At 71.6% G+C, this 53,347-nt stretch carries 59 protein-coding genes and 1 pseudogene (1 of these 60 only partly in view); 23 read left to right on the forward strand and 37 right to left on the reverse strand.

The window, feature by feature from the left end; translation table 11 throughout:
* A protein-coding gene (locus ACFRU2_RS16470; protein WP_382972418.1) for an AMP-dependent synthetase/ligase crosses the window boundary here: on the reverse strand, positions 1 to 1,592 show its 5' portion. 292 nt of this gene lie to the left of the window's left edge; only the first 1,592 of its 1,884 coding nucleotides appear in the window; it begins with the start codon at positions 1,590 to 1,592; the stop codon falls past the left edge of the window.
* A 209-nt stretch (positions 1,593 to 1,801) separates the two neighbouring features.
* Between ACFRU2_RS16470 and ACFRU2_RS16475 the strand changes: the two genes are divergently transcribed.
* A complete protein-coding gene (locus ACFRU2_RS16475) occupies positions 1,802 to 2,389 on the forward strand; it encodes a DinB family protein (RefSeq protein ID WP_382972420.1) in 588 nt (195 codons plus the stop codon).
* 49 nt (positions 2,390 to 2,438) lie between these two features.
* On the opposite strand, the gene ACFRU2_RS16480 is transcribed toward ACFRU2_RS16475, so the two are convergent.
* The 4 genes from ACFRU2_RS16480 to ACFRU2_RS16495 form a co-directional block, all read right to left on the reverse strand.
* Entirely contained in the window at positions 2,439 to 3,161 is a 723-nt protein-coding gene (locus tag ACFRU2_RS16480) for a hypothetical protein (protein ID WP_382972422.1), read from the reverse strand.
* Positions 3,161 to 3,337, reverse strand: coding sequence for a hypothetical protein (locus ACFRU2_RS16485; protein WP_382972424.1), 177 nt, complete (start codon positions 3,335 to 3,337; stop codon positions 3,161 to 3,163). The genes ACFRU2_RS16480 and ACFRU2_RS16485 overlap by 1 nt, the downstream gene beginning before the upstream one ends.
* A 114-nt stretch (positions 3,338 to 3,451) precedes the next feature.
* Positions 3,452 to 4,318 carry a helix-turn-helix domain-containing protein gene (locus ACFRU2_RS16490; protein WP_382972426.1) on the reverse strand — a complete coding sequence of 289 codons (867 nt, stop codon included), beginning with the start codon at positions 4,316 to 4,318 and terminating at the stop codon, positions 3,452 to 3,454.
* Positions 4,319 to 4,902: 584 nt separating this feature from the next.
* A complete protein-coding gene (locus ACFRU2_RS16495; protein WP_382972428.1) occupies positions 4,903 to 5,628 on the reverse strand; it encodes a GNAT family N-acetyltransferase in 726 nt (241 codons plus the stop codon).
* A gap of 71 nt (positions 5,629 to 5,699) precedes the next feature.
* On the opposite strand from ACFRU2_RS16495, the gene ACFRU2_RS16500 reads away from it, so the two are divergent.
* On the forward strand, positions 5,700 to 6,278 hold the full coding sequence (locus tag ACFRU2_RS16500) for an O-methyltransferase (protein ID WP_382972429.1): 579 nt from the start codon (positions 5,700 to 5,702) through the stop codon (positions 6,276 to 6,278).
* A 14-nt stretch (positions 6,279 to 6,292) separates the two neighbouring features.
* On the opposite strand, the gene ACFRU2_RS16505 is transcribed toward ACFRU2_RS16500, so the two are convergent.
* Positions 6,293 to 6,955, reverse strand: coding sequence for a DUF6461 domain-containing protein (locus ACFRU2_RS16505; protein WP_382972431.1), 663 nt, complete (start codon positions 6,953 to 6,955; stop codon positions 6,293 to 6,295).
* Positions 6,956 to 7,053: 98 nt separating this feature from the next.
* Here ACFRU2_RS16505 and ACFRU2_RS16510 point away from each other — a divergent pair, with 98 nt between their 5' ends.
* Complete coding sequence (locus ACFRU2_RS16510; protein WP_382972433.1) at positions 7,054 to 7,521, forward strand: hypothetical protein; 468 nt, start codon at positions 7,054 to 7,056, stop codon at positions 7,519 to 7,521.
* A 69-nt stretch (positions 7,522 to 7,590) separates the two neighbouring features.
* Here the strand turns inward: ACFRU2_RS16510 and ACFRU2_RS16515 are convergent, their stop codons facing one another.
* The 7 genes from ACFRU2_RS16515 to ACFRU2_RS16545 all read right to left on the reverse strand — a co-directional run bounded on the left by ACFRU2_RS16515 (position 7,591) and on the right by ACFRU2_RS16545 (position 13,738).
* Positions 7,591 to 8,976, reverse strand: coding sequence for a dicarboxylate/amino acid:cation symporter (locus ACFRU2_RS16515; RefSeq protein WP_382972435.1), 1,386 nt, complete (start codon positions 8,974 to 8,976; stop codon positions 7,591 to 7,593).
* Between the two features lie 141 nt (positions 8,977 to 9,117).
* Positions 9,118 to 9,225 (reverse strand): putative leader peptide, encoded by a 108-nt coding sequence (locus tag ACFRU2_RS16520; protein WP_323182336.1) that lies wholly within the window; start codon positions 9,223 to 9,225, stop codon positions 9,118 to 9,120.
* Positions 9,226 to 9,408: 183 nt separating this feature from the next.
* A complete protein-coding gene (locus tag ACFRU2_RS16525) occupies positions 9,409 to 9,681 on the reverse strand; it encodes a DUF4229 domain-containing protein (protein WP_382972437.1) in 273 nt (90 codons plus the stop codon).
* Complete coding sequence (locus ACFRU2_RS16530) at positions 9,599 to 11,359, reverse strand: hypothetical protein (protein WP_382972438.1); 1,761 nt, start codon at positions 11,357 to 11,359, stop codon at positions 9,599 to 9,601. The genes ACFRU2_RS16525 and ACFRU2_RS16530 overlap by 83 nt, the downstream gene beginning before the upstream one ends.
* A 40-nt stretch (positions 11,360 to 11,399) precedes the next feature.
* The gene (locus ACFRU2_RS16535) at positions 11,400 to 11,936 is read right to left on the reverse strand and encodes a GNAT family N-acetyltransferase (RefSeq protein WP_382972440.1); all 537 of its coding nucleotides are present in this window, start codon (positions 11,934 to 11,936) and stop codon (positions 11,400 to 11,402) included.
* A gap of 104 nt (positions 11,937 to 12,040) precedes the next feature.
* Complete coding sequence (gene mqnE / locus ACFRU2_RS16540) at positions 12,041 to 13,204, reverse strand: aminofutalosine synthase MqnE (RefSeq protein ID WP_382972442.1); 1,164 nt, start codon at positions 13,202 to 13,204, stop codon at positions 12,041 to 12,043.
* 78 nt (positions 13,205 to 13,282) lie between these two features.
* On the reverse strand, positions 13,283 to 13,738 hold the full coding sequence (locus ACFRU2_RS16545; RefSeq protein WP_243340137.1) for an Lrp/AsnC family transcriptional regulator: 456 nt from the start codon (positions 13,736 to 13,738) through the stop codon (positions 13,283 to 13,285).
* A gap of 130 nt (positions 13,739 to 13,868) precedes the next feature.
* Here ACFRU2_RS16545 and ACFRU2_RS16550 point away from each other — a divergent pair, with 130 nt between their 5' ends.
* Positions 13,869 to 14,003: a hypothetical protein gene (locus ACFRU2_RS16550; protein WP_266905748.1), complete on the forward strand. Its 135-nt coding sequence runs from the start codon at positions 13,869 to 13,871 to the stop codon at positions 14,001 to 14,003.
* Here ACFRU2_RS16550 and ACFRU2_RS16555 read toward each other — a convergent pair.
* Entirely contained in the window at positions 14,000 to 14,704 is a 705-nt protein-coding gene (locus ACFRU2_RS16555; protein ID WP_382972444.1) for a UbiX family flavin prenyltransferase, read from the reverse strand. The genes ACFRU2_RS16550 and ACFRU2_RS16555 overlap by 4 nt on opposite strands.
* 94 nt (positions 14,705 to 14,798) lie before the next feature.
* Here ACFRU2_RS16555 and ACFRU2_RS16560 point away from each other — a divergent pair, with 94 nt between their 5' ends.
* Positions 14,799 to 15,419 carry a rhomboid family intramembrane serine protease gene (locus ACFRU2_RS16560; protein ID WP_382972446.1) on the forward strand — a complete coding sequence of 207 codons (621 nt, stop codon included), beginning with the start codon at positions 14,799 to 14,801 and terminating at the stop codon, positions 15,417 to 15,419.
* Here ACFRU2_RS16560 and ACFRU2_RS16565 read toward each other — a convergent pair.
* The 4 genes from ACFRU2_RS16565 to ACFRU2_RS16580 all read right to left on the reverse strand — a co-directional run bounded on the left by ACFRU2_RS16565 (position 15,416) and on the right by ACFRU2_RS16580 (position 18,911).
* Positions 15,416 to 15,994, reverse strand: coding sequence for a Uma2 family endonuclease (locus ACFRU2_RS16565; protein ID WP_382972448.1), 579 nt, complete (start codon positions 15,992 to 15,994; stop codon positions 15,416 to 15,418). The genes ACFRU2_RS16560 and ACFRU2_RS16565 overlap by 4 nt on opposite strands.
* Before the next feature lie 78 nt (positions 15,995 to 16,072).
* Complete coding sequence (mqnP, locus tag ACFRU2_RS16570) at positions 16,073 to 16,996, reverse strand: menaquinone biosynthesis prenyltransferase MqnP (protein ID WP_382972450.1); 924 nt, start codon at positions 16,994 to 16,996, stop codon at positions 16,073 to 16,075.
* Positions 16,993 to 17,457, reverse strand: coding sequence for a hypothetical protein (locus tag ACFRU2_RS16575; RefSeq protein ID WP_382972452.1), 465 nt, complete (start codon positions 17,455 to 17,457; stop codon positions 16,993 to 16,995). The genes mqnP and ACFRU2_RS16575 overlap by 4 nt, the downstream gene beginning before the upstream one ends.
* The gene (locus ACFRU2_RS16580; protein WP_250740992.1) at positions 17,454 to 18,911 is read right to left on the reverse strand and encodes a menaquinone biosynthesis decarboxylase; all 1,458 of its coding nucleotides are present in this window, start codon (positions 18,909 to 18,911) and stop codon (positions 17,454 to 17,456) included. Before ACFRU2_RS16580 ends, ACFRU2_RS16575 begins: the two co-directional genes overlap by 4 nt.
* A 117-nt stretch (positions 18,912 to 19,028) precedes the next feature.
* On the opposite strand from ACFRU2_RS16580, the gene ACFRU2_RS16585 reads away from it, so the two are divergent.
* A complete protein-coding gene (locus ACFRU2_RS16585; RefSeq protein WP_382972454.1) occupies positions 19,029 to 19,331 on the forward strand; it encodes a PLD nuclease N-terminal domain-containing protein in 303 nt (100 codons plus the stop codon).
* Between the two features lie 36 nt (positions 19,332 to 19,367).
* On the opposite strand, the gene ACFRU2_RS16590 is transcribed toward ACFRU2_RS16585, so the two are convergent.
* A complete protein-coding gene (locus tag ACFRU2_RS16590) occupies positions 19,368 to 20,279 on the reverse strand; it encodes a LysR family transcriptional regulator (RefSeq protein WP_382972456.1) in 912 nt (303 codons plus the stop codon).
* Positions 20,280 to 20,411: 132 nt separating this feature from the next.
* Between ACFRU2_RS16590 and ACFRU2_RS16595 the strand changes: the two genes are divergently transcribed.
* Positions 20,412 to 21,923 (forward strand): MFS transporter, encoded by a 1,512-nt coding sequence (locus ACFRU2_RS16595; protein ID WP_382972458.1) that lies wholly within the window; start codon positions 20,412 to 20,414, stop codon positions 21,921 to 21,923.
* Positions 21,924 to 21,932: 9 nt separating this feature from the next.
* On the opposite strand, the pseudogene ACFRU2_RS16600 reads toward ACFRU2_RS16595, so the two are convergent.
* Positions 21,933 to 22,112 (reverse strand): annotated as a pseudogene (locus tag ACFRU2_RS16600) (cupin); the annotation flags it as partial.
* 145 nt (positions 22,113 to 22,257) lie between these two features.
* Between ACFRU2_RS16600 and ACFRU2_RS16605 the strand changes: the two are divergent.
* On the forward strand, positions 22,258 to 22,749 hold the full coding sequence (locus ACFRU2_RS16605; protein ID WP_382972460.1) for a MarR family winged helix-turn-helix transcriptional regulator: 492 nt from the start codon (positions 22,258 to 22,260) through the stop codon (positions 22,747 to 22,749).
* Between the two features lie 88 nt (positions 22,750 to 22,837).
* Here the strand turns inward: ACFRU2_RS16605 and ccsB are convergent, their stop codons facing one another.
* From ccsB to hemL, 7 genes are all read right to left on the reverse strand, one after another.
* Positions 22,838 to 23,920: a c-type cytochrome biogenesis protein CcsB gene (ccsB, locus tag ACFRU2_RS16610; RefSeq protein WP_382972578.1), complete on the reverse strand. Its 1,083-nt coding sequence runs from the start codon at positions 23,918 to 23,920 to the stop codon at positions 22,838 to 22,840.
* Positions 23,920 to 25,722, reverse strand: a complete 1,803-nt coding sequence (locus ACFRU2_RS16615) for a cytochrome c biogenesis protein ResB (protein ID WP_382972462.1) — start codon at positions 25,720 to 25,722, stop codon at positions 23,920 to 23,922. Before ACFRU2_RS16615 ends, ccsB begins: the two co-directional genes overlap by 1 nt.
* A 13-nt stretch (positions 25,723 to 25,735) precedes the next feature.
* A complete protein-coding gene (locus tag ACFRU2_RS16620; protein WP_382972580.1) occupies positions 25,736 to 26,533 on the reverse strand; it encodes a cytochrome c biogenesis CcdA family protein in 798 nt (265 codons plus the stop codon).
* Between the two features lie 25 nt (positions 26,534 to 26,558).
* Entirely contained in the window at positions 26,559 to 27,194 is a 636-nt protein-coding gene (locus ACFRU2_RS16625; protein WP_382972463.1) for a TlpA family protein disulfide reductase, read from the reverse strand.
* Between the two features lie 89 nt (positions 27,195 to 27,283).
* On the reverse strand, positions 27,284 to 28,525 hold the full coding sequence (locus ACFRU2_RS16630; RefSeq protein WP_382972581.1) for a hypothetical protein: 1,242 nt from the start codon (positions 28,523 to 28,525) through the stop codon (positions 27,284 to 27,286).
* Between the two features lie 152 nt (positions 28,526 to 28,677).
* Positions 28,678 to 29,370 carry a histidine phosphatase family protein gene (locus ACFRU2_RS16635; protein WP_382972465.1) on the reverse strand — a complete coding sequence of 231 codons (693 nt, stop codon included), beginning with the start codon at positions 29,368 to 29,370 and terminating at the stop codon, positions 28,678 to 28,680.
* On the reverse strand, positions 29,367 to 30,689 hold the full coding sequence (gene hemL / locus ACFRU2_RS16640; RefSeq protein WP_382972467.1) for a glutamate-1-semialdehyde 2,1-aminomutase: 1,323 nt from the start codon (positions 30,687 to 30,689) through the stop codon (positions 29,367 to 29,369). The genes ACFRU2_RS16635 and hemL overlap by 4 nt, the downstream gene beginning before the upstream one ends.
* A 292-nt stretch (positions 30,690 to 30,981) precedes the next feature.
* Here hemL and ACFRU2_RS16645 point away from each other — a divergent pair, with 292 nt between their 5' ends.
* Entirely contained in the window at positions 30,982 to 31,419 is a 438-nt protein-coding gene (locus ACFRU2_RS16645; protein ID WP_215031868.1) for a hypothetical protein, read from the forward strand.
* Between the two features lie 145 nt (positions 31,420 to 31,564).
* On the opposite strand, the gene ACFRU2_RS16650 is transcribed toward ACFRU2_RS16645, so the two are convergent.
* On the reverse strand, positions 31,565 to 32,461 hold the full coding sequence (locus tag ACFRU2_RS16650; protein ID WP_382972583.1) for an NADP-dependent oxidoreductase: 897 nt from the start codon (positions 32,459 to 32,461) through the stop codon (positions 31,565 to 31,567).
* Positions 32,462 to 32,621: 160 nt separating this feature from the next.
* Here ACFRU2_RS16650 and ACFRU2_RS16655 point away from each other — a divergent pair, with 160 nt between their 5' ends.
* Together ACFRU2_RS16655 and ACFRU2_RS16660 are read left to right on the forward strand one after the other, a co-directional pair.
* Positions 32,622 to 33,062, forward strand: a complete 441-nt coding sequence (locus tag ACFRU2_RS16655; protein ID WP_382972469.1) for a winged helix-turn-helix transcriptional regulator — start codon at positions 32,622 to 32,624, stop codon at positions 33,060 to 33,062.
* 42 nt (positions 33,063 to 33,104) lie between these two features.
* Positions 33,105 to 33,854, forward strand: coding sequence for a Mut7-C RNAse domain-containing protein (locus tag ACFRU2_RS16660; RefSeq protein WP_382972471.1), 750 nt, complete (start codon positions 33,105 to 33,107; stop codon positions 33,852 to 33,854).
* 146 nt (positions 33,855 to 34,000) lie between these two features.
* Here ACFRU2_RS16660 and ACFRU2_RS16665 read toward each other — a convergent pair whose 3' ends face one another.
* Positions 34,001 to 34,483, reverse strand: a complete 483-nt coding sequence (locus ACFRU2_RS16665) for a hypothetical protein (protein WP_382972473.1) — start codon at positions 34,481 to 34,483, stop codon at positions 34,001 to 34,003.
* A gap of 148 nt (positions 34,484 to 34,631) precedes the next feature.
* Here ACFRU2_RS16665 and ACFRU2_RS16670 point away from each other — a divergent pair, with 148 nt between their 5' ends.
* Entirely contained in the window at positions 34,632 to 34,967 is a 336-nt protein-coding gene (locus ACFRU2_RS16670; RefSeq protein WP_274548956.1) for a YnfA family protein, read from the forward strand.
* A 62-nt stretch (positions 34,968 to 35,029) separates the two neighbouring features.
* Entirely contained in the window at positions 35,030 to 35,791 is a 762-nt protein-coding gene (locus ACFRU2_RS16675; RefSeq protein ID WP_382972475.1) for an SDR family NAD(P)-dependent oxidoreductase, read from the forward strand.
* 16 nt (positions 35,792 to 35,807) lie between these two features.
* On the opposite strand, the gene ACFRU2_RS16680 is transcribed toward ACFRU2_RS16675, so the two are convergent.
* A complete protein-coding gene (locus tag ACFRU2_RS16680; RefSeq protein WP_382972477.1) occupies positions 35,808 to 36,530 on the reverse strand; it encodes a polysaccharide deacetylase family protein in 723 nt (240 codons plus the stop codon).
* Between the two features lie 41 nt (positions 36,531 to 36,571).
* Positions 36,572 to 37,642: a hypothetical protein gene (locus ACFRU2_RS16685; protein WP_382972479.1), complete on the reverse strand. Its 1,071-nt coding sequence runs from the start codon at positions 37,640 to 37,642 to the stop codon at positions 36,572 to 36,574.
* 298 nt (positions 37,643 to 37,940) lie between these two features.
* On the opposite strand from ACFRU2_RS16685, the gene ACFRU2_RS16690 reads away from it, so the two are divergent.
* The gene (locus ACFRU2_RS16690; RefSeq protein ID WP_382972480.1) at positions 37,941 to 38,774 is read left to right on the forward strand and encodes a hypothetical protein; all 834 of its coding nucleotides are present in this window, start codon (positions 37,941 to 37,943) and stop codon (positions 38,772 to 38,774) included.
* Positions 38,775 to 38,839: 65 nt separating this feature from the next.
* Here the strand turns inward: ACFRU2_RS16690 and ACFRU2_RS16695 are convergent, their stop codons facing one another.
* Positions 38,840 to 40,033, reverse strand: coding sequence for an RtcB family protein (locus ACFRU2_RS16695; protein ID WP_382972482.1), 1,194 nt, complete (start codon positions 40,031 to 40,033; stop codon positions 38,840 to 38,842).
* A gap of 170 nt (positions 40,034 to 40,203) precedes the next feature.
* On the opposite strand from ACFRU2_RS16695, the gene ACFRU2_RS16700 reads away from it, so the two are divergent.
* From ACFRU2_RS16700 to ACFRU2_RS16710, 3 genes are all read left to right on the forward strand, one after another.
* Positions 40,204 to 41,058: a DUF3558 domain-containing protein gene (locus ACFRU2_RS16700; protein WP_382972484.1), complete on the forward strand. Its 855-nt coding sequence runs from the start codon at positions 40,204 to 40,206 to the stop codon at positions 41,056 to 41,058.
* A 147-nt stretch (positions 41,059 to 41,205) separates the two neighbouring features.
* Positions 41,206 to 41,991: a DUF3558 family protein gene (locus tag ACFRU2_RS16705; protein ID WP_382972486.1), complete on the forward strand. Its 786-nt coding sequence runs from the start codon at positions 41,206 to 41,208 to the stop codon at positions 41,989 to 41,991.
* Positions 41,992 to 42,126: 135 nt separating this feature from the next.
* Positions 42,127 to 43,521 (forward strand): DUF2637 domain-containing protein, encoded by a 1,395-nt coding sequence (locus ACFRU2_RS16710; RefSeq protein WP_382972488.1) that lies wholly within the window; start codon positions 42,127 to 42,129, stop codon positions 43,519 to 43,521.
* Between the two features lie 71 nt (positions 43,522 to 43,592).
* On the opposite strand, the gene lysS is transcribed toward ACFRU2_RS16710, so the two are convergent.
* Positions 43,593 to 45,332 (reverse strand): lysine--tRNA ligase, encoded by a 1,740-nt coding sequence (lysS, locus tag ACFRU2_RS16715; protein WP_382972490.1) that lies wholly within the window; start codon positions 45,330 to 45,332, stop codon positions 43,593 to 43,595.
* Between the two features lie 200 nt (positions 45,333 to 45,532).
* Here lysS and argS point away from each other — a divergent pair, with 200 nt between their 5' ends.
* Together argS and ACFRU2_RS16725 are read left to right on the forward strand one after the other, a co-directional pair.
* A complete protein-coding gene (gene argS, locus ACFRU2_RS16720) occupies positions 45,533 to 47,326 on the forward strand; it encodes an arginine--tRNA ligase (protein ID WP_382972492.1) in 1,794 nt (597 codons plus the stop codon).
* A gap of 102 nt (positions 47,327 to 47,428) precedes the next feature.
* The gene (locus tag ACFRU2_RS16725; RefSeq protein WP_382972494.1) at positions 47,429 to 47,653 is read left to right on the forward strand and encodes a hypothetical protein; all 225 of its coding nucleotides are present in this window, start codon (positions 47,429 to 47,431) and stop codon (positions 47,651 to 47,653) included.
* 16 nt (positions 47,654 to 47,669) lie between these two features.
* On the opposite strand, the gene ACFRU2_RS16730 is transcribed toward ACFRU2_RS16725, so the two are convergent.
* A complete protein-coding gene (locus ACFRU2_RS16730; RefSeq protein WP_382972496.1) occupies positions 47,670 to 47,813 on the reverse strand; it encodes a hypothetical protein in 144 nt (47 codons plus the stop codon).
* Positions 47,810 to 48,040 carry a hypothetical protein gene (locus ACFRU2_RS16735; protein ID WP_382972498.1) on the reverse strand — a complete coding sequence of 77 codons (231 nt, stop codon included), beginning with the start codon at positions 48,038 to 48,040 and terminating at the stop codon, positions 47,810 to 47,812. The genes ACFRU2_RS16730 and ACFRU2_RS16735 overlap by 4 nt, the downstream gene beginning before the upstream one ends.
* Before the next feature lie 145 nt (positions 48,041 to 48,185).
* On the opposite strand from ACFRU2_RS16735, the gene ACFRU2_RS16740 reads away from it, so the two are divergent.
* The 4 genes from ACFRU2_RS16740 to ACFRU2_RS16755 all read left to right on the forward strand — a co-directional run bounded on the left by ACFRU2_RS16740 (position 48,186) and on the right by ACFRU2_RS16755 (position 50,528).
* Positions 48,186 to 48,983, forward strand: a complete 798-nt coding sequence (locus ACFRU2_RS16740) for a VOC family protein (protein WP_382972585.1) — start codon at positions 48,186 to 48,188, stop codon at positions 48,981 to 48,983.
* A gap of 110 nt (positions 48,984 to 49,093) precedes the next feature.
* Positions 49,094 to 49,525: a DUF3995 domain-containing protein gene (locus ACFRU2_RS16745; protein WP_382972500.1), complete on the forward strand. Its 432-nt coding sequence runs from the start codon at positions 49,094 to 49,096 to the stop codon at positions 49,523 to 49,525.
* 5 nt (positions 49,526 to 49,530) lie between these two features.
* Complete coding sequence (locus ACFRU2_RS16750; protein WP_382972502.1) at positions 49,531 to 50,076, forward strand: RNA polymerase sigma factor; 546 nt, start codon at positions 49,531 to 49,533, stop codon at positions 50,074 to 50,076.
* A complete protein-coding gene (locus ACFRU2_RS16755; protein ID WP_382972504.1) occupies positions 50,073 to 50,528 on the forward strand; it encodes an SRPBCC family protein in 456 nt (151 codons plus the stop codon). The genes ACFRU2_RS16750 and ACFRU2_RS16755 overlap by 4 nt, the downstream gene beginning before the upstream one ends.
* Here ACFRU2_RS16755 and ACFRU2_RS16760 read toward each other — a convergent pair.
* Together ACFRU2_RS16760 and ACFRU2_RS16765 are read right to left on the reverse strand one after the other, a co-directional pair.
* Entirely contained in the window at positions 50,515 to 52,959 is a 2,445-nt protein-coding gene (locus ACFRU2_RS16760) for a tetratricopeptide repeat protein (RefSeq protein ID WP_382972506.1), read from the reverse strand. The two genes, ACFRU2_RS16755 and ACFRU2_RS16760, sit on opposite strands and share 14 nt — an antisense overlap.
* Positions 52,956 to 53,336, reverse strand: a complete 381-nt coding sequence (locus ACFRU2_RS16765; RefSeq protein ID WP_382972508.1) for a hypothetical protein — start codon at positions 53,334 to 53,336, stop codon at positions 52,956 to 52,958. Before ACFRU2_RS16765 ends, ACFRU2_RS16760 begins: the two co-directional genes overlap by 4 nt.
* Positions 53,337 to 53,347 lie beyond the last annotated feature (11 nt).

The following is a 53,347-nucleotide window of genomic DNA, read 5'->3' on the forward strand; positions in this document are numbered from 1 at the left end:
GCGGTGACGTAGGGCCGGTTGTCGCCGACCACCATGCACTGGCCCACCAGCGGGTGGGCCCGCAGCCAGTCCTCCAGGGGCGCGGGGGCCACGTTCTTGCCACCGGAGGTGATGATCATGTCCTTCTTCCGCCCGGTGATCGTCAGGTAGCCGTCGTCGTCGAGCTCCCCGATGTCCCCCGTGGACAGCCACTGCTCCCCGCCCACCGCCACGCCGCTGTTCCAGTACCCGGCGAACACGTGCGGGCCCCGCAACAGCACCTCCCCGTCGTCGGCGATCCGTACCGCCGTCCCCGGCAGCGGCCACCCCACCGTGCCCAGCCGGGGCCGCAGCGGCGGGGTGACGGTCGCGGCCGCGGTCGTCTCCGTGAGCCCGTAGCCCTCGAAGACCTCGATGCCCGCGCCCGTGTAGAAGGCGGCGAGGCGCCGGCCGAGCGGGGAGCCGCCGCTCAGGATGTACCGCACGCGCCCGCCCAGTGCCGCCCGGATCCGCCGGTACACGAGCGGTTCGTACAGGGCCCGGCCCAGCCGCAGGCCCAGGCCCGGCTGCTTGCCCTCCACCAGCTCCCCGAAGCGGCGCGCGATCCGCGCCGCGCGGTCGAAGGAGGAGGCCCGGCCCATCTTCTCGGCCGTCGCCCGGCCGGTGTTGTAGACCTTCTCCAGGACGTACGGGATCGCCAGCAGGAACGTCGGCCGGAAGCCGGCCAGGTCGGCGAGGAGGTCCTCGCCGCGGATGCTCGGCGCGTGCCCCAGCTTCACCCGCGCCCGCATGCAGCCGACGGCCACCATCCGCCCGAAGACGTGCGACAGCGGCAGGAAGAGCAGGGTCGAGGCCGGGTCCTTGCTGACCGACTTGAAGACGGGGTGCAGCAGCTCCACCGCGTTGTCCACCTCGGCGAAGAAGTTGGCGTGCGTCAGCACGCACCCCTTGGGCTGCCCCGTCGTCCCGGAGGTGTAGATCAGCGTCGCGACGGACTCCGGCGCGCACCCGGCCCGCCGGGCCGCCACGACCTCGTCGGGCACGTGCTCCCCGGCCTTGACCAGCCGGGCCACGGCCCCGGTGTCGAACTCCCAGAGGTGGCGCAGCCAGGGCAGGTTGGCCCGCTCCGAGCTGATGATGCGCGCCTGCGCGGTGTCCTCGACCGCGCAGGCGACGGCGCCCGAGTCCTGGATGATCCAGCGCGCCTGGATCGCGGAGGAGGTCGGGTACACCGGTACGGTGATCAGCCCGGCCGCCCAGCCCGCGAAGTCGAGCAGGGTCCACTCGTAGGTGGTCCGCGCCATGATGGCCAGCCGGTCGCCCGGCCGCAGCCCCTCGGCGATCAGCCCCTTCGCGACGGCGAGCACCTCGCCGGCGAACTCGGCGGCCGTGACGTCCCGCCAGGTCCCGTCCCGGTCCTTGCGGGCGAGTACGGCTTCCCCCGGGGCCTGCCGGGCATTGTCGAAGGGGATGTCCCCGAGGGACCCGTGGACCGGCACCGGTGCCAGCGGCGGCACCCACACCTGGCGCACCCGCCCCTCGATCACGGTCTTGACGGGCTCGACGAGTTTCGGGGAACTGACGACCCTCACCAGGCTCGATTCGGCGGTCACGGCATGCCTCCCTGGCCGGACGGAGTGTTACCGCCGGTAATTTACTTAGCGGTAACCACCCTGAACACCCCTGCGCCCGCCTTTTCACCGTTGCTCCACGGCACGCCGCCCACACCCCCACCTCACGCGCACTCCCGCCCCTCCCACAGATGCCGCGGATGTCACGGAAAGTCGATGCCTGAAGATCATCCGTCCGGAAGACTGTCCCCATGACGCTCCCCGACCCGAACCCCAAGGCCGACCTCCGCTTCTACCTCCAGTCGGCCCGCGAGGCGCTGCTCTGGAAGCTCGAAGGCCTCTCGGAGTACGACGCCCGCCGCCCGCTGACCCCGACCGGCACCAACCTCCTCGGCCTGGTCAAGCACGCGGCCACCACGGAGCTGGGCTACCTCGGCGACACCTTCGACCGCCCCTCCGGCGAACCCCTCCCCTGGGTCGCGGAGGACGCCGAACCCAACGCGGACATGTGGGCCACCGCGGACCAGTCCCGCGCGGACGTCGTTGGCCTCTACCACCGCGCCTGGGCACACGCGGACGCGACGCTCGACGCCCTCCCCCTGGACACGATCGGCACGGTCCCGTGGTGGCCGAGCCACGACAACAAGCTCTCCCTGCACCACGCCGTGGTCCGCGTCATCGCCGACACCCACCGCCACGCCGGCCACGCCGACATCCTCCGCGAACTCCTCGACGGAGCCGTCGGGATGGAGAAGTCCAACACCAGCCTGCCGCCGGAGGACAAGGCCTGGTGGGAAACCCACCACGCCCGCCTGGAACAGGCGGCCCGGGAGGCCTGAGCAGCCCAGGGGGTCGACGCGGGCGGGGGCGTCCACGCCCGATCCAGGCCTAGCCGGCTTTCCAGACGGTCACCGTGACCAGGAACTCGGCAGGTCCGAACACGGCGGTGACCGTCAGGGAGCCGAGGCGGCCCTGCGTCGTCGTCAGGCAGATCGTGTCCCCCGGCCGGACCTCGAGCGTGTGCTCCACCGGCTGCCCCTTCGACGCGGCGCAGTCCTGGCGGCCGGGCGGCTGCGTCCCCTTCCACGCCACGAGCGCCGTGCCTTCGATCGCGCCGGGGTGGCAGTCACAGCTCAGGCCGATGTCACCGGGTATCCCGGGCTCGGGCTCGTCCCGGTCCAGCCACCAGCCGCTCGGCCCGCCGTTGCTGGAGAGCCTCAGGTCTCCCTTCCAGTGCACCTGCGGCGCCTGCGGCACCTGGGCCGGTTTGGACGGCTTCGGCGGCGACTTCGACGGGGCGGGGACGCTCGATGGGGCGGATGGCACGGGGGAGCCGGAAGGCGGCCGGCCCGGAGGCGGCGACTGCCCCGACGCCGGAGGAACGGACGGGGACCCGGACGGGGACGGGGAGCCGGGCGGGGACGTCGCGGCGCCGCTGCCCGCGCTCCCGCTCTGGCCGACCTCGGTGATGTCGCGGCCGGCACACTTCGCGCCGGTGTTGCAGTTGTTCTGCGTGCCGACCTTCGTCTCACCGCACGCCGGCAGGGCCAGAAGAGCGGCGCCCAGTGCCAGCGCGGCACACCGGGCGGCTCCCGCCCGGGCCCTTCTCATCACCCCTTCTCATTGATGTCGCGGCCCGCGCACTGGGATGCGTTGCTGCAGTCGTTCTTGACGTCACCCTTGTCGGAGTTCGTCAGGAGCATCGCCGCCGCGGTGATCAGCGCGGCAACGATTGTGGCCACCGCCGCCAACACCGCTATCCACTGATTCCTGGTCAAAGCAGCCATGATTCGTCCTCCCCCTCAGCGGCCTTCAACGAGTGGAGCACTGTCCGAAACGCCCCTGCCGTACGGATGGTTCCCATATCCCGTACATCCAGGGCAGGTTCGGGCCGGAGCCGCTCAGGCCGCCGCGGCGACGGGCGGGCAGGCACGGCAACGGCCCGGCTCCGGGGCTCTGAAAGCCCGGTCACAGCCGTCGCAGTTCTGGAGCGGATCCGGGCGCCGCCGGTCCCCCGCCACCCCCGCCGGCGCCTGCCGTACGGGAGGCAGCGGCGGCGGGAGCAGCGCCCGGAGCCGGTACTCCAGCACGGAGGCGGCGTTGCGCAGCGGCTCGGGGAGCCCGGCGGACAGCGCCCGCTCGATTCCGGCGGGGTCCACCCCCCGCTCCAGCCAGGCCGATACGGCGGGAGCCAGCCGCGCGATGTCCCGCTCGGAGAGCAGCAGCCGGGGATCACGCCGCCGCAGCCCGGCGAGCAGCCAGGCGGCCTCCAGGGTGGGGCCGGGGGCGGGGGCCGCGGGGGCCGCCTCGGCGTCCGGCTGCGGCTCGGGCTGGGGGGCGGGCTGGGGGTCCGGGCCGGTCGCCGGATCCGGGGCTGGGGCCGTCTCCCGCTCGGCCTCGGGCTCCGGCCCCGCCTCGGGCTTCGGGTCCGGGGAAGGCGCGGCCTCCCCCGCGGCCTCCACCTCCTCCTCGACCCGCGACGGCGGGCGAGGGGGCGGGGTGCCGTCGGAGGGGGCGCCGGGCTTGTCGTACGAGTAGGTCCGCGTCACCACGCGCCCGTCGCCCAGGCGTTCGCGGCGCCGCTCCAGGTACCCGTGCCGCTCCAGCTCCCGCAGGGCTGCGCCGAGGCGGATCTCGCCCTCCGGGAAGCGGGCGGCGAGTGCCTTGATGCCGACGGGCGCGCCGTCCGGCAGTGACTGGATGTACGCCGCGACCCCGATCGCCGTCGCCGACAGCGCGCGGTGCTGGAGGAGGTGGTTGCCGACCACGGTGTAGTGAGTCGTGTGCCCCGTGTTGACGTGAATGACGCCGGATCGGGGGATCCCGGGACGAAGCCGGGACCAGGCGCGCGGAGGCGCGCTAGGGTGCTCAAGAGCCATGGGGAAGGTCTGACTTCCTGCTTGGTCAGGCCCTCGACCGGGATGCCAGTCCCGCCGGGGGCCGTCTCATGTCTGCTGTTGTGGTCGGGGCGAGCATATGCCCGGCAACTGGTACGAAATCCAGCTCAGTTGGCAGAGTTCACCCGACCGAGCGACAGAGCCCGCGAGCGGGCCGAACGCGGGCCGGTTGGGTTGGGTCGGTTGGTTTTTTCTCCCGGTTCTTTGGGTCCTTATGCGTCGGGCGCCGCCGGACAGCGGAGCCCCGCGACCCGGGTGTCGAGGCGGACCTCCGCCCACGCCACCTTCAGCGGCGCCGGCCCCGCGCTCCGTGAGTGCCTCGACCAGCACGATCCCGCGCCCCGCGTCGCGGATCCCCGGGATACGGCATGCACCCCGAGTTCGGCGATGATCTGCGCGGGAGCCTCGAGCTCTTCGCCACCCGGCCCGGCGGCCGAGGGGAACCACCAGTCCGCTCAAGCGAGCTCGATGCTCAGCTGGAAGCCCAGTTCCTCGAAGCCCAGGGCGGCGGCCACGCGCCGGGAGGCGGGATGGCGTGCGCGCCACTGCGGCAGCAGCCCGGCGGCGAGGGCATGGGCGGCCGCCGCCGAGCCGGTCACCCGCGCCAGCCCCAGCCCCCGCGCCTCCGGCGCCGTCAGCACGCCGACATGTGCCGCCCGTCCCGGCCAGGCCCGGTATCCCGCAGCGGCAACCACCCGGCCGTGCCCGTCGCGCACGGCGAACGCGGGCGAGGTGATCTCGTCGAGGGCGGCCTCACCGGCGTCCTCGGAGCCGGCCGCCCGCTCCAGGCCCCGTACGTCCGGATGGACTGCCGGCAGCTGTTCCACCGTCAACGCGCGCGCCTCCACCGGCCGGAACCCGGACGGGGACACGTACGCCAGCGCCGCCGGCCCGAGCATCCGAGCCACCGGAAGGACGTCCCGTACGGCAACACCGTCCACGACGACCTCCACCGGCAGCCCCTCCAGCGCCTTACGCACGACCCCGGCGGCAGCGTCGGTCGGCGCCGTCACGATCGCCGAGCCGCCCAGAGCCACCACCCCGACCCACCCTCCCGGGCACAGCCCTGACCGCGGGGAGACCACCACGTCCACACCGCCCGGCGGCACGAACGACACCGGCACCCGGGCCAGTTCCGCCCAGACCTCACGGGCCCGCATCACCAACGGATCCATCGACATGTCCCCCACCCCCGCCCCGCCCCACCGGGAATTGCCTTGCCCGGCCGCCACGCCCCTCGGATGATCTCCGCATGGACGATACGCCGACCCAACTCCCCATCACCCTGCCCGTGTTGCGCGCCCGAGCGGCCGACGCGGGCTTCACCCTGTCCAGCGAGGACCGCACGGGTAGCCTCCTGGCGGCGCTCGCCGCCGGGCGGCCCGGGGGCCGGATCCTGGAGCTCGGTACCGGTGTGGGCGAGGGCACCGCCTGGCTGCTCAGCGGTATGGACGGTGCCTCCCGGCTGACCACCGTCGAGCTCGACGCCACCGTCCAGGCCGTCGCCCGGGAGGAGCTGGGCGCCGACCCGCGGGTGACGTTCGTGGCCGGGGACGGCGGGACGTGGCTGGAGGACTTCGACGGCGCTCCCTTCGACCTCGTCTTCGCGGACACCTGGCCGGGCAAGTTCACCCACCTGGACCGGGCCCTGGAACTCGTGGCCCCGGGCGGGACCTACCTGATCGACGACCTCCTCCCCCAGCCCGGCTGGCCACAGGACCACAAGGCCTCCGTCGAACGCCTCCTGGCCGAACTGGACGCGCGCGAGGACTTCCGGTGCGTCCGCCTGGCCTGGGCGAGCGGCCTGCTGATGGCGGTGCGCACGGCCTGACGAGGCCGGCAGGCCTAGCCGATGGACTCCTCGCGCACCTCGCCGGTCACATACACGGCGTCCCGCAGGAGCGCCTCCGTCACCCGGACCCCCGTGAGCCGCTCGGCGAGCGCGAACACCGCCGCCTTCTCGTCCACTTCGGGGTCCGGGTCGCCCGTCGGGTTCAGGCCGAGCTCGTCCATCACGGAGTTCAGTGCGTCGGGGGTGCTGCCGGTGCGGTCCGCCGGGAACTCGAAGGTCGTCCTCAACTCGCCGTCCTCGTACCAGTGGAAGAAGTCCATGGGCTTCCCCCCGTTGCTCGTGTGCGAGACGGCGCGCGACCCGGCGGACAAGGCCTCCATGAACCGCGGCCGCGTCCCCACGTCGCCGCCGAACTCCAGCACGAGGGTCCAGTCCCCTCCCTCGCCCGGCACGGTGAAGGCTCCCGCGAGGAAGGAGTCGGGCGAGTACCCGTACGCGTCGAGGAGCTCCGTGTGGTCGAAGACCAGGCCGTGGAAGCCTTCGCAGACGCCCCGCTGCTCGGCCTCCACCACCTCCAGCACCTCCGCGGGCGAGAGGCCCCGTACCAGCGTCAGGGTGTACCCGCCCTCCAGCGCGTACGCGAACAGCGAGGGCGAGGCCCCGATCCAGCTGTAGTCGGCGGCGGTGGCTGGGGCGTGGGAAGCGGCTGCGGTCATGCCGCACATTCTTCCCGCACCCACCGACACCGTCCTGACGCCGTCCTGACTCCGTCTTCGGGCTGTTCGGGCGCGGGCGCGTGTGGTGGGATGCGGGCATGGAGGCTGTGCTCGCCAGCTTGATCGCCGTCGTGGGAACCCTGTTGGGTTCGGTCGTCACCTTTGCCGTGCAGCGCCGCACGAGTGCGCAGGCGGAGGCCTTCGCCCGTTCCCAACAGCTGCGACAGGAACGCCTGACGGCGTACAGCGCCTACGCGGGCGCGGTGACGGCGCTCAAGCAGGTCACGGTCGCCCTCTGGTTCCGGCTGCAGGAGGCCCCCGACAGCCCGGAGACGCGCCAGGCCTTCGCGGAGTGCGACCGGCTGGGCGCCGCCACGGAGAACGCCCAGTTCCACGTCCGACTCCTCGCCAAGGACTCCGTGCTCGTCGCGCTCGCCGCCTCGGCCTTCGATGCCGTCGCACCCCTGCGCACCGCATCCACGAAGGCCGAACTCGCCCTCCGCGAGCAGGACCTGCAGGACGCCCTCACCGCATTCATGACCGCGGCCACCACCCAGCTCCACTGATCCGCCCGCGGAAAAGCCGCAGCCCCCGCCCGGACGGGGGCGGAGGCTGCGGCGGTTGAGCGGCGAGGCTCAGGCGGTGACGAGGACCTTCGCCGGGTCGGCGTCCGCGGAGTCGGACGGGGCGGGGACCTCGGCCGGGGCCGGCTCGTCCAGGAGGGAGGAGGAGGCGGTGGCGTAGGCCACCTTGTCCAGGATGCCTTCGCGGGCCGCGACGATGACCGGGACCAGCGCCTGGCCGGCCACGTTGGTGGCGGTGCGCATCATGTCCAGGATCGGGTCGATCGCCATCAGCAGGCCCACGCCCTCCAGCGGGAGGCCCAGCGTGGAGAGGGTCAGGGTCAGCATGACCGTGGCGCCCGTCAGGCCGGCCGTGGCGGCGGAGCCGACGACCGAGACGAAGGCGATGAGGAGGTAGTCGGTGATGCCCAGCTGCACGTCGAAGATCTGCGCGATGAAGATCGCGGCGAGCGCCGGGTAGATCGCGGCGCAGCCGTCCATCTTGGTGGTCGCGCCGAACGGGACGGCGAAGGAGGCGTATTCCTTCGGGACGCCGAGGCGTTCGGTGACCTTCTGGGTGACCGGCATGGTGCCGACCGAGGAGCGGGAGACGAAGGCCAGCTGGATGGCCGGCCAGGCGCCCTTGAAGAACTGGAGCGGGTTGACCTTGGCGACGCTCCACAGGAGCAGCGGGTAGACGCCGAACATCACGAGCGCGGAGCCGACGTACACGTCGACCGTGAAGGTGGCGTACTTGCCGAGCAGGTCCCAGCCGTACGTGGCGATCGCGGTGCCGATCAGGCCGACGGTGCCGATCGGGGCGAGGCGGATGACCCACCACAGGGCCTTCTGGAGCAGCTCCAGCACGGACTCGGCGAGGTTCAGCACCGGCTGGGCCTTGCTGCCGAGCTGGAGGGCGGCGATACCGGCGACGGCGGCGAGGAAGACGATCTGCAGGACGTTCAGCTCGGTGAACGGCGTGATGATGTCGGTCGGCACGATGCCGGTCAGGAAGTCCAGCCAGGACCCGTGGCGCTTCGGCAGCTTGCCGTCCTGCGGGGTGAGGCCGGTGCCGGAGCCCGGGTTGGTGAGCAGGCCGATGGCGAGGCCGATGGCCACCGCGATCAGCGACGTGATCATGAACCAGAGCAGGGTGCGGGAGGCGAGCCGCGCGGCGTTGTTCACCTTCCGGAGGTTGGTGATCGACACCAGGATGGCGAAGAAGACGAGCGGGGCGACGGCCAGCTTCAGGAGCTGGACGAATATGTCGCCTATCTGCTCCAGGGTCGTACCGAGCCAGCTGATCTCCTGGCTGCGGGAGACCCAGCCGAGCAGCACGCCGAGCACGAGGCCGGTGACGATCTGTGCCCAGAAGGGGAACGTGAGCGAGGACTTCTTCGCCGGGGCGGGAGCCCCTGCGGGGGCCTCTACGGCAGGGGTCTGCGGTGACGCGGACACGGGCACTCTCCGGGTGGTTACGCGGTTACGCGGTTTCTGCGGTGGGGTGGTGGTGCGGTGCGGCAGCACCCGGAAAAGCCAAGAGCCGGGCGGGCGGGACCGCTGCTGTGCCAGAGCTGGTCGCGGAACTGGTCGCGGGACTCAGCGACAACAGCAACAGGCCGCGGACGCGCGGCGGCAGAGGTCGACGTGCAGGCGCGCCACGAGCGGAACGCTCGGGGTCATCTGGTGCGCGGCTGTCGTCAACATGTTGAACACGCTAACACTTCACCTTTGGGAATCTCAAAGCCTCCCTTTGGGATAGCCGGTTCACCCCGGCCCGGAGCGGGCCGGAAACCCCTGCAAACCCCCTACGAACCCCCGGAAAACGCCGAAAGCCCCGGCATCGCGGGCGTTGAGCCCGGAGCCGAGGCATTTCGGTGTGTGATGAAGCTAACTGGCGCGCGCGGCTTCGTCGACCGCGTCGTCCTCCTGGCTGCGGTTCGCGGCGAGCTTGTCCTTCGCGCCCGCGACGCGTCCGGCGATGACCGCGGACATCTCGTCGCGCTGCTTGCGCAGCAGCACGAAGGAGAGCGGTGCGGAGATCACGAGGGCGAGCAGCACGACCCAGGCGGGGTTGGCATCACCGAGACCGGAGGGCACCCAGCCCAGCCGGACCAGACCGGCGACGAGGACGAGGCACCCGACGAAGATCCCCAGGCGCATCGCGGTGTAACGGATCGTCGCGCTCGGCTTGAGGGACACGGTGACCCCTTCTCTCTCGTCGTGGTCGTACGTCGGCTCGTGCCCGTCCAGTGAAGCACGACGCGGTCATCCGCAGGGCTGGAGGGGGGGCATCAACGGGCACAAGCCGCAGCGCGGACAGCGGAACCTTGAGTGCGGCCTTCTCCCGCGGATCCCACAGAACGGCCGTTCCGCCGGCGTCGCCGAGCAAGAGGTAAGGACGTACGGGGTCCAGCGCGCCCCCGTCCACGGGCACTTGGGCCACGTCCTTGACCGGACGGACGCAGACCCACTCGGGCTTGATCCCGTAGTAGCGGCTCGGGGTCCTCCCCTCGGCCGCCGCGAGGACCGCTTTCTGCCCGGCCGCCGCGGCCGACACGAAGGCCAGGCCGACCACACCGGCCATCAGTGCGTAGACGCTCACGAACGCGACGGCGGTGTACCCCACCCAGCTTCCCGTGATCATGCGGTGCGTATGGCGCATGTAGCCGAGAACGGCGGGGGCGATGAGCAGGACCAGCACCGCGGCCAGCAATCTGAACGTCGCCAGGAGGCGCATCGCCGCCGGGACCTCGACGTCCTCCATGTCCACGTCGAAGGCGTCCAGGTAGAAGGTGGGCAGCGACAGCCCGAGGCCGGGGAACAGACCGGGCAGGAGGGCCAGGAGCGCCGGCAGCAGCCAGGGCAGGGTCAGCGCCCACCGCGACTGCCGCACCCAGAGCCACACCCCGGTGAGCACCAGGTAGCCGAAGCCGATCCCGATCACCACGAACCCGAAGCCCAGCCGTCGGTCGGGGGCCGTCGCCACGGCAAAGGCGCCGAAGGCGGCCGCCAGCAGGGGTGCGCTGCACCCCAACGCCAGGAGCTTCGCGCCGGAGAGCTCGGGGAGCACCCAGCGGGCGATCATGAGCGCGGCCGCCATGGCGCCGAGGAGGAACGGCAGCGGGGGCACCACCGACCAGAGCGGCCCGGCGCCCCACAGCCCCGCCGTCCAGGCGCCGCACACCAGCCCGACCAGTGCCGGGAACCTCATCATGGCCATCCGCCGCGAGGGACCGCGCCGCAGGGGCCAGACCGACGGCGGTGGCGGCGGTGTCACGTCCATGGAGCGGCGTACGGCGACCTCGGCCGCCGGCCCGGGCGCCGCGGGCACCCCCGGCAGCGACCTCGCCGCGAGGACCAGGGCCTCCTCCTCGCTGCCGGCCCGCACCTGACGGCCCGTGTCCCGGCTGCCCAAGGTGCGGGCGGCCCAGGCCGCCGCGCTCGCCCGCCACCGGCCCGCCCGGGTCCGCGCCGGCTGCTCCCCGGCCGCCGGGGGCCGGTACACGTACCAGACGGGCAGGTCCACCGGATCCCGCTCGACGCACTGCACCGCCTCCACGACGAGGTCGAGCACCAGGCGGTCGGATATGACTTCGAGGTGTTCCCGGGCGGCGGTCGACGCCCGGATCGCCGATCCGGGGAACCTGACCTCGACCGTGTACCGGCAGTCGGCCTCCCCCCGGGGCCCGGACGCCTGTTCCTCGCGCCGGTTCAGCACCGGCCAGCCCCGCGCCTGCAGTTCGGCCTCGAACAGCGTGGAGTCCGTGGAGGTCCCCTTCAGCACCACCAGCGCCACGGCCCGCTGGTCCCAGCGCTGCCCCGATCCCGTCACGCCCACCCTGGCCTCCCCCTGTACGCCGACCGGCGAACCGTACCCGTCAGCCCAGCGGCAGCAGCATCGTGATGTCGTCGCGGTCGTCCCCCGGGGCCACCCGGATCGCGTCGGGGACGCGGCCGACCTCCTTGTAGCCGCAGGCGGCGTAGAAGTGCTCCAGGCCCAGGCCGCCCCGGCAGCCGAGGCGGACCGCCTCGACGCCCTCCATCGTGCGGGCGGCGTCGGCGACGGCCTCCATCAGCGCGCGGCCGGCGCCGCGGCCCTGGAGGGCGGGGTCGACCATGACGGTGTAGACCCAGACCCAGTGCCGCTGCAGCCGGTGCTGGTTGGGGGCGATGACGGCGGTGGCGCGCACCCGGCCGGCGGCGTCGCGCCCGACGAGCAGGCGGCTGCGGCCCTCGGCGACCGCGGCGAGGTGCTTGTCGACCTCGGGGCGGATGTCCTCGATGACGACGGGCGGTACGAACCCCACCGCGCCGCCGGCGTTGCTGACGTCGGTCCAGAGCGCGGCGAACTCTTCGGCCAGGGCGGGGTCGAGGGCGGGGTCGACGACCGGGTCGAAGGTAAAAGTAAGGGTCATTGGGCTAGATTAACCATTACTCCACCTCGTGCGCAAAGGGCCCCGGCCCCCCACCTGGGGGGACCGGGGCCCAGAGCGTCAAGAACCAGAAGACAGGACGGGCGTCAGAGCCGCATCGCCTGCGGGGTCTCGCGGAGCTCCGCGTCCGGGCCGGGGTACTCGCGGATGATCTCGTAGCGCGTGTTGCGCTCGACCGGGCGGAAGCCCGCCTCGCGGATCAGTTCCAGCAGGTCGTCGCGGCCCAGCTTGTTCGGGGTGCCGTAGTTGTCCGCGTCGTGCGTGATCTTGTACTCGACGACCGAGCCGTCCATGTCGTCCGCACCGTGCTGGAGGGCGAGCTGCGCCGTCTGCACGCCGTGCATCACCCAGAAGACCTTCACGTGCGGGACGTTGTCGAAGAGCAGGCGGGAGACCGCGAAGGTCTTCAGCGCCTCGGCGCCCGTCGCCATCGTCGTGCGCGCCTGGAGCTTGTTGCGTACCTTGCCGTCCTTCATGTCCACGAAGTCGTGCTGGTAGCGCAGCGGGATGAAGACCTGGAAACCGCCGGTCTCGTCCTGCAGTTCGCGCAGCCGGAGCACGTGGTCCACGCGGTGGCGCGGCTCCTCGATGTGCCCGTAGAGCATCGTCGCCGGGGTCTTGAGGCCCTTGGAGTGCGCGAGGCGGTGGATGCGCGACCAGTCTTCCCAGTGGGTGTTGTGGTCGACGATGTGCTGGCGGACCTCCCAGTCGAAGATCTCGGCGCCGCCGCCGGTGAGCGACTCCAGGCCCGCCTCGATCAGCTCGTCCAGGATGTCGGAGGCCGACATGCCGGAGATCGTTTCGAAGTGGTGGATCTCGGTCGCCGTGAACGCCTTCAGCGAGACGTTCGGCAGCGCCTCCTTCAGCGCGGAGAGCGAGCGCGGGTAGTACCGCCACGGCAGGCTGGGGTGCAGGCCGTTGACGATGTGCAGCTCGGTGAGGTTCTCGTTCTCCATGGTCTTGGCCAGGCGGACGGCTTCCTCGATGCGCATCGTGTACGCGTCCTTCTCGCCCGGCTTGCGCTGGAACGAGCAGTAGGCGCACGAGGCCGTGCACACGTTCGTCATGTTGAGGTGACGGTTGACGTTGAAGTGGACGACGTCGCCGTTCTTGCGCGTGCGCACCTCGTGGGCGAGGCCGCCGAGCCAGGCCAGGTCGTCCGACTCGTAGAGGGCGATGCCGTCCTCACGGGTCAGCCGCTCGCCGGAGCGAACCTTGTCCTCCAGCTCACGCTTGAACCCAGCGTCCATGCCGGTCCTCTCCTCTGTCCTCAAATCCGTGCGGTACGTGTGCCCCACAACCGCGCCCCAACCGTACTCTCAGCGCCCTCAGGCTTCCTCCGGCAGGCCCCCGACCCGGTTCTCCCACTTGGTGGAGAGCACGATCGTCGTGCGCGTGCGCGAGACGCCCTTGGTGCTGGAGAGCTTGCGGATGATCCGCTCCAGCCCGTCCACGTCACCGGCCCGGACCTTGAGCATGTACGAGTCGTCGCCGGCGATGAACCAGCAGTCCTCGATCTCCGAGAGGTCGCGCAGCCGGCGGGCCACGTCCTCGTGGTCCGCGGCGTCGGAGAGCGAGATCCCGATCAGCGCCGTGACGCCGAGGCCGAGCGAGGCCGCGTCCACGGTCGCGCGGTAGCCGGTGATGACTCCGGCCGTCTCCAGCCGGTTGATCCGGTCGGTGACGCTGGGGCCGGAGAGGCCCACGAGCCGGCCCAGCTCGGCGTACGAGGCGCGTCCGTTCTCACGAAGTGCCTGGATGAGCTGCTTGTCCACCGCGTCCATATACCTGGAGCCTTCCATTATTCGGCAATCCCTCAAGTTTACGTATAGAATCTAAGGTGCACAGGGTCGACACCCTGTGAATCTTTCAACAGATCAAAGACGATCTGACAATTTTCAGGAGTGGTTCACCGTGTACACGATCGAGATGGCCTACGCGCACATGCGACAGCTCCAGGAGCTGGCCAACCGATCCCGCACCGACCAGCCCGTCGCCGCACACCGTGTCGACAAGATGCGCAAGCCGGGGCGCGCCAAGAAGCGCTAAGCGCCACCGCTCGCCTCCCGGGCCCTCCCCACGACGGGAGGCCGGGAGCCTCCGAGCTCCCCTTCCCACCGGCGGTACAGCCCGTGCGGCACCCTTGCCGCGTCGAGCACCCGCCCCGCGACGAAGTCCACCAGATCCTGGATGTGCGTCGCACCCGCGTAGAACGCCGGAGAGGCGGGCAGCACCACTGCGCCCGCCTCGTCCAGGCTCACCAGATGCTTCAGCGTCTGCCCGCTCAGCGGGGTCTCCCGTACCGCCACCACCAGCCGGCGCCGCTCCTTGAGCGTCACGCTCGCGACCCGCTGGAGCAGGTCCTTCGACAGCCCGAGCGCCACCCCGGCCACGCAGGCCGTGGACGCGGGCACGATCAGCATCCCCTTCACGGGGTACGAGCCGCTGCTCGGTCCGGCCGCCAGATCCCCGGCCGCCCAGTGGCGCACGCCGTCCAGGTCCGGGCGAGCGAAGGTCGCGGGCTTGCCGTCGGCGCCCCGTTCCAGCCACTCCCCCAGGTCGTCCCGCCAGTGCGCGTCGCGGAAGGCGATCCCCGTCTCGTCCAGCAGCGTCAGGCGCGAGGCCCGGCTCACCACCAGGTCCACGCTCTCGCCCGCCGCCAGCAGCCCACGGATCACCGCCGCCGCGTACGGCGTCCCGGACGCTCCGGAAACCCCGACCACCCACGGGGTGCGCTTGCGCTCAGTCATACCTCCGAGACTATCCGGCCACCGCCGACGGGCACTGGCTAAGGTGTCCGCACGTTCAAGGGGTGGACACGGCGGAGCAGGGGACGGTGACGTCATGAGCGAGCGCGGGATGCGTCCGGCCGGTACGCGGGCGGGCCAGTGGAGCCGCAGCGGCCGGGTCGGGGCGGCGGCGAAGCTGATGCTGGGCTGGGTGGCGCTGCTGTGGCTGATCGAGGCCCTCGACTACGCCACGGGCCACGCGCTGGACGCCTACGGGATCACCGCGCGGGAGGCCGACGGCCTGAGCGGGATACCCCTGGCGCCCTTCCTGCACTTCGGCTTCGACCACGTCGCCTCCAACAGCGTCCCGCTGCTGGTCCTCGGCTTCGTCACCGCACTGAGCGGCATCGGCCGCTTCCTGGCCGTCTGCGCGGCCATCGTCCTGGCCGACGGGTTCGCCGTCTGGCTGATCTCCCCGCCCCACAGCATCACGGCGGGCGCCTCGGGCCTGATCTTCGGCCTCTTCGGCTACCTGCTGGTCCGCGGCTTCGTGGAACGCAGCCCGCTGGGCATCGCGGTCGCCGTGGTCATCGCCGCCGTCTGGGGCACGACCTTCCTGGCCGGAGCCCTCCCGACGGACTCGGTGGTCAGCTGGCAGGCCCACCTCTTCGGCCTCCTGGCCGGCGCGGCGGTCGCCCTGATCGCCCGGCCACGGCCGGAGGTGGCGGGACTCTAGGCTCCCGGGTCGACCGGGAGGGCCGACGTGTCCAACGAGACCTCGCCGATCCCGGTATGCACGGTGACCTTCTCCCCGTACGGGAACACGTCGCGCCCCCGGTAGCCGTCGGGCCCGGGGTTCCACAGCGTGGTGCACTGCGCCTTGTACGGGTCGAAGATCAGGTAGTGCGGGATGCCGCGCCGGGCATAGGCCCGGTCCTTGACCTCGTAGTCGTTGCGCACGCTGCTCGGGGAGACGACCTCGATGACGAGTTCCACGAGGTCCGGCGGGTAGGCGCTGAGGTTCTTGTCCGCCTCCGCTCCGGGGATGACGGCGAGATCGGGACAGAACTCGTTGTCTCCGTCGAACGGGACGGCCACGTCGCTGATGAACCCCCACTCCGGCGGAATCTGGTCTTCCAGCGTGTTCCACAGCAACCGGATGGTCCTGGCGTGGTGCGGCTTCAGCGGACTCATCACAATGTTGCCCTCGACAATCTCCATCCGGTATCCGGGGAACATGTCCTCGAACCGGCTGAGCTGTGAGTGCAGGCGGTCGCTCTCCGAGACGGTCACGTCGGCCTCCCTGTCCATGCACCCGATGGTAGGCCGCACGCTAGCCACCGGGGCAGGGCACGAACCGCCGGATCGGACCGGGCACACACGATCGAGCTACAGCGACAGCCCCCGTGCCACCAGGTCCGCCAGGGCGCACACGAACAGGGCCATGCCGATGAAGCCGTTGACCGTGAAGAAGGCGCGGTTCAGGCGGGACAGGTCGTGCGGGGTGACGATGGTGTGTTCGTAGAGGAAGGCGCCGACCACGATCAGCAGTCCGAGCCAGAACGGCCAGCCCGCGTCCGTCGCCACCGCGTACCAGGCCAGCAGGCCCGTGGTGACGACGTGTGCGCCGCGCGCGCCCCACAGGGCGGCCGGGATGCCGAAGCGGGCCGGGACGGACTTGACGCCCTCCGCGCGGTCCGCGGCCACGTCCTGGCAGGCGAAGATCAGGTCGAAGCCGCCGATCCACACGCCCACCGCGAGGCCGAGGATCACCGCGTCCCAGGACCACTCGCCGGTGATCGCGATCCAGGCCCCGACCGGGCCCATCGCCTGGGCGATGCCGAGGATGGCGTGCGGGAAGTTCGTGAACCGCTTCCCGTACGGGTACACCACCATCGGCACGACGGCGATCGGCGCGAGCATCAGGCAGAGCGGGTTCAGCAGCGCAGCCGCGCCGAGGAACACGACGAGGGCGATCCCGGCCCCGGTCCACGCGGAGCGGACCGAGACGGCGCCGGTCACCAGCTCCCGCCCGGCGGTCCGCGGGTTCCGCGCGTCGATCTCCCGGTCGATGATCCGGTTGGCGGCCATCGCGAAGGTCCGCAGCCCCACCATGCAGACGGTGACGAGCAGCAGCTTCGTCCAGTGCATCCGCTCGTCGAGCGTGTACATGGCGGTGAGCGCGGCGATGTAGGCGAAGGGCAGCGCGAAGACCGAGTGCTCGATCATCACGAGCCGCAGGAACGCCTTCACCTTGCCGTTGGCCTGCGGCGCGGGACCGGGTCCGACGACCTCGTCGGCGGTGGTCATCATGCGAGGGTTCTCCGGAACTCTTCGAGGTCGGCCAGCAGGTCCGCCGTGGGGAGCGTGCCGAGGTCCAGGGTCCACGGGCCCGCGTCGTGACCCTCCGGCGGGGTGACGTGGGCGGTCAGCTGCCAGGTGGTGGGGGACGGGCTCGCCTCCAGGCGCAGGAAGTTCCCGGCCTCCGCGGTGAACGGCTCGCCCGCGACCAGGGCGCGCTGGAGCTGCTCCGCGAAGTCGTCCGCCTCGATGTCCCGCGCGCCGGGCAGCTCGAAGCCGTCGCCCTCGCCGTCCTCGTCGAGCATCAGGGCCCAGACGTTGCCGGGTCCCGCGAACTCCTCGGGCGTCACGCCCGCCTCCGCGGCGGCCTCGCGGACGCCCGGGTCGGCCGGGTCGAGGCTCGGGCGCACCAGGGCCACGTACACGGTGTCGGTGCCGATGAAGAGGGCCGGGCCCCCGTCTACGGTGCTCACAGTCCGTATTCCTTCCAGCGACTGTCGACCAGGGCCGCGGTCGCGGGGTCGGACTCGACCATGTCAGGCCAGCCGCCGTCGCGGGTGTAGCCCTCGGTCGGCAGCTTCTTCGTGGCGTCGATGCCCGCCTTGCCTCCCCAGAACTGCTGGTAGGAGGCGTGGTCCAGATGGTCCACCGGGCCCTCCACGACGGTGAGGTCGCGGGAGTAGTCCGTATTGCCGAGCGCCCGCCAGGAGACCTCGTGGAGGTCGTGGACGTCGCAGTCCTTGTCCACCACGATGATCAGCTTGGTCAGCGACATCATGTGCGCGCCCCAGATGGCGTGCATGACCTTCTGCGCGTGCTTCGGGTACTTCTTGTCGATCGAGACGATCGCGCAGTTGTGGAAGCCGCCCGACTCGGGGAGGTGGTAGTCCACGATGTCCGGGACGATGATCTTCAGGAGCGGCAGGAAGAAGCGTTCCGTCGCGCGCCCCAGCGGGCCGTCCTCCGTCGGCGGCCGGCCGACGACGATCGACTGGATCAGCGGACGCTTCCGCATCGTCACGCAGTCGATCTTCAGCGCGGGGAACGGCTCCTGCGGGGTGTAGAAGCCCGTGTGGTCGCCGAAGGGGCCCTCGGGGAGGGTCTCCCCGGGCTCCAGCCAGCCTTCGATGACCACCTCGGCGTGGGCCGGGACCTGGAGCGGGACCGTCTTGCAGTCCACCATCTCGATCCGCTTGCCCGCCACGAACCCGGCGAACAGGTACTCGTCGATGTCACCCGGCAGCGGCGCGGTCGACGCGTACGTCACGGCCGGCGGGCAGCCGAAGGCGATCGCGACCGGCAGCCGCTCACCGCGCGCCGCGGCCACCGCGTAGTGGTTGCGGCTGTCCTTGTGGATCTGCCAGTGCATGCCGATGGTGCGCTTGTCGTGGCGCTGGAGGCGGTACAGGCCGAGGTTGCGCACGCCCGTCTCCGGGTGCTTGGTGTGCGTCAGGCCGAGGTTGAAGAAGGACCCGCCGTCCTTGGGCCAGGTGAAGAGGGCCGGCAGCTGGTCCAGGTCCACGTCGTCGCCGGTGAGGACGACCTCCTGGACGGGCGCGGACTCGCCCTTCACCTTCTTCGGCGGCACGTGCACCATCGAGCCGAGCTTGCCGAAGGCCTCGCGGACACCCATGAAGCCCTGCGGCAGCTCCGGCTTGAGCAGGCCGCCGATCTTCTCGCTGATCTCGGCGTACGACTTCAGCCCGAGGGCCTTCAGCAGTCGCCGGTCGGTCCCGAAGACGTTCATGGCCAGCGGCATCGCCGAGCCCTTGACGTTCTCGAAGAGCAGCGCGGGTCCGCCCGCCTTGTTCACTCTGTCGACGATCTCCCCGACCTCTAGGTACGGGTCCACTTCGGCCTTGATGCGCTTGAGGTCGCCCTCCCGCTCGAGGGCCCGGAGCAGCGAGCGGAGATCGTCGTAAGCCATGCGGGCAATTGTGGCATCCCCGCTCAGAGCCCGAACCGCGGCGGGCCCTCTACCCTGGAAGAGTCCACGGCGGGCCTGCCCGGTCCGCACCGTTCTTCTGGGGGTCGGTCCCACACCGTGCTGCGCTATCTGCCGTTCCTGCTGATCATCGCGCTGACCATCTACGCCTTCATCGACTGCCTGAACACGCCGGAAGAAGAGGTCAAGCACCTTCCGAAGGTCGTCTGGGTCCTGATCATCCTGCTCTTCTCGATCGTCGGTCCGGTGGTGTGGCTGTTCGCGGGCAAGAAGCGGGTGCCCGGCGGCACCGGAGGCCGGTCGCGCCCGGGCCGCCGCACGTGGGTGGCCCCCGACGACAACCCGGAGTTCCTGAAGTCCCTGCGCGAGGAGCGGGACGAGAAGGAGAAGGACAAGGAGTAGGACCAGGGGGAGGGGCGGGCAGGGCCCGGTCCTGGCCTACGGGGCTGCGGCGCCCGGCCGCGCCGCCGCGCGCTGCGCCGCCTGCGCGAAGGCCCGTACGGCCCCGGTGTCCTCGCCCGCGCGCCAGACCAGCCCGTACCCGACCGGATCGGCGTCGGCCACGGGCACGTGGGTGACGCCCGGCCGGGCGTGGTAGGCCGCGGCGTGGGCCGAGGTCAGCAGGGCGCCCTGACCGGCTGCGACCAGCATCAGGGCCTCCTGGAGGTTCGTCACCTCCGGACCGCGCCGGATCGGCCGCCCGGCCGGGGTGCGCGCCGGGGCCTGGTGCTCGCGCAGGTACGCGGGCAGGTCGCCGGCGACCGACAGCAGTGCGACCTCCGCCAGCTCCTCCAGCGTCACCGACGTCCGCGCCGCCAGCGGGTGCCCGGCGGCCACGGCCAGCGCCCGCGCCTCGCTCAGCAGCGTCGGCCCCTCCCCCAGGTCGGGCTCGCGCACCGGGAACTCCGCGAAGGCCACGTCGAAGTCCCCGCCGCGCAGTTGCCCGTACGGGTCGGAGAGCGGCACTTCGCACACCTCGACGATCAGCCCGGGGTGCGTGGTGCGCAGGTCCTGCGCGGCGCGCAGGACGAGCTCGCCGGCGGGCGGGGTGGTGAAGCCGACGTGCAGCACCCCGTCCGCGGCGCGGGCCGTCGCCGCGGCCCGGTCCAGGGCGGCGGCGATGCCGCGGTGGTGGGGTTCGAGGTCGGCGCGGAGCTGGGCTCCGAGCGAGGTGAGGGCGACGCTGCGGCTGGTGCGCAGGAACAGCCGGGCGCCGACGCGCCGTTCGAGGCGCTGCACGAGCTGGCTGACGCGGGCCCGGGAGAGCAGCATGCGCTCGGCGGTACGGCCGAAGTGCAGCTCCTCGGCCAGGATCAGGAAGCAGTCGAGCTCATCGCGATCGGTAAGCATGACTGAACGAGCGTTGAGATCTTCGCCGTTGTTCCCGGTCGAGCGGCGGACGAAGGTAGTTGAGCCGGCAACTTCTGCTCCTGCTCCTCTTCCTTCGAGCCCTTCCGCTCCTCCGTCCTGCGAGGTCCCATCATGGATTCAACGGCATCAACGAGCCCCACCGCAACGATCCGCGGGCGCCGGCTCGGCATCCTGCTCGTCCTGGCCGGCGCCATCTTCCTCGAAGGCATCGACGTCGCGATGCTGAACGTGGCCCTGCCGTCCATCCGCGCCGACCTCGGCCTCGAAACCGGCACGCTCCAGTGGGTGATGAGCGCCTACGTGCTCGGCTACGGCGGCTTCATGCTGCTCGGCGGCCGCGCGGCCGACCTCTTCGGCCGCCGCCGGATGTTCATCGGCTGGCTGACGGTGTTCCTGCTCTTCTCCGGGCTCGGCGGGCTCGCCACCGAGGGCTGGCAGCTGATCGCCGCCCGCTTCGTGACCGGGGTCGCCGCCGCCTTCATGACCCCGGCGGGCCTTTCCATCATCACCACCGGCTTCGACGAGGGGCCCCAGCGGGAGAAGGCGCTGCTCGTGTACTCGGGCACGGCCGCCGCCGGGTTCTCCGTCGGGCTGGTCGCGGGCGGGCTGCTGGCCTCGGTGGGCTGGCGCTGGGTGTTCTTCGCTCCCGTGGCGCTGGCCGCGCTGATCCTGGCGGGCGCCCTGGCCTTCGTACCGAAGGCGCCGAAGGCACCGAAGACGCCCGAGGCCGCGTCGGCCCTGCGCCCGGAGCGGGGGCGGATCGACGTGTGGGGCGGGGTGCTCGTGACCGCGGGTGTGGTCCTGCTCGTCCTCGGCGTCGAGGAGATCTCGGTACCGGCCGTGCTCGCCGGTATCGCGCTGCTCGGGGCGTTCGCCCTCGTCGAGCGGCGCACGGCCGAGCCCCTGGTCCGGCTCGGGATCCTGCGCTCCCCCGGGCTGCTGCGGGCCAACGCGGCGGCGCTGCTGTTCTCGGCCGCGTTCTTCGGATTCCAGTTCCTGGTGGTGCTCTACCTCCAGGAGGTGCGCGGCTGGTCGACGCTCCAGACCAGCCTGGCCATGCTGGTGATCGGGATCGACGCGGTCCTGTCCCCGACCGTGGTGCCGAAGCTGGTGGCGCGGTACGGGAACGGCCGGCTGATCTTCGGCGGCCTGCTGCTGGCGGCCCTGGCCTACGGCCTGTTCCTGCCGCTCGGCGCCGACTGGTCCTACCTGGTGATGCTGCCGAGCCTGGTCCTGCTCGGCCTGGCCTTCGCCCTGGTCTACGGGCCGCTGACCATCGTCGCCACGGAGGGGGTCGCGGAGGAGGAGCAGGGCCTGGCGGGCGGTCTCCTCTACACCGCGTTCCAGTTCGGCGCGGCGCTCGGGCTGGCCGCGGTCACCGGAGTGGCCGCCGGCGCCGCCGAGCCCCTGGAGGGGTACCGGGCGGCGCTGCTCGTCCCCTTCGCGGCGGTGCTGGCGGCCGCGGCCGTCACCCTGCCGGGGCTCCGGCGGGGCTCACACCGCCCAGGGCAGGGGCCGGTCGCCGTCGGCGCCGGGCACGGAGACGCGGCCGTCGGCGCGCATGGCGACGTAGACCTCGGTGTCGGCCAGGGCGTGGACACGGCGCAGCACGTCCGGGGGTAGCACCACGGCGTCACCTGCGGCGACCGTCTCGGTGCGGCCGCCGCAGGTGACGTCCAGGGCTCCGACGGTGACCGTCCAGACCTGCTCGCGGCTGACGGAGTGCTCGGGACCGGTGATCCCGGCGGGGATGGCGGCGTGCCAGGTGCTCAGCTCGGCGCTTCCCCGGCTGGGGGAGGCGTAGCCGGTCATGGTCGCGTTCGGGGTGGTGATGACCTGGTCGGGGGACGGGGTGATGACGCGCACGGCGGGTCCTTCGCTTTCTCCGGCAGGGTGAGTCAAGCTGCTTTACTCACACGAGTAAAGCAGCTTGACTCGCCTGTGTCACCATGTTTCCGTGACCGACCCAGACACCGCCGGCCAAGACGGCGCCACACCCGACATCGAGCTGGCCTTCCTCCTCGGCCTCGGCTTCCAGCTCCTCCTCGGCGAGTTCACCCGCCGCCTCGACGAGGCCGGGTACGCCGACGGCCTGCGCCCCCTGCACGGCATGGCCTTCCAGGCCCTGGGGGCCTCCGGCGCCACCGCGACCGAGCTCGCCGAACGGCTCGGGGTGACCAAGCAGGCCGCCGGGCAGCTCGTCGACGACCTGGAGCGGCGCGGCTACCTGCGCCGCACCCCGCACCCCGAGGGCGGCCGGCGCAAGCTGGTGGTCCTGACGGAAGCCGCCACCGCCCACCTGGGAGCCGCCGGCCGGGTCCTACACGAGCTGGAGGCCGAACTCGGCCGCGACAGCGTCGACCTCGGCGCCCTGCGCACCGAACTGGGCCGCCTGGTCCGCACCCTGAACGGGGACGGCCCCCTCCCGCCGCTGCGCCCCGCCTGGTGACCGCCGGTCCCCGACCGGAAAACGCCGGAGGGGCCGGGCGCCTTTCGGCTGCCCGGCCCCTCCGGCCGTCGGTCCGTCAATCCTGCGGTCAGACGCCCGCGTACGAGTGCTTGCCGCTCAGCAGGATGTTCACGCCGTAGTAGTTCCAGATCCAGCAGGCGAACGCGAAGAGCGCGAGGTACGCGGCCTTGCGGCCCTTCCAGCCGGCGGTGGCACGGGCGTGCAGGTAGCAGGCGTACGCCACCCAGGTCACGAAGGACCAGACCTCCTTGGGGTCCCAGCCCCAGTAGCGGCCCCACGCGTCGCCGGCCCAGATCGCGCCCGCGATGATCGTGAAGGTCCACAGCGGGAAGACGGCCGCGTTGATGCGGTACGAGAACTTGTCGAGCGAGGCCGCCGACGGGAAGCGCTCCCAGACCGAGGTGGCGAACTTGCCCGGCTTGTCGCCGCGCGCGAGCTTCGCCTCGTAGGAGTCGCGGAAGAGGTACATGACCGCGCCGGCCGCGCCGATGTAGAAGACCGCACCGCAGATGATCGCGGTGGAGACGTGGATGACCAGCCAGTACGACTTCAGGGCGGGGACCAGCTGGTCGCTGTCGGTGTAGAGCACCGTGGTGGCGATGCCCAGGTCCAGCAGGACCGTGGTGACCAGGAACAGGCCGAGCCAGCGGACGTTCTTCTTCAGCACCAGGAGCAGCAGGTACGCGCCGACGGCCACCGTGGAGAAGGTGATCGAGAACTCGTACATGTTGCCCCAGGGGGCCCGCTCCACCGACATCGCGCGGGCGACGACCCCGCCCACCGCGAGCAGGAAGCCGAGGGTGGTCAGCGAGACCGCGATGCGCCCGTACAGGTCACCCTGGACGGTGCCGCCGGCCGCGCCGGGGCCGTCCGGGACGTCACGGCTGCCGGCGGCGCTGCGCGTGACCACCTCGGGCTTGTCGAGGACGGCCGTGCCCGCCTTGCCCCGCACCTGGACGGCGGGCGCGGCGGCCTTGGCCCCTGCCCCCGGGGTGAGCGCGGCGGCCGTACGGGCCACCTTGCTGCGGCTGCCGAAGATCCACTCGGCGATGTGCGCGAAGAAGGCGAACGTGTAGACCGCCATGGACGCGTAGATCAGGTTGTTGCTGAGGTGAGCCAGACTCTCGTTGGCTGCGACCGCGAGCTGCATCACGCGCGCTCCCCTTCGACTTCTTCGGCAGGTTCGGTATCGGTGTCGGCGGCAGGTGGCGCGGGTGCCGCGCTCGGCGCCCGTTCGTGGAGCGCGCCGGCCAGGGCCCCCAGCTCCTCCGGGAGCCTGGCGGACTCACTGCGGCCGAGGCCCGCCATCTCGACGACGGTGACGCCGTCACCGCCGGGGAACGCGCGCACCCAGATCCGCCGGCGCTGGATGAAGAGGGAGCCCGCGAGCCCCGCGATGGCGGCGATGGCGCCCGCGAGGGCGAGACCGCTGCCGGGCTGGTGGGTGATCGAGAAGGTCGCCCAGCGCTCGATGCCTTCGAACTTCACGGTGCCCTGGCCGCCGGGCAGCTCCATGCTCTCCCCGACCGCCATCCGCTTCGCGAGCGGATTGCCGTCCTCGCCCTTGAACTGCTCCATCTTGGAGGTGTTCAGCTGGTACACGTTCTGCGGCAGGCCCGAGTCCACCCCGAGGCTGCCGTGCCACGCGTTCAGCGCGAGCCTCGGCTCGTCCAGCTCCGGGAACTGGGAGAACATCGTGCCCTTGCCCTCGCCCGCGAAGCTCGGCACGAACATCGCGGCGAAGCCGAGCTGCGTCGTCTTCCCGTCCTTGTCCTTGAACCCGTCGGTGACCTTGACCGCGCCGGTGGAGGTGAGGTTGGCGTCCTGCGGCAGCATCGGCACGGCGTCCTTGTAGATCACCTTGCCGGTGGAGTCGGTCACCGAGATGACCGGCGCGTAGCCGTGGCCGAGCAGGTAGACCTTGGAGCCGTCCACCTCCAGCGGGTGGTTGACCTGGATCTCGCGCTTCTCCGGCTTGCCGTGGGCGCCGTTGCTGAAGGTGACGTACGCCTTGAAGTCCCGCGGGGTGCCCCGCTGCGGGCCCGTGCGCTCGAAGGTGGCGTCGAACTTGTCCAGGGTGAAGGAGAACGGCGGCAGGTCGTCGGCGTCGAAGAGACCGCCGGACTTGAAGTCGTCGTACTGGGTGAGCGTGTTCGAGAAGCCCTTGCCGCGCAGGACGAGCTTCCCGCCCTCGGACTTGAAGTACTGGCCCCAGGCGAAGGCGATCAGCATGACGATCAGCGCCACGTGGAAGATCAGGTTCCCGGCCTCGCGCAGATAGCCCTTCTCGGCGGAGATCGATGCCGACGCCGCTCCCCGGCCCCCGCCCGATCCCGCGCTGGTGTCCGTACGGAAGCGGCGGCGGGCGAGCAGCCCGTGCGCGGCCGCCAGGACCTCGTCCGGCGAACTGTCCGTACGCCAGCGCGTGTACGCGGGCATCCGGTCGAGCCGCTTGGGCGCGGCCGGCGGCCGGCCGGTGAGCTGGCCGACGAACTGCCAGGTGCGCGGCAGGATGCAGCCGATCAGCGAGATGAACAGCAGCAGGTAGATCGCGGAGAACCACACCGAGCTGTAGACGTCGAAGAGCTGGAGCTTCTCGGCGACGCCGACCCAGGAGGCGTGCTCCTTCTTCCAGGCGGCGACCTTCATCAGGTCGACCTGGTTCTGCGGGATCAGCGAGCCCGGGATCGATCCCAGGGACAGCATGAAGAGCAGGATCAGCGCCACCCGCATCGAGGTGAGCTGCCGCCAGAACCAGCGGGCCCAGCCGAGCACCCCGATGCCCACGGGGCCGCCGGGGGCGTCCTCCAGGGGGGCGGTGGACAGCTGCGCGCCGGCGGCGGCCTCTACGGAGGCTTCGGCGGAAGCGGCTGCCGCAGCAGCGGAAGCGGAATCCGCGGACTCCGGGGCATCGTGCGGCGCCTCGGCGGACGCCTTGTCGGTCGTACTCATGTCCGTGTAGTCCTCAGATCCCCACCGTGAAGCCGTTGGTCCAGCTCTGCATTTCACTGACGATGCTGCTCCACATTCCTGTGACGAGCAGCAGACCGGTCAGGATCAGCATGCCGCCGCCGATCCGCATCACCCATGCATAGTGCTTCTTCACCCAGCCGAAAGCCCCGAGCGCCTTGCGGAAGGCGAGGGCGGTGGCGATGAACGGCAGCCCCAGTCCCAGGCAGAAGACCACGGTCAGCAGCGCGCCGCGGGCCGCGGTCGCCTGCTCGATGGAGAGGGTGCCGACGGCGGCGAGGGTCGGGCCCATGCAGGGGGTCCATCCGAGGCCGAAGAGCACGCCGAGCACGGGCGCGCCGATCAGGCCGACCGCCGGCTTCTTGTGGAAGCGGAACTCCCGCATCGTCAGACCGGGGATCGCGCCCATGAAGAACAGGCCGAGCAGGATCACCAGCCCGCCGAGCACCTGGGAGATGATCTCCTTGTTGGCGTCCAGGGTCCGCCCGAAGAAGCCGAACAGGGCCCCGGTCGAGGTGAACACGGCCGTGAAGCCGAGGACGAACAGGGTCGCCCCGCCCAGCATCCGACCGCGCCGCGCCTCGGCGAGGTCGGCTCCGCCGACGCCGGTCACGTAGGAGAGGTAGCCGGGGACGAGCGGCAGCACGCAGGGCGAGAAGAAGGAGATCAGCCCGGCGAGCAGGGAGATCGGCAGGGCCAGCAGCAGTCCGCCGTTGAGGACGGTGCTGTTCACGGTCTCGTCGGCGGCGAGGACGACGTCGGAGAGACCGGAGGGCCCGGTGAGTCCGGACAGTGCGGAGAGTGCGGTGACCACGAGGTCACTTCTCCGCGAGGAGCGGCTCGATCATCGAGCGCAGCTTCGCCTCGTTGACCGCGGCCAGGGTGCGGGCGGCGATCTTGCCGTCCTTGTCGAGGACGAGCGTGGAGGGGATGGCGTTCGGGTTGAGCGTGCCCTTGGGGAACCGGAGCATCAGCTTGCCGTCCGGGTCGAAGAGGCTCGGGTAGGTGATCCCGTAGGTCTCTTCGAAGGAGGCCGCGTTCTGCTCGGTGTTGTCGCGGGTGTTGATGCCGACGAAGGCCACCGGCTGTCCGGCCGCCTCCAGGTCCTTGGCGACCTTCGCGAAGTACGGGGCCTCGGCCCGGCACGGCGGGCACCAGGAACCCCAGACGTTGAGGACGACGACCTTGCCCTTGAGGGTGGTGGTGTCCAGCGTCTTGCCGTCCACCGTCTTCCCGTCGAGCTTGGGGGCCTCGGTGCGGTCGGCCTTGGCGACGGTGGCGATGCCGCTGGACCCCGTCACGTAGTTGCCTCCGGCGGACCCGGAGGATTTGCTGCCGCCGTCCGCATCGGTGCACGCCGTGAGGGTGAGGGCGCTCGCGAGGGTCACCGCGGTCAGCAGGATGGCGCGGCCGCTGGTCGAGCGGCTGCGGCGGGGGGCGCGGCTAAGGCTCATGTGAAAAGTTTCGCATGTGCGGTTTGCGGATCTTCCGCGCCCCCCGGGGGGTCTGTTAAGCCGCTGGTCAGGTACTGACCGGGGGCGCGTCAGGCCGCCGTGAGATACGTGCCCCAACCACCGGTCGGCGCCTGGCCGGGGCCGAGCGTGCGCAGTTTCGCCAGCACCTTGGGGTCCTGGACGTCCAGCCAGTCGGCGAACTGCCGGAAGGATACGAGGCGTACGTCCTTTTTGTCCGCCATGCCCTTGAGGGACTCCTCGACGGCGTCCATGTAGATGCCGCCGTTCCACTGCTCGAAGTGGTTGCCGATGAACAGGGGTGCGCGGTTGGTCTCGTAGGCCCGCTTGAAGCCGCCCAGGTAGGCGGCGGTGGCCTGGGTGCGCCAGGCCGGGTAGTTGGACGGGACGCCCTTGGTGGTGTTCTTGGACTGGTTCGCGAGGATGTTGTAGTCCATCGAGAGCACCTCGAAGGAGTGCCCGGGGAAGGGCAGCGACTGCAGCGGCAGGTCCCACAGGCCGCCGCGCTTGACCGGCCACTGCTGCAGGCCCCCGGGCGAGCTGGAGTCGTAGCGCCAGCCCAGCTTCTGGGCGGTGGGCAGCAGGTTGTCCTGGCCGAGCAGGCAGGGGGTGCGGGCGCCGGTCAACTCCTTGCGGTAGTCGAAGGGCAGCGGTTCGACATCGGTCCAGCCGGTGTTGGTGCGCCAGTTGGTGACGAAGGACACGGCCTGGTCGATCTCGCTCTGCCAGTCCTCCGGGGTCCACTTCCCGACCGAGCCGGAGCCGCCGCAGAAGTGCCCGTTGAAGTGGGTGCCTATCTCGTGGCCGTCGAGCCAGGCCTCGCGCACGTACTTGAGGGTGTTGCGGACGTTCTCGTCCTTGAGGTACCCGATGTCGGAGGCGCCGACGGGGTTCTTCGGCGGCCGGTAGAGGTCCTTCTTCGACTCGGGCAGGAGGTAGATGCCGGAGAGGAAGAAGGTCATCGCCGCGCCGTGGTCCTTGGCGAGCTTGAGGAAGCGGGGGAAGAGGCCGTTGCCGATCTCGCCCGCGCCGTCCCAGCTGAACACCACGAACTGGGGCGGGGTCTCGCCCGGCTGGAGGGGTACGGGGGCGGCCGGCTGGTGCGGCTGCGGCCCCGTGTCGGCGGTGGATCCGTCGCCGATGACCTTGACCGCCGGGCCGCTCGGGGCGGCGGCCTGCGGGGCGCCCGACGGATTGACCGGTCCGGGATTGCCCGTGCCCGACGACCCGCCGACGCTGCAGCCGGCGACGCCGGCCGCGGCGGCGGCCCCAAGTCCGAGTCCGAGTACTCCTCTTCGGCTGAAGCCGCGCATGTCGCTCATGAAATGTCATACAAACGGACAATTCGGCGAAGCGTAAGGACGACACGGACACGTCAGGCAACTTGTATGAAATAAGGGCGAGTCTTGACCAAGCCCAGGTGATCCGGGCCCGGCCCCGACAGGGGGCCGGGCCCGGCAGGGGCCTACGCCCCGAACGCCTTGGACTTGCCCTTCACCGGCTTCGCCCCCGCGAGGAGGTGCGACGGGACCAGGTCCCGGGCCGGCTCGCTGTAACCCACCGACACCAGCGCGTCGCCCTGGTACGTGAACGAGGTCAGCGAAGCCAGCGTGCACTGGCGGCGGCGCGGGTCGTGCCACAGCCGCCGCTTCTCCGCGAAGCTCCGTACGATCCAGATCGGCAGCTGGTGGCTGACCGCCACCGCCTCGTGGCCGCGGGCCGCGTCACGGGCCGTCTCGATCGCGCTCATCATCCGCACGACCTGCTCGACGTACGGCTCGCCCCAGGACGGCTTGAACGGGTTCGTCAGGTGCTTCCAGTTCGCGGGCCTGCGCAGCGCGCCGTCGCCGACCCCGAAGGTCTTGCCCTCGAAGACGTTGCCGGCCTCCAGGAGGCGGGCATCGGTCGCCAGGTCCAGCCCGTGCGACTTGGCGATCGGCGCAGCCGTCTCCTGGGCCCGCTCCAGCGGGGAGGCCACGACGTAGGTCACGTCCCGGTTCTCCAGGTGCTCCGCGACCCGGTCCGCCATCTTGCGGCCCAGCTCGGAGAGGTGGTAGCCGGCGCGGCGGCCGTAGAGGACCCCGTCCGGGTTGTGCACCTCACCGTGGCGGACCACGTGGACGACGGTGATCTCGTTGCCGGCGGCTGCGGCGCTCATGCGGTGGCCTCCGCGGCGGCCCGGGCGGCGGCCGGCAGGGCGGCCGCGATGCGCTCGATCGCCTTGTCGTCGTGGGAGGTGGACACGAACCACGACTCGAACGCGGAGGGCGGCAGGTAGACGCCCTGCGCCAGCATCGAGTGGAAGAAGCCGTTGAAGCGGAAGGCCTCCTGCTTCTTCGCGTCGTCGTAGTTCCTGACCTCGTCCTCCGTGAAGAACACGGAGAACATGTTGGAGGCGGTCTGCAGCCGGTGCGCGACGCCCTCCTTGGTGAGCGCCTCGGTGACCAGCCCCTGGATCTGGAGCGACACGGCGTCGACCTTCTCGTACGCCGCCTCGTCCAGCAGCCGCAGCTGCGCCAGACCGGCGGCCGTCGCGATCGGGTTACCGGAGAGCGTGCCCGCCTGGTAGACGGGACCGGCGGGGGCGAGGTGCCCCATCACGTCGGCCCGGCCGCCGAAGGCCGCCGCCGGGAAGCCGCCGCCCATGACCTTGCCGAAGGTCATCAGGTCGGGCTTGACCCCGTCCACGCCGTACCAGCCGGCGCGCGAGGTACGGAAACCCGTCATGACCTCGTCGGAGATGTACAGGGCGCCGTTCGCCCGGCACAGGTCGGCGAGCCCCTGGTTGAAGCCCTCCCCCGGGGTCACGACGCCCATGTTGCCGGGCGCGGCCTCGGTGATCACGCAGGCGATCTCGCCGGGGTGCGCGGCGAAGGCCGCCCGGACCGCTTCGAGGTCGTTGTAGGGGAGCACGATCGTGTCCCCGGCCTGCGCGCCCGTCACCCCGGGGGTGTCCGGCAGCGCGAAGGTCGCGAGCCCGGAGCCCGCGGCGGCCAGCAGCGAGTCCACGTGACCGTGGTAGCAGCCGGCGAACTTCACGATCTTGGCGCGGCCGGTGAACCCGCGGGCGAGGCGGATCGCGGACATGGTCGCCTCGGTCCCGGAGGACACCAGGCGGACCTGCTCCACGGGTGCGATGCGCGCGACGATCTCCTCGGCGAGCGCGACCTCCCCCTCACCGGGGGTACCGAAGGAGGTGCCGCGGACGACGGCGGCCTGGATGGCCTCCACCACGGCCGGGTGGGCGTGGCCGAGGATCATCGGCCCCCACGAGCAGACGAGGTCGACGTACTCGCGCCCGTCGGCATCGGTCAGGTACGGACCGGTACCGGACACCATGAACCTGGGCGTTCCGCCCACGGCGCGGAAGGCGCGCACGGGGGAGTTCACGCCGCCAGGCGTCACGAGGGACGCGCGGTCAAAGAGAGTCTGCGAGACTTTGGCTTCATACGGGTACGGGTAGCTCACACCAGCCATGGTCTCAGAGGCCGCGACTGACTTGCGGACGGGCGTTTCACCGCGCCGCCCCGGGGGAGGTCACTGCCATGATGATCAGGCTGCGTGGCGGGGGTCACGGGGCCGGGGCAGGCAAGACCAGTCGGGTGGAGATATGCAACGCGGTGGTGGACCGGGCGAGGGCACGGACGGCCTGGACCCGCAGCGCGCCCGCGAACGGCGCCGCGGCAAGCACCGCCGTCGCGCCACGGACGCGGCAGAACCCGTACCGGGCCCCACGAAGGACCCCGACGGCCTCCCCAGGGGCCGCGGCATGGGCGTGACGTACAAGTACTTCGGCGCCCCCGACGGGGCCACCGCCGCACGCGTCCCGCAGACGATGCGGCCGGAGGAGCTGGGCGGCGACGAGCTCGGCATGGGCGGCATGTTCACCAAGATCAAGCCGGAGACCGTCGCGGCGATGGTCCTGACCGGCATCGAGGGCATACCCCTGCACAAGGTGCCCCCGCTGGAACTGGTCGTCCTCCACCCCGACTACGCCGTCGTGAAACTCCCGATGACCGTCGTCGACCCGCTGCGCGGCATCGGCGAGGAGTCGGTCGGCGCCGCCGCCTTCATCTGGTCCACGGTCCCCGACCGCGGCGGCCCCCGCGACGCCTTCAACGTCTACCAGCTGCTCCACGAGTGGCAGGATTTCAGCCATCGCCTCCACGAAGCGGGGCACCAGCCGTACTGCCTGGTCTGGCCGTAGGCCTCCCGGCCGCGGAACCGGGGCGGGCCGGGGCGTGGCTCCGGCCGTGGCACCCGGTGCGGCCCTGGCCCTGTTCTCCGCCTGCGGCCCCGGCTGTGGCACCGGGGGTGGCCCCGGCCTTGGGGCGGGCCGTCGGGGCGGCGGCTCAGGCCGTCAGGACGATGCGGCCGCGCGTGCCCGGGTCCGCGAGGTGGGCGTGGGCCTTGGGGGCCTCCGCCAGCGGGAAGGTGCGCGCCACCCTGAGCGCCAGCTCCCCCGCGTCGACCAGCGTCACCAGACGGGCCAGATGGGCGCCGTCCGCCGCCACCTCCTGCTCCACCACGCGGACGCCCCGCTCCGCCGCCGGGGCCGCGCCGGGGATCAGGCCGACGTAGGCGCCGCCGTCCCGGACGAAGGCCAGGGCCGGCCCGCCGAGGACCGCCGTGTCCACGACCCCGTCCACGGCCGCGGCCGGAGCCCCGCCGCGCGGGACGAAGCGGGTCGCGCCCAGGGACCGTACGAGCTCCTCGTCATCGGCTCCCGCCAGGGCCGTCACCACGTACCCGGCCCGCGCCGCCAGCTGGACCGCGAGCCCGCCGACCGCCCCCGCCGCGCCCGTGACCAGGACCGAAGCCCCCGGGGCCAGTTCCAGCTGGCCCACCGCACGGGCGGCGGTCAGGCCGCTCAGCGGCAGCGCCGCCGCCGTCACGTCGTCCACGCTCGCGGGGGCCGGCGCCAGCGCCGATGCGTCGAGCACCACGTACTCGGCGTGCGTACCGAGCGGCTTGACCGTCCCGTAGTGCAGGCCGACCACCCGGTCGGCGACCGCCCAGCCGCTCACCTCCGCACCGAGCTCCTCGATCTCCCCCGCCACGTCCCACCCGAAGCCCAGCCGCTGCCCCTCGCCGCCGAAGACACCGGCCCGTACCGCGCCGTCGACCGGGTTCAGGCCGGCCGCCCGGACCCGTACGCGGACCTGCCCGGCGCCCGGCCGCGGGATCGGAACCCGTACGACCTCGACCCGCTCGGGTCCGCCGAAGCCCTCGACCACTGCCGCCGCCATCGTCGTCTGGTTGGTGCTGGTGCTGCTCATCGTCATCGCCTCTTCCGCAGGCTCGCTCTCTCGTTCCGGTGTTTCCGGTGAGAACTAACCTAGGGAGAGTTACTCTCGAATCGTAAGTACGTACCTCGGAGTGCGTACCCGACCCGGAAGTGGGGCACCCATGGCCACCCGTACCGCCGAGGCCCGCCGCGAAGAGGCCCGCACCGCCTACGACGCCTTCCTCAAGGAGTGCCCCACCAGCCAGCTCCTGGCCCGCATCAGCGACAAGTGGGTCGGCCTCATCGTCAGCGCGCTCGGCCAGGCCGAGGACCGGACCATGCGCTACAGCGAGCTCGGCCGCAAGATCCCCGGCGTCAGCCAGAAGATGCTGACCCAGACCCTGCGCTCCCTGGAGCGCGACGGCCTGGTCGCCCGCACCGTCACTCCCACCGTCCCCGTCCGCGTCGACTACCGGCTCACCGAACTCGGCGGCAACCTCGGCTGCCTGCTCAGCTCCGTGAAGCAGTGGGCCGAGAACCACTTCGACGAGGTCAACGCCCACCGCGAACGGCACGACGCGGCGGCCGTGAGCGCGGACACGGGCGCGGACGCGGCCGCGTAAATCCGCCGCCGCACCCCGCCCCTCGATGGCATATTGGGCCCCGTGAACGGACCCGGCATTCAGCTCACCCTCGCCCCCGAACTGCACGTGTTCGCCGCGCCCGCGCGCCGCGGCACCCGCGTGCCGACGACCACCGACGGCGTCTCCAGCCTCGGCCACGTCGTCGAATCGGCCGGCGTCCCGCTCACCGAGGTCGGCCGGATCCTCGTCGACGGCGCCGAGACGCCGCTCGCCCACGTGCCCCGGGCCGGCGAGTCCGTGGAAGTCTTCGGCGTCGACCGCCCCCAGCAGCTCCCCGGCGTCCCCGGAGCCATCCCGCTGCGCTTCCTCCTCGACGTCCACCTCGGCACCCTCGCCCGCCGCCTGCGGCTGCTGGGCGTGGACGCCGCGTACGAGAACGAGGACATCGGCGACCCCGCCCTGGCCACCCGCTCCGCCGCAGAGCAGCGCGTCCTGCTCTCCCGCGACCGCGGACTGCTGCGCCGCCGCGAGCTGTTCGCCGGCGCGTACGTCTACAGCGACAACCCCGACGAGCAGGTCCGCGACATCCTGGGCCGGTTCGCCCCGGCCCTCGCCCCGTGGACCCGCTGCACCGCGTGCAACGGGACCCTGCGCGAGGCCGACAAGAACAGCGTCGGCGACCGGCTGGAGAGCGGCACGCAGCGCTCGTACGAGGTCTTCGCCCAGTGCGCCGACTGCGAGCGCGTCTACTGGCGCGGCGCCCACCACGCCCGGCTGGAGCGGATCGTCGACGAGGCCGTCGCCGAGTTCGGCGGCGTGGGCACGCCGTAACGGGCGCACGCGCCGGACGGCAGACGGCTCGGACGGCAGACGGGGCCGCTCCCGCGGACGGAGCCGACCACGGACGGGCCGGACCTTGCACGGGCCGGACCACGGACGGGCCGGACCTTGCCCGGGCCCGGCCACAGCCGGTCGGCTCAGAACGCGTACGTGTCCCCCGTGTCCAGCGCCAGCACCACGTGCTCGTTGTTGGCGTGGTTCCGGTCGGTCGCCCCGCCGTTCCACCACGTGTCGACCCGCACCACCACCTCCGCAGCCGGCTCCTTCAGCCGCAGCACCAGCCCGATGTGCCGCCCCCGCCCGTGCAGCGGCAGCTCCCCCGTCTCGCACACCACCTCGCGCAGCCCGGCCCGCGCACAGCCCTCCGCCAGTTCCTGCCGGTCCGCGAGGTCGGCCGACAGGCGCAGCCGTACGGTCGCGTTCGGCAGGGCGGACGGCCCCTCGTTCTCCGGGACCAGCAGGATCCGCAGCCGGGCCCCATCCAGGGCGACCCGCCCGTGATAGGCCACGTCGGCCTCCGGCCCGGCCCCGGCGCGGGCGTTCCCCACGCCGCTCCCCAGCCCTCCGAGCAGCACCAGCAGCCCGGCCATCACCACACTCCGTACGGCACCTCGGCGCACCGCGACCACCTCCTCGCGCGGACGGTAGCCCTCCCACCCACCCGATGGTCGGACCATCACACGAACGAGGGCGAGCCCTCCCTCGCCGCTCGCTCGCCCGCCCACTTCTCCGCCCGCTCTCCCGCCCGCTCCGCATAGGGTTCCGGCCATGCTCATCGCCCGTTCCGCCGCCCTCTTCGCCCTCGCCGCGCTCCTGGAGATCGGCGGCGCCTGGCTCGTCTGGCAAGGCGTCCGCGAGCACAGGGGCTGGGCCTGGATCGGCGTCGGAGTCATCGCCCTCGGCCTCTACGGGTTCGTCGCCACCCTCCAGCCCACGGGCGACTTCGCCCGCGTCCTCGCCGCCTACGGCGGGGTCTTCGTCGCCGGGTCCCTCCTCTGGGGCGTGGTGGCCGACGGCTACCGGCCCGACCGGTGGGACATCGCGGGCGCCCTGATCTGCCTCGCCGGCATGGCGGTGATCATGTACGCCCCGCGCGGCCGGTGACCTGCGCGGCGACCCGCCTATGCTGGCCAGTACTCACCCGTACGAACGCACGAGGAGCCAGCATGAGCACGGCCACCCGAACCGCCGTAGTCACCGGCGCGAGCAGCGGCATCGGCGCGGCCACCGCCCGGCAGCTCGCCGCGGCCGGCTACCACGTCGTCCTCACCGCCCGCCGCAAGGACCGCATCGAGGCCCTCGCCGCCGAGATCACGGCCGCCGGCCACTCCGCGGCCGCCCACGCCCTCGACGTCACCGACCGCGCCGCCGTCGACGCCCTCGCCGCCTCGCTCGAACGCTGCGACGTGCTCGTCAACAACGCCGGCGGCGCCATCGGAGCCGACCCCGTCGCCACCGGCGACCCCGCCGACTGGCGCACGATGTACGAGGTCAACGTCATCGGCACGCTCCACGTCACCCAGGCCCTGCTCCCGGCCCTGACCGCCTCGGGCGACGGCACGGTGGTCGTCCTCTCCTCCACCGCCGGCCACGCCACCTACGAGGGCGGCGCCGGCTACGTCGCCGCCAAGAACGGCGCCCGCGTCCTCGCCGAGACCCTCCGCCTGGAGATCGTCGGCCAGCCCGTCCGCGTCATCGAGATCGCCCCGGGCCTGGTCAAGACCGAGGAGTTCGCCAAGACCCGCTTCCGAGGCGACACGGAGCGGGCGGAGAAGGTCTACGCCGGCGTCGCCGAGCCCCTCTCCGCCGACGACGTGGCCGACACCATCACCTGGGCGGTGACCCGTCCCAGCCACGTCAACATCGACCTCCTGGTGGTCCGCCCCCGCGCCCAGGCCTCGAACACGAAGCTCCACCGCGAGCTGTAGACCTGCGCGCCGGGCGCTACTTCACCAGCCCGGCACTCTTCAGGTGCGGCATCAAGGCCGCCGGCTTCAGCCCGGCGGCCTTCGCCGCGTCCAGGGCCCGCTTCAGGTCCGCGCCGAGCGTCGGCGTGAAGTGCAGCAGCACGATGTCGCCGGCGTTCAGCTGCGGCGTGGCCGGCGTCTCGCCCCACGTCGTGAAGTCGTGCGTCCATGTGATCAGCGCCTTGACCCCGCACGCCTTCGCGGCCAGCCGCACGTCGTCGTTGACGGCCCCGTACGGCGGCCGCAGCAGCTTCGGCTCCCGCCCGAAGGCCGCGGCGAGCTGCTCCCCGGCCCCGCACACCTCGGCGTCCTTGCCGGCGGCGTCGAGGGCGGTCAGATCGGGGTGATTGACGGTGTGGTTCTCCACGTTCACCGAGCGCCCCTGCTCGACCAGCCCGGTGAAGTACTGGGTGTCGTACGAGAACGCCCCCGGCAGCAGGAACAACGAAGCGGGCACCCGCTGCTCGACGAGCGTCTGCGCCACGGCCGCATCATGCGCCCACCCGTCGTCAATGGTGATGAACACGACCTTCTCACTGGTCGGCACGTGCGACACGACGGGCGGCAGCCCCACGGCCTTCGAGGCCGCGGCAGCGGCCGGAGCAGCCCCCTCGGCCCCGGCAGCCCCGGCGGCCTGAGCCCCGCCAACGGTGAGCGACAACGACGCGAACGCGGCAAGCACCGCACGAGATCTCCACATGCGGCACACCTTGGTCTAGACCAACTCGCTACGTCAATCCCCTAGCCGCGAGTTCCTTCCGCGGAAAGCAGCTGAGGAGCAAGGGAGTTGGAGGCAACAACGGCAGCCGGACCTTGCGGCGGGACCTCGAACACCACCGTCACCGCGTAACGCGACTTCACATCGGCCCAGTGCCGCCCCCCGCCACCCAGCATGTCGTCGATGGGGCTGCCCTTCTTGAACGTGAACCAGTTCGTCTCCGCCTTGTTCTCCTGATGACTCGTCTGCACGTACGTGCAGGTCACCAAGGACGCACCGTCCGCCAGCTTCACCACCGGCAGCTCCGCACCCGCGACCTCATACGCGAAACGGTGCCGAACCAACCCGTCCACCTGGTCGTCACGCTCGTTGAACACGCCGACCACCTCGCTCGTCAGCGGACCCGGCACGAAGTGCTCGCTCTCCCGCTCACCGCGCGGCGCCGTGAAGGTCATGTACTCCGCGTACCGCCCGCAGACCTTCCGATCCTCCCCTGCGGTCGCCGACAGCACCCCGCCGCCGGCCTCCGGCTCGGCCCTCGGCGCCGCGATCTCCTTATCCCTGACCTTGAGGCCCAGCTGCTCGTACGGACTCCGGTCCGGGGCGCCCGCCACGGCCGCATCGCCGTTCACCCAGGACACGGCAGCCGCCAGCCACGGCCCGCCGGCCTCGCCCTGAGTGAAGTAGTGCACGGCGGTGGCGCGATCACGGGGTCCGCCGTCCCGCTTGCTGAAGACGGCGAACGAACGGGGGTACCCCGGCTGCTCCCCCTCCATCGGAATGACGAAGACGGGCCGGGTGAAGGTGTCACTGCCCCTGCCGTAGTCGGCCTGCGCGACCGAGCGCGCGTAGCGAGCCTTGCTCTCCTCCAGCAAAGCGCCCGTCTCCAAGGTGGCGATCCTGACGGCGTCGGCCTTCCCTTCGGCAACCGAGTGGGAGAACGCATACTCGTTGAACACCTTCTCGGCATCTCCCTTGCCGATCACCCGCGGCGCCACGGGAACAGCCACGACGGACGGCGCCACCTCCGCCGCCTTCGCATCACCGCCCCCCTTCGCGGGCGAGCACCCGGCGACCCCCGCCATCAAGGCCACGACGACCCCCAGGCCGACACCCCGCCCCCACCGCCTACCGGCAACGCCATGCACCACGACAGATCCCCCAGCCCTCACCACAAAATTCCGCTGATCACATCACACCCGCGAACACGTAGGCCGACCACACCCTCCGCGAACTGGCATGTGACACCCCACCACGCGTTCGAGTGAAGGCGCCTCAAGAGCCCCCAGACAGGCCGAATCCATCCCTAGGTTCGACCACAACAGAAACGGCCCCCGCCCGGGATGGCAGTCCCGGCCGAGGGCCTCACCGACAAGGGACAAGGACTCCCTCATGGCTGACCAGGACCCTAGCGCGCCTGCGCGCTTCATGGACCTCCAAGACCCCCGCTACGCCTACATGTTCGGCTTCCTCCAAGCCGACGGACACCTGTCCCAGCAGAGCCGACAGCGCGGCCGCCTCACGGTGGAACTGAACGTGCGCGACATCGCGCTGCTGCACGAGTTCCAGCAGCTCACCCCGTACAACAGCTCCGTGACGGAGCGCACCCGATCCACCAACTTCGCCGCCTCCTCGCACAGCGCGATCTGGTCGACCTACTCCCAGGAGGCACGCACCATCGTCAACGAGCTCGGAATTCCATACGGCCGCAAGTCCAGGACCATCACACCGCCCCGCGTCGATTTCTCCCGCCCGGACTACGTACGCGGCGTGATCGACGCAGACGGATCGGTCGGCTACACGAGCCAGGGCTTGCCCTTCGTCTCGCTGACGACCGCGAGTACGGCCATCGGCGCTTACCTCTGCCACTACGCCAAGAAAATCACCGGAGCAGAGCGCACCATCAAGCGGAACACCCGCGACGGCATCTACAACATCATCTACACCAACGAAACGGCCGTTGGACTGGCCTCACACCTGTACTACGACGGCTGCTTGTCATTGGACCGCAAGAGGACGTCCGCAGAGTCCTTGAAGGAGTGGACCCGACCGACAGGCATGGCCAGGGTCACCCCGCGCCGCCGCTGGACCCTGGCCGAGGACTTGAAACTGCTCGAACTCGGCGAAGCCGCTGCCGGTGCCATCGAACTGGGCCGCACCGAAGGGGGTTGCAGGCAGCGCCTCACCCGGTTGCGCACAAGTGGCGGACCTTGGCTCCAGAGCTGACGCGCCCAGCCCGGAAGGCCGGAGCCCATAGGGTTCCGGCCTTCCGGCGTTCCACTGGCCTCGGCTCAGCCCTTCACGCAGATGACGGCCTTGAGCTTGGCCACGACCTCGACCAGGTCAGTCTGCTGGTCGATGACCTGCTCGATCGACTTGTACGCGCCCGGGATCTCGTCCACGATGCCCGAGTCCTTGCGGCACTCCACGCCCTTGGTCTGCTCCGCGAGGTCGCGCACCGAGAACTTCCTCTTCGCCGCCGTCCGGCTCATCTTCCGGCCCGCGCCGTGCGAGGCCGAGTTGAAGGACTTCTCGTTGCCGAGGCCCTTCACGATGTACGAGCCCGTGCCCATGGAGCCCGGGATGATCCCGTAGTCACCGCTGCCGGCGCGGATCGCGCCCTTCCGCGTGACCAGCAGGTCCATGCCGTCGTACCGCTCCTCCGCCACGTAGTTGTGGTGGCAGCTGATCTCCTGCTCGAAGGAGACCTTGGCTTTGCGGAACTGCTTGCGGACTACCTCCTTGAGCAGGCTCATCATCACGGCGCGGTTGAACTTCGCGTACTCCTGCGCCCAGAAGAGGTCGTTGCGGTAGTCCTGCATCTCCGGGGTCACCGCGAGGAAGACCGCGAGATCACGGTCGATCAGGCCCTGGTTGTGCGCGAGCCCTCTGGCCACGTTGATGTGGAAATCCGCCAGCTCGTTGCCGATGTTCCTGGACCCCGAGTGCAGCATGAGCCAAACCGCCCCGGACATGTCAGTTGAAACTTCAATGAAATGATTCCCGGTTCCGAGTGTCCCCATTTGACGCAAAGCCCGCTCCCGCCGGAACTTCACCGCGTCCGCGACATAGTCGAACCGCTCCCACAGATCCCCGAACCCCCGGTCCGAGAACCCATACAGCCGCCCCGGATCCACCGCCTCCCGGTGCATCCCCGCCCCCACCGGGATCGCCTTCTCGATCTGCGAGCGCAGGCCCGACAGGTCGCCCGGGAGGTCGTTCGCGGTCAGGGAGGTCTTCACCGCCGACATGCCGCAGCCGATGTCCACGCCCACCGCCGCCGGGCAGACCGCGTCCTTCATGGCGATGACCGAGCCGACCGTGGCGCCCTTGCCGTAGTGGACGTCCGGCATGACGGCGAGGCCCTTGATCCAGGGAAGTCCGGCGGTGTTCTGGAGCTGGCGCATCGCGCTGTCCTCGACCGACGCCGGGTCGGTCCACATCCGGATGGGGACCTTCGCCCCGGGCACTTCTACGTATGACATTTCACCCTCAACACCCCGTCAACACCACAAAAGTCTCAAAACGCAAAAGCCTCGCTCATGGCCTCAAATACGACATGAGACCGGCGCCGGCACCAGCGTGTGCGATAGACATTGTGTCCATCCGCGCCCCAGCCGCGGCAATGCATTTTCCCGAAGGGAGCCGGTGGAACGTGCAGCGCAAGACGGTGCGGGTACGACGAGTACGCCGAGTACGTGGAGTCCTGCCAGCCATCGCGATGCTCACCGCCCTCGCGGCCGGCCTCACCGCCTGCACCGACGGTGACGGATCCGGAACCACCATCGACGCGAAGGCCGGTGCCAACGCCGGTACGGGCGCCCAGCCCGGCAAGTACCGCAGCCTGCCCATGCCCTGCAAGGCCGCCGACGCCAAGAAGGTCAAGGCGATGCTCCCGGCCCCCGACGCCCTCGCCCCCGAGGCCCGCGACGCGCTCTACGCCGGGGTCGCGGACGCCTCGTACGACGCCGACCGGCGCGTCGGCTGCCGCTGGACCGCGCAGACGCCGACCGAGACCCGGCTGCTGTCGGTGGGCTTCGAGCGCGTGGTCTCGTACGACCGGGCCACCACGAGCGACGACGACAAGGCGCGGCAGGTCTACGGCCGCCAGCTCACCGCCGCCAACCTGCCCGCCCCGGCGCCGTCGGCGAGCCCGAGCCCGAACCCGACGCCGTCCGGGTCCGGCACGCCCGCACCCGGCGCACCCACGCCCGGGGCACCGACACCGAGCACCGGCGCGAGCGGCAGCCCCTCCCCCGCGCCCGAGCTCGGCTCCCGCGTGCTCGAAGGGCTCGGCAACGAGGCCTTCCTCGACGACAAGCTCGCCGCCGCCGGCGCCAGCGCCGCCCAGGCGCGCACCGTCCGCATTGTGTTCCGTACCTCGAATGTCATCGTCACCGTCGAGTACAGCGTCCAGCCCGCACTGCCCGGCACGGTCCCGCCGAGCGGTGAAACCCAGGACAGGGCACGGCAGTTGGCGCAGGCCCTCGTGGAGCGGTTCAACGAATAGCCGGTCCCGCCCGAAGGGGGCGTACGGGCCCTTCGTGACGGCGCGCACAGCAGCCGGGCGCCGGGTCGGGCTACCGTTGCTCGGGTTCCGCGCCCGTCAGAGGGACCGAACGAGCCCGCACGAAGACCCACAACGTCTGAAGGAATCATGCACCGATCAGCCTCGCGCCTCACCCGCGTCCTCGCCTGCGCAGCCGTCCCGGTGATCCTCACGGTCGCCGGCTGCTCGTCCGACTCGGGCAAGAAGTCGGGCACCGACAGCGGCAAGAAGTCCGATGCGTCCTCGTCCTCCCAGCCGAGCTCCAAGCCCTCCAAGGAGGCGCTGGAGAAGGCCGTGTACGCGGCGCTGCCGGAGCCGTGCAAGGCGGTCGGTGCGAAGACCATCGAGACGATCGTCCCCAAGGCGAAGGACGCCAACGGCACGGCCGCCAAGTCCAACGACCTCGCCAGCCGGGCCACCTGCACCTGGAACGGCCTGGACGAGGCCGGTCTGAAGGGCTCGCAGTACCGCTGGCTGTCGATCTCCCTGGTCCGTTACGACTCCCTCGCCTCGGTCGGCACCGGCAGCAAGCGCGCCGAGGACGAGTACGCCAAGCAGGTCGAGAAGGCGAAGGCCGTCGAGGGCGCGGAGAACGTGAAGCCGGAGGAGGCGGGCGGCATCGGCGACCAGGCCACCTCCGTCACCTTCACCACCAAGAAGGACGGCGACTTCTTCAACACCTCGGTCATCGCCCGTACGCACAACGTCGTCATCACCCTCGACTACAACGGCACGGCCTACGAGGGTGCGACCGCTCCCGACCAGGCCAAGCTGCTCCAGGACGCCATCGCGGCGACGAAGGAGACCGTGGCCTCGGTCGCGGCCGCCAACGAGGCGAAGCAGCCGGAGCAGTCGGCCCAGCCCGAGCAGCAGCCCTCGCCTTCGAACTCCTAGGACCTCGGGGCGCACCCGCCCCCGGCGGTCCGCCACCGGTGCCCGCGGCCCCGGTTCCGGACCGCCGACGTCCCCTTCTCCGTACGCGCGTACGCTGTGCCCTGCCGTAGCTCGACAAGGGGAAGGGGATCGCGGGTGGCCGCGATGCAGCTGACTCGTACGCACCGGATATTGATCGGTGTGGTGGTCGCCGGAGCCGTCGTCATCGCGGGGATCGGATTCGCCGGTTCGTACTCCGCCGTGCGCGCCCTGGCCCTGAAGAAGGGCTTCGGCTCCTTCTCGCTGGTCTTCCCGATCGGCATCGACATGGGCATCTGCGTCCTGCTCGCGCTGGACCTGCTCCTGACGTGGATCCGGATCCCGTTCCCGCTGCTGCGCCAGACGGCGTGGCTGCTGACGGCGGCGACGATCGCCTTCAACGGCGCGGCCGCCTGGCCCGACCCCCTCGGGGTCGGCATGCACGCCGTGATCCCGATCCTCTTCGTGGTCACCGTGGAGGCCGCCCGCCACGCGGTGGGCCGGATCGCGGACATCACCGCCGACCGGCACATGGAAGGCGTCCGCCTCACCCGCTGGCTCCTCTCCCCCGTCCCCACCTTCAAGCTGTGGCGCCGGATGAAGCTGTGGGAGCTGCGCTCCTACGAGCAGGCCGTCGGCATGGAGCAGGACCGGCTGATCTACCAGGCCCGCCTGCAGGCCCGCTACGGCCGGGCCTGGCGCCGCAAGGCCCCCGTCGGGGCCCTGATGCCGCTGCGCCTGGCCCGCATAGGCGTCCCCCTCTCCCAGACCGCCCCCGAGGGCCTGGCGGCGGCGGGCATCGACCCCCTGCTCATCCCGCCGCCCCCGGCCGCCGACCCGACGGCTCCGGCGCTCCCGGCGGGCGCCGAGGGCGCGCCGCAGCCCGCGACGGCGACGGCCCTGGCCGCTCCGGCTCCGGGCGGGACCTCCGCCGACGCCTCCGCCGACTCCGTGCAGCAGCACGAGCTCGCCGGCCCCGGGTCCCAGTACGCGGACGGCCCGGCCGGGGTCATGGCCCCGCAGGGCCACCCCGACGCGGCCCCCTTCGTGGTGGACCCGACCGCCATGCCGGCCGCGCACAACAGCGCCTGGTTCGCGGCGCCCCGCGCGCCGCAGGCCGCGTACGAGGGCGGGTACAACCCGCAGTACGTCGAGGGCCTGGAGCCGACCCCGGTCATGCCCCCGACCGGCCCGGAGCAGCAGGAGCCGGTGCAGCCCGTACAGGAGGAGTTCCCGCAGGAGCTGCCGATACCGGGTCCCCGCCAGGAGGAGTCCTTCCCCGAGGGCGAGCCGCCGAGCGACGACGACGTGAAGTTCGCGGAGGCGGCGTACGAGGTGTTCCGCTCCCACCTCGAGGAGAACGGCGAGGTCCTGACGGCCGAGCAGCTCGACATACTGCTGGCCGACCGGTACGGCGTGGTGCATCCGCGCAGCGCCTCGCTGATCCGCAAGATCTTCCCGCAGCTCAAGCAGCGCTACCAGACCGAGCTGGAGAACGAGCACATCGCGTAACGAGCAGCTCAGCGGACATGCGGAAGGGCCCGCACCCCCAGGGGTGCGGGCCCTTCCCGTGTCTCGGAACCTCAGACGGCGAGCAGCTTGCGCACCCGCTCCGCCCCCACCGCGAGCAGCAGCGTGGGCAGGCGCGGCCCGGTCTCCCGGGTCACGAGCAGCCGGTACAGCAGGGCGAAGAACGTGCGCTGCGCGACCTTGAGCTCCGGCGTCGGCTTGGCGTCCGGTTCCAGGCCGGCCATCACCTTGGGCACGCCGTAGACGAGCGTGGTGAGCCCGTCGAGCGACCAGTGCGAGTCGAGCCCGTCCACGAGGCGGCGCAGGGACTCGCGTCCCTCGTCGTCCAGGGAGGACAGGAGCTCCACGTCGGGCTCCTCGCGCACCAGCGTCCGCTGGTCGGCCGGGACCTGGGTGGTGATCCAGTTCTCGGCGCGGTCCAGGCGCGGGCGGACCTCGTCGAGCGAGGTCAGCGGCCGCTCGGGCTCCAGGTCGCTGAGGATGCGCAGGGTCTGCTCGTCGTGTCCGGCGGTGATGTCGACCACCGAGGCGAGCGTGCGGTACGGCATCGGGCGCGGGGTGCGCGGCAGCTCGTGCGAGGCGACGCGTACGGCGCGGGCGTGCGCGGCGGCGTCGGCGGGCAGCACGGAGCCGTCGGTGACCTTGGCCTCCAGCTTGTCCCACTCGTCGTAGAGCCGCTGGATCTCCTGGTCGAAGGCGATCTTGAAGGACTGGTTGGGCTTGCGGCGGGCGTAGAGCCAGCGCAGCAGCTGCGGCTCCATGATCTTCAGCGCGTCGGCCGGGGTCGGGACCCCGCCCTTGCTGGAGGACATCTTGGCCATGCCGCTGATGCCGACGAAGGCGTACATCGGTCCGATCGGCTGCTCGCCGCCGAAGATGCCGACGATCTGCCCGCCGACCTGGAAGGAGGAGCCGGGCGAGGAGTGGTCGACGCCGGAGGGCTCGAAGATCACGCCCTCGTAGGCCCAGCGCATGGGCCAGTCGACCTTCCAGACCAGCTTGCCGCGGTTGAACTCGCTGAGCTTGACCGTCTCGGTGAACTCGTCCTCGGTGCAGACGTAGGTCAGCTCGGTGGTCTCGTCGTCGTAGGACGTCACCTTGGTGAAGTCCTTGCCGCACTCGGCGCAGTACGGCTTGTACGGGAAGTACCCGCCCTCGCCGATGCTGCCGTCGTCCTCGGCGGCCGCGCCCGAGCCCTCGGCGGCCTCCAGCTCGGCCTCGTCGACCTGCTTCTGCTGGGGCTTCTTGCCGCCGGGCTTCCCCTTGGTCCGGTACTGGTCGAGGATCGCGTCGATGTCGCCGCGGTGCTTCATCGCGAACAGCACCTGCTCGCGGTAGGTGCCGGCGGTGTACTGCTCGGTCTGGCTGATCGGGTCGTACTCGACGCCCAGCTCGGCCAGCGCCTCGACCATGGCGGCCTTGAAGTGCTCGGACCAGTTCGGGTACGCGGATCCGGCCGGTGCGGGCACGGCGGTCAGCGGGCGGCCGATGTGCTGGGCGTGCGACTCCTCGGTGACGCCGGGGATGCCCTTGGGGACCTTGCGGTACCGGTCGTAGTCGTCCCATGAGATCAGGTGGCGGACCTCGTGGCCCCGGCGGCGGATCTCGTCCGCGACCAGGTGCGGGGTCATGACCTCGCGGAGGTTGCCCAGGTGGATCGGGCCGGAGGGGGAGAGGCCGGACGCGACGACGATGGCTTTGCCCGGGGCTCGGCGCTCCGCCTCGGCGATGACCTCGTCCGCGAAACGGGAGACCCAGTCGGTCTCGGTGCTGCTCTGGGCGTTCTCAGCCACGACACGTCCTTCATTCTCGAATGCTGGCTTCAGCCATTCTCCCAGACGGAACCGAGCGCTCGGCAGTTTGTCGGCGGGTTACCGGCGCCGCCGGATCGCCGGTATATCCCGGGATGCGGACATCCCTCACGTGGGATACTCGGTCCTTGTCTGAACACCCAAGTGCACCCTCAGGCACGACCTCACAGGAACGGCAGCTCATGGCCTCGGTCCCTTCCCTCGCTTCTTCCGTCAACCAGCGCGTCGCCGACGCACTCGCCTCCGCCCTGCCGGACGCCGGTGCGAGCGACCCGCTGCTGCGACGAAGCGACCGGGCCGACTTCCAGGCCAACGGCATCCTGGCGCTCGCGAAGAAGGCCAAGGCCAACCCGCGCGAGCTGGCGACGACCGTGGTCGAGGGCATCGACACCGGTGACCTGATCAAGGAGATCGAGGTCTCCGGGCCCGGCTTCCTCAACATCACCATCACCGACCGGGCGATCGTCGAGACGCTGACCGCGCGCGCCGCCGACGACCGGCTCGGCGTGCCGCTCGCCGCGAAGCCGGGTACGACGGTCATCGACTACGCGCAGCCGAACGTCGCGAAGGAGATGCACGTCGGTCACCTGCGGTCCGCCGTGATCGGCGCGGCGATGGTGGAGATCCTGGAGTTCACGGGCGAGAAGGTGGTCCGGCGTCACCACATCGGCGACTGGGGCACCCAGTTCGGCATGCTCATCCAGTACCTGATGGAGCACCCGCACGAGCTGGACCACAAGGCAGCCGGGGACGGCGACGACGCTGTGGAGGTCTCCGGCGAGGAGGCCATGTCCAACCTGAACCGCCTCTACAAGGCCTCGCGGGCGCTCTTCGACTCCGACGAGGAGTTCAAGACGCGGGCGCGGGCCCGGGTGGTGGACCTCCAGGCCGGCGAGCCGGAGACCCTCGCCCTGTGGCAGCGGTTCGTGGACGAGTCGAAGATCTACTTCTACTCCGTCTTCAACAAGCTGGACATGGACATCCAGGACCCCGACGTCGTCGGCGAGTCCGGCTACAACGACATGCTGGTGGAGACCTGCAAGCTGCTGGAGGACTCGGGCGTCGCCGTCCGTTCCAACGGCGCGCTCTGCGTCTTCTTCGACGACGTCAAGGGCCAGGACGGCAACCCGACCCCGCTGATCGTGCAGAAGTCGGACGGCGGCTTCGGCTACGCCGCGACCGACCTCTCGGCGATCCGCGACCGGGTGGGCAACCTGGGCGCGACCGAGCTGATCTACGTGGTCGACGCGCGGCAGTCCCTGCACTTCAAGATGGTCTTCGAGACGGCGCGCCGGGCGGGCTGGCTGAACGACGAGGTCAAGGCCGTGCAGCTGGCCTTCGGCACCGTGCTGGGCAAGGACGGCAAGCCGTTCAAGACCCGTGAGGGCGAGACGGTCCGGCTGGTGGACCTCCTCGACGAGGCCGTCGACCGGGCGACCACCGTCGTGCGGGAGAAGGCCGAGAAGGTCGGCCTGAGCGAGGAAGAGATCATCGAGAACGGCCAGTACGTGGGCATCGGCGCCGTGAAGTACGCGGACCTGTCCACCTCGGCCGCGCGCGACTACAAGTTCGACCTGGACCAGATGGTCTCGCTGACCGGCGACACGTCCGTGTACCTCCAGTACGCGTACGCCCGGATCAAGTCCATCCTGCGCAAGGCGGGCGAGGGCGACCGCAAGCCGCTCGCCCACCCGGAGCTGGAGCTGGCCCCGGCCGAGCGCGCGCTGGGCCTGCACCTGGACCAGTTCGGCGAGGTCATCGCCGAGTCGGCCGCGGAGCACGCCCCGCACAAGGTGGCCGCGTACCTCTACCAGCTGTCCTCGCTGTTCGCGACGTTCTACGAGCAGTGCCCGGTCGTGAAGCCCGAGCCCGAGCTCGTCGTCGGCGAGAACCGCCTGTTCCTGTGCGAGCTGACCGCCCGCACCCTCAGCAAGGGCATGTCCCTCCTCGGCATCCGCACCCCCGAGAAGCTCTGACACACAGCGCCCCGCACGACGCCGGCCCCCGCCTCCCCCACCGGGAGACGGGGGCCGGCGCTTTCCCCGATCTTCCACGACACGCCGTACTACGCTCGTTCCATGGCGCCCCATGAGCACGCAGCCACGATGACCGCCGATGAGGGCGCCCTCATCGCCCGTCGCTTCGCGGACATCGACGCGGACATCGCGGCGACGGAGGCGATGCCTCGCCCTCAGGACCAGGACCAGGACCAGGACGAGACGTTCGGCGAGGCCGAGATGGCCGCCGTACGGGCTGGCATCACCGCGGCTCTCGCGCCTGCAGCCCGGGATTCCACCGCATGAGCCGACCGCACCGCGCTCAACCCGCGCCGAAGACCTCGACCTTGCACCGCGGACTCCCCGAACGGGCGATCCGGGCGTCGCACGTGACGAGCGGCACCTGGAGGCCCTCGGCCAGGGCCACGTAGGCGTCGGCGACCGCGCTCGCGTCGATCACGATCATTCGCGCCGCCGTCCGGCGTCGAGGTCACCGAGGACCTCGTCCACGCTCAGCTCGGCCGACACCCGGGCACGGATACGTGCGACGACGTCCTCGACGGACGGCGTGGCGGCCTCCTCCTCCAGCAGGGTCCGGGCGTACTCCTGCAGCGACTGGCGGTTGCGGGCGGCTCGGATCTTCAGCTCGGCGAGCGCCTCGTCGGACAGGTCGCGGACATACAGGGTGGCCATGCGACAAGACTGGTCGCATGGCCGGCACTCTGCTGGCGGAACGCCTCAGCGTGTCACCCGTACGGCCCGATTTCGGGTATTCCCGCCGGGTAGGGGACGGGCCGTCCATCCCCTACCCACCCCCACGGAGGGCCCCGTGCCCGACATGAACGGCCCCTACAAGGCCGGCACCCCCTGCTGGATCGACCTGATGGTTCCCGACCAGCAGGCCGCCCTCGACTTCTACTGCGACCTCTTCGGCTGGCAGGGCGAGGTCGGCTCGCCCGAGACCGGCGGGTACTCCGTCTGCACCCTCAAGGGCAAGCCCGTCGCCGGGATCATGAAGGCGATGAGCCCGGACGGGGCCGTCCCGGACCCGATGCCCCCGACCGTGTGGACCACGTACCTGGCCACGGACGCCATCGACGCCACCCTCAAGTCCGTCACCGAGGCGGGCGGCACGGTCATGATGGGCCCGATGGACGTCATGGACCTCGGGCGGATGGCCGTCATCGCCGACCCGACCGGCGCCGTCGTCGGCCTGTGGCAGGCGGGCACCTTCGACGGAGCGGGCATCGTCAACGAGCACGGCGCGCTCATCTGGAACGAGCTGACCACCGGCGACGTCCCCGCCGCGGTCGCGTTCTACACCGCCGTCCTGCCCGTCACCACCACCGAGTCCGCGATGCCGGGCGCCGACGGGTACACGGAGTTCCAGGTCGGCGGCCGTGCGGTCGGCGGGATGATGAGCATGGACAAGCTTCCGCCGGGGGTTCCGCCGCACTGGATGCCGTACTTCCACGTCGACGACGTGGATTCCGTCCAGGCGGCCGCCGTCCGCGCCGGGGGCACGGTCCTCGCTCCCGCCTTCGACATGGTGGCGGGCCGGATGGCCGTGCTCGCCGACCCGCAGGGCGGCGGCTTCTCGATCATCACGGCGAGCGCCCCGGAGCAGCCCGCCTGACCGCCGACACCCTGATGTGACGGGGCCCACAGGGAACGTTTCCCCCGTGGGCCCCCTCCTCTGTGTGCCGGAACGTTTCCGGAGGCGTTCCACCACCGAGGGGGCAGACGTTGAAGGACACGACGCGCAGGCGCACCGGGCGGGCGCTCGCCGCGCTGCTCGCCGCCGACGGGCTGGTCCACCTGTACTGGGCCACCGGCCTGACCTGGCCCGCCCCCGACGAGCGGACCCTGTCCCTGGCCGTGCTCGGCTCCGAGGTGTCCTTCGGTCCGCCCGTCGTCCTGCCGCTCGCCGCGCTCACCCTGACCGGCGCCGCCGCCGTGCTCGCGCACGCGCACGGCCGGGGCGGGCGGCCCGCACACCTCGTCACGGCCGCCGTCGCCGCCGGGCTGGCCGTACGGGGCCTCGCGGGCCTGGGCTGGGCGGCCGGTCTGCTCGACAGCCCGGCGGACGGCCCCTTCCGCACCCTCAACCTCGCCCTGTACACCCCCGCCTGCCTCGGCTTCGGCTGGGCCGCGGCCCGGCTGGCCCGAGCCCGGTGAGGCCCGTGCACCCGCCGGCCGGCAGCCCCGCCGCGGGCCCCCTCACCCCCGCCGCCCGCGACCGCGGAGTCGCCCTCGCGCGCGCGGCCCGCGCCGGAGACACCCTCGCGCTGCACGACCTCCTCGACCACCTGACCCCGTACATCGCCCGGATCTGCCACCCGATCGCCCTCGCGGACGGCCCGGACGCCACGCAGGAGGCCCTGCTCGCGGTCTTCCGCTCCCTGCGCACCCTCCGGGACCCCGAGACCCTCTACGGCTGGGTCCGGTCCATCGCCGTCCGCGAGGCCGTCCGCACCGCCCGGCGCGCGGGCCGCGACCGCCCGGCGGAACTGGCCGACGTACCCGGCCGGGACGATCCGGAGCTGGCCGCCGACATCGAGGACGTCCTGGCCCGCCTCTCACCCGCCCACCGGGCCGTCCTCGTGCTCCGCGACGTCGAAGGCCTCGACGAGGAGTCCGCCGCCGCCCTGCTCGGCATCCCGCCGGGCACCGCCAAGTCCCGGCTGCACCGGGCCCGTACGAGCTTCCGGAAGGCGTGGTCCTCATGACGTACGCACACGAAGTGGATCCGGTCGCCCGCCTGCGCATCATGGCGGCCGGCGTCCCGGGAGCCCGGGTCGTCGAAGCGACCCTCCCCGCCCCCCTGGAGGCGGTCTGGGCGGTGATGTCGGACCTGGAGGGCGAGTTCGGCCGCTTCCAGCCGGACATGCGCAGCGTGCGCGTGCTCCGGGTCGCGGGGGACCGCGTGGAGGCCCTGGCCCGCAGCAAGTACGGCCTGCGGGCCCGCTTCCACGGCGTCCTGCGCCCGGGCTGGTGCTGGCTCCAGAGCCGCTTCCTGATCATCGGCATGGCCGCCGCCCCCGCCCCCGACGGCGGCACCCGAGTCGCCCTGACGGGCGGCGTACGCGTCCCGGGCCGCGCGGCGATCGTCCCGGTGGGCGCGGAGCGGGAGCTGCGCCTGGCGATGGACCGGCTGGCGGACCGGGTCAGCGGTCCGTGACCGGGCCGGGCAGCGGGAGGTCCACGGGGCGGCGGGACGGCGCCCCGGCCGCGAGGGGCGCGGCGGCGATGCCGGGTTCCTGCGCGAGGACGTACATCTCCTCCGCCCGGCCGAGGATGTCCGAGGCCTCGTCCTCGCGGCCCAGAGCCTCCAGCGCGACACCGAGTCCCATCAGTGCGAGGGCCTCGTTGATGCGGTCACCCGTACCGGCGAGGAGGTCGGAGGCCTGCTGGAACGCGGCCAGCGCCTCTTCCGGCCGGCCCGCCGTCTGATGGCACAGGCCCAGCCGGCCCAGCACGACGCCCCTGTGCCTCGGCCCCCTCGACTGCCCCGACTCCTCGTACAGGACGAGGGCCTCCTGGTACTGCGCCAGCGCCTCTTCCGTGAGTTCGGCGGCGAACAGCGAATCCCCGAACCCCAGGAGCGAGTCGGCGGCCGCCATCCCGTTGCCCAGCTCGGCCAGTACCGCGCGCGCCCGCTTCCGCACGGCCATGGACTCCTCGCGGTGTCCGGCCCGCCAGAGCGCGGAGGCGAGGGACTCCGAGAAGGCGGCCTCACGGTGGCGGTCCCCGGTCTCCCGCAGGAGTCCCAGGGCCTCCCGGAGCACGGGGAGCGACTCGTCCGGCCGGCCCAGCACCCTCAGGGTTTCGCCGAGACCCGCCAGCGTCATGCCCTCCTCGTTCCGCAGGCCCAGTTCGCGGAAGATCGTCAAGGCCTCTTCGAGTACCGCCCTCGCGTCCTCGAACCGGTTCATGTACCGGTAGGCATCTCCCAGGAGGCGCCTCACCATGCCCTGCGCCCTGCGGTCCCCGGTCTCTTCGGACAGCGCGAGGGCCTCCGCCAGGTGCCCCGACGCCTCCTCCAGGTGCTGCAGGCTGAGGAGAGCGCCGCTCAGGTTGCACAGGGCCATGGTGACGGCCCCGCGATGGCCCGACCGGCGGGCCGCCTTCAGCCCGCCCCGGGCCACCACGAGCATGTCCTGCTCGTACCGGTAGACCTGGAGGACCGGACCCAGGTGGTCGGACAATCGGAGGGCGGCCACCGCACGCCCGCTGTCCACGGCAGCACCCACCGCGTTCACCAGCATGGCCCGTTCGTCCTCGAACCAGTCCAGCGTCGGCCCCACCGAGATGCCGGACGCCAGTTCCGCGGTCCTCGGAGCCAGGCCCAATACCTGCGCGACCGCTTCGGCCGCCAGGACGGCCGTCGCCAGGAACCGGTCGATCGCGTCGTCCCGGCCGTCCGCCTCAGCCCGCTCCGCGCCCCGCTCCACCGCGTAGAGCCGCATCAGGTCGTGCATCCGCCACCTTCCCGAGCCGACCGGCTGCTCGGTCAGCAGACTGGCCCGGACGAGGGCGGCCAACGGGCGCCGGAGCGCGGCGGCCGTGTTCTCGACCTCGTCCGGGTCGCCCTCGTGGACGACGGCGGCGAGGCAGACCGTGGAACAGTCCGGCCCCGGAACCACCGTCAGCAGCCGGAAGATCCGGGCCTGGTCCGCCGGGAGCCTCTCGTACGACAGGTCGAAGGCGGCCCGGACCCCGGCCGGCACGTCGCCCTCGACGTGCAACGTCTCCAGCCGGGTCCGCGCCCGTGCCAGCTCCCGCGCCAACTCCCCCGCCGCCAGCCCCGGATCTCCCGCCAGCAGTGCCCCGGCCACCGTCAGGGCCAGCGGCAGCCGCCCGCACAGCTCCGCGATCCGTGCCAGCGCCCCGAGCTCCCGCGCCGGGCGCGGATCCTCCGGCCAGGTCCGCAGCAGAGCGTCCGTGAGCAGCTCCGCCGCGGGCTCAGCCGCCAGCTCGTCCAGGACGACCACCCGTGCGGCGAAGCCGGGCGCGACCAGCCGGTGCCGCGAGGTCACCAGGAGGCGGTGCGTGCCGTCGGGCGGTACGAGGCCCTGCACCTGGGACACCGATCCGGCGTCGTCCGCGACGATCAGGACCCGCTGGCCGGTCCCGGCGAGTGCGGCCAGCCGCGCGCGGTACAGCGCGAGCTGCCCGTCGGGGGACGGCGGCAGGTCCGCGTCCCTGATCCCGAGGTAGCGGAGCATCTCCCGCACCGCCTGCGGCCCGCTCAGCGCGCCGTTCGGGGCGTAGCCGTGCAGCGGAAGGAAGTACACCCGCTCCCCGAACCACCCACGCTCCACGGCGCGGTGGGCCGTGGCGACGGCCAGCGCGCTCTTACCGACCCCGGGCAGACCGGCCACGACCGTGACGGGAGCACCGCCCCCGGCCTGGTCGAGCAGGTGCGTCAGCTCCTTGACCGCGCCGTCCCGCCCTACGAGCGCGGCGGGCTCGGCGGGCAGGCCGAGGGAGGCCGGGGGCAGCGGACCCGCCCCGGGCGCGTGAGTGACGTAGTCCCCCGCCACCGCGATCTGCGTGATCCGCGCGTCCCCTTCGGCCCGCGCCCGCTGCTGCCACCGGTTTCCCGTCACGGGGCCGGGTCCGGCTGCTGCTCACCGCCGCCGGCGGCCGCCTGCTGTACGCGGGAGTCCCCGTCGGCGCGCGCCCACTGGTCCACCGGTCCGGAGGCGCTGGGGGCGCCGCCGGTCTGCGTGACCCGGCTGGTGCCGGAGGCCCGGGCCCGCTGCCGCAGCGAGTTCCCCCCGTCCCCGCCGCCACCGGCCCACCAGCCACCGACCAGCGCGCACACCGCGGCCATGGCTCCGCCGAACCCCGCGGCGGCCGACACCCGGTCGGAGTCCTTCTCCGGCAGCCAGCCGAAGGGGTCCCACACCCCCAGCCGGAACCCGACCAGGAAGGCGATCCCCGTCCCCCCGACGACGACAACCCACTTCAGCGGACGCGACATTGACCCCCCTC

Source organism: Streptomyces sp. NPDC056883, from assembly GCF_042788835.1.
Lineage (GTDB): Bacteria > Actinomycetota > Actinomycetes > Streptomycetales > Streptomycetaceae > Streptomyces > Streptomyces stoeckheimensis.

Excerpts from the sequence above, each read along its gene's own strand:
- ACFRU2_RS16615 (WP_382972462.1), bottom strand. The coding sequence starts at position 25,722 with ATGAGTACGACCGACAAGGCGTCCGCCGAGGCGCCGCACGATGCCCCG.
- ACFRU2_RS16520 (WP_323182336.1), bottom strand. The coding sequence starts at position 9,225 with ATGTTGACGACAGCCGCGCACCAGATGACCCCGAGCGTTCCGCTCGTG.
- ACFRU2_RS16705 (WP_382972486.1), top strand. The coding sequence starts at position 41,206 with ATGCACCGATCAGCCTCGCGCCTCACCCGCGTCCTCGCCTGCGCAGCC.
- mqnP (WP_382972450.1), bottom strand. The coding sequence starts at position 16,996 with ATGATGACCACCGCCGACGAGGTCGTCGGACCCGGTCCCGCGCCGCAG.
- ACFRU2_RS16495 (WP_382972428.1), bottom strand. The coding sequence starts at position 5,628 with ATGTCGATGGATCCGTTGGTGATGCGGGCCCGTGAGGTCTGGGCGGAA.
- ACFRU2_RS16725 (WP_382972494.1), top strand. The coding sequence starts at position 47,429 with ATGGCGCCCCATGAGCACGCAGCCACGATGACCGCCGATGAGGGCGCC.
- ACFRU2_RS16545 (WP_243340137.1), bottom strand. The coding sequence starts at position 13,738 with ATGGACGCGGTGGACAAGCAGCTCATCCAGGCACTTCGTGAGAACGGA.
- ACFRU2_RS16765 (WP_382972508.1), bottom strand. The coding sequence starts at position 53,336 with ATGTCGCGTCCGCTGAAGTGGGTTGTCGTCGTCGGGGGGACGGGGATC.
- argS (WP_382972492.1), top strand. The coding sequence starts at position 45,533 with ATGGCCTCGGTCCCTTCCCTCGCTTCTTCCGTCAACCAGCGCGTCGCC.
- hemL (WP_382972467.1), bottom strand. The coding sequence starts at position 30,689 with ATGGCTGGTGTGAGCTACCCGTACCCGTATGAAGCCAAAGTCTCGCAG.
- ccsB (WP_382972578.1), bottom strand. The coding sequence starts at position 23,920 with ATGCAGCTCGCGGTCGCAGCCAACGAGAGTCTGGCTCACCTCAGCAAC.
- ACFRU2_RS16485 (WP_382972424.1), bottom strand. The coding sequence starts at position 3,337 with ATGGCTGCTTTGACCAGGAATCAGTGGATAGCGGTGTTGGCGGCGGTG.
- ACFRU2_RS16690 (WP_382972480.1), top strand. The coding sequence starts at position 37,941 with ATGGCTGACCAGGACCCTAGCGCGCCTGCGCGCTTCATGGACCTCCAA.
- ACFRU2_RS16555 (WP_382972444.1), bottom strand. The coding sequence starts at position 14,704 with ATGACTGAGCGCAAGCGCACCCCGTGGGTGGTCGGGGTTTCCGGAGCG.
- ACFRU2_RS16535 (WP_382972440.1), bottom strand. The coding sequence starts at position 11,936 with ATGACCCTTACTTTTACCTTCGACCCGGTCGTCGACCCCGCCCTCGAC.
- ACFRU2_RS16675 (WP_382972475.1), top strand. The coding sequence starts at position 35,030 with ATGAGCACGGCCACCCGAACCGCCGTAGTCACCGGCGCGAGCAGCGGC.
- mqnE (WP_382972442.1), bottom strand. The coding sequence starts at position 13,204 with ATGGACGCTGGGTTCAAGCGTGAGCTGGAGGACAAGGTTCGCTCCGGC.
- ACFRU2_RS16480 (WP_382972422.1), bottom strand. The coding sequence starts at position 3,161 with ATGAGAAGGGCCCGGGCGGGAGCCGCCCGGTGTGCCGCGCTGGCACTG.
- ACFRU2_RS16565 (WP_382972448.1), bottom strand. The coding sequence starts at position 15,994 with ATGGACAGGGAGGCCGACGTGACCGTCTCGGAGAGCGACCGCCTGCAC.
- ACFRU2_RS16590 (WP_382972456.1), bottom strand. The coding sequence starts at position 20,279 with ATGCTTACCGATCGCGATGAGCTCGACTGCTTCCTGATCCTGGCCGAG.
- ACFRU2_RS16525 (WP_382972437.1), bottom strand. The coding sequence starts at position 9,681 with ATGCGCCTGGGGATCTTCGTCGGGTGCCTCGTCCTCGTCGCCGGTCTG.
- ACFRU2_RS16680 (WP_382972477.1), bottom strand. The coding sequence starts at position 36,530 with ATGTGGAGATCTCGTGCGGTGCTTGCCGCGTTCGCGTCGTTGTCGCTC.
- ACFRU2_RS16500 (WP_382972429.1), top strand. The coding sequence starts at position 5,700 with ATGGACGATACGCCGACCCAACTCCCCATCACCCTGCCCGTGTTGCGC.
- ACFRU2_RS16580 (WP_250740992.1), bottom strand. The coding sequence starts at position 18,911 with ATGGCTTACGACGATCTCCGCTCGCTGCTCCGGGCCCTCGAGCGGGAG.
- ACFRU2_RS16625 (WP_382972463.1), bottom strand. The coding sequence starts at position 27,194 with ATGAGCCTTAGCCGCGCCCCCCGCCGCAGCCGCTCGACCAGCGGCCGC.
- ACFRU2_RS16755 (WP_382972504.1), top strand. The coding sequence starts at position 50,073 with ATGACGTACGCACACGAAGTGGATCCGGTCGCCCGCCTGCGCATCATG.
- ACFRU2_RS16630 (WP_382972581.1), bottom strand. The coding sequence starts at position 28,525 with ATGCGCGGCTTCAGCCGAAGAGGAGTACTCGGACTCGGACTTGGGGCC.
- ACFRU2_RS16505 (WP_382972431.1), bottom strand. The coding sequence starts at position 6,955 with ATGACCGCAGCCGCTTCCCACGCCCCAGCCACCGCCGCCGACTACAGC.
- ACFRU2_RS16735 (WP_382972498.1), bottom strand. The coding sequence starts at position 48,040 with ATGGCCACCCTGTATGTCCGCGACCTGTCCGACGAGGCGCTCGCCGAG.
- ACFRU2_RS16670 (WP_274548956.1), top strand. The coding sequence starts at position 34,632 with ATGCTCATCGCCCGTTCCGCCGCCCTCTTCGCCCTCGCCGCGCTCCTG.
- ACFRU2_RS16475 (WP_382972420.1), top strand. The coding sequence starts at position 1,802 with ATGACGCTCCCCGACCCGAACCCCAAGGCCGACCTCCGCTTCTACCTC.
- ACFRU2_RS16730 (WP_382972496.1), bottom strand. The coding sequence starts at position 47,813 with ATGATCGTGATCGACGCGAGCGCGGTCGCCGACGCCTACGTGGCCCTG.
- ACFRU2_RS16635 (WP_382972465.1), bottom strand. The coding sequence starts at position 29,370 with ATGAGCGCCGCAGCCGCCGGCAACGAGATCACCGTCGTCCACGTGGTC.
- ACFRU2_RS16595 (WP_382972458.1), top strand. The coding sequence starts at position 20,412 with ATGGATTCAACGGCATCAACGAGCCCCACCGCAACGATCCGCGGGCGC.
- ACFRU2_RS16740 (WP_382972585.1), top strand. The coding sequence starts at position 48,186 with ATGAACGGCCCCTACAAGGCCGGCACCCCCTGCTGGATCGACCTGATG.
- ACFRU2_RS16650 (WP_382972583.1), bottom strand. The coding sequence starts at position 32,461 with ATGGCGGCGGCAGTGGTCGAGGGCTTCGGCGGACCCGAGCGGGTCGAG.
- ACFRU2_RS16655 (WP_382972469.1), top strand. The coding sequence starts at position 32,622 with ATGGCCACCCGTACCGCCGAGGCCCGCCGCGAAGAGGCCCGCACCGCC.
- ACFRU2_RS16695 (WP_382972482.1), bottom strand. The coding sequence starts at position 40,033 with ATGTCATACGTAGAAGTGCCCGGGGCGAAGGTCCCCATCCGGATGTGG.
- ACFRU2_RS16510 (WP_382972433.1), top strand. The coding sequence starts at position 7,054 with ATGGAGGCTGTGCTCGCCAGCTTGATCGCCGTCGTGGGAACCCTGTTG.
- ACFRU2_RS16560 (WP_382972446.1), top strand. The coding sequence starts at position 14,799 with ATGAGCGAGCGCGGGATGCGTCCGGCCGGTACGCGGGCGGGCCAGTGG.
- ACFRU2_RS16645 (WP_215031868.1), top strand. The coding sequence starts at position 30,982 with ATGGGCGTGACGTACAAGTACTTCGGCGCCCCCGACGGGGCCACCGCC.